This is a genomic window from Bradyrhizobium sp. Rc2d, assembly GCF_900099855.1.
Lineage (GTDB): Bacteria > Pseudomonadota > Alphaproteobacteria > Rhizobiales > Xanthobacteraceae > Bradyrhizobium.
On the sequence record NZ_FNCU01000015.1, the window covers coordinates 110,827 to 166,572 of the forward strand.

Here is a 55,746-nt window from a genome sequence, read left to right on the forward strand (position 1 = left end):
GAACGATGTCGTCGGCGGAGTCGAGCATGTGCACGCCGCAGTCTCTGAATTTTGCCAGGTTCTCCGGCTTGAACACGATGTCCCAGCTGTCGATCTTCGCGTCCGGTCCCAGGATCTGCTTCACCTTGGCGACGTTGTAGCCGATGCCCGTCGTGCCCCACATGTAGTTGGCGGCGTAGACATTGCCGGGATCGTAGGTCGCAAGATGCTTGGTCACCATCGGCCAGGCATTGGCGAGGTTCGGCAGCTTCGACTTGTCGAGCTTCTGGAAGATGTTGGCCTTGATCTGGCGCTGCAGGAAATAGGCGGTGGGCACCACGACGTCGTAGCCGGACTTGCCGGCCATCAGGCGCGTCTCTAGTGTCTCGTTGGCATCGAAGGTGTCGTAGACCACCTTGATGCCGGTCTCCTTGGTGAAGGCCTCAAGCACATCCGGCGCCATGTAGTTGGACCAGTTGTAGAAGTTGACGACCCGCTCCTCGGCCTCGGCGGGAGCGGAGAGCAACGTCAGCGCTGCGGCGATTGCAAGACCGAGGCAAAGCCTCGAGCGGCCGACGTTTGTCATCTCAAATCTACCTCTTGCGGCCGCGCACCGCGTCCGACAGCCGCTCCAGTGCGGTGTCGAGCGTCTCGTCCTTCTTGGCAAAGCAGAAGCGAACCACCGAGGTCACCGGGTCCTGCTCGTAGAAGGCCGACACCGGGATCGCCGCCACCTTGTAATCCCTGACGATCCGCCAGCAGAACTCGGTGTCGCTCTCATTGAGCCCGAGCGGCGACAGGTCCACGGTGAGGAAGTAGGTGCCTTGCGACTTCAGCACGGGGAAGCCGAGGCTTTCGAGGCCTTTTGTCAGGCGGTCCCTGCTCCGCGTCAGGTCCTTGCGCATCGACAGGAAGTAGTCGTCGGATTTGCCGAGGCCGTAGGCGACGGCGGCCTGGAGGTTCGGCGCGGTGGTGAAGGTCAGGAACTGGTGCACCTTGGCAGCGACGCGCAAGAGCGGCGGCGCGGCGCAGACGAAGCCGATCTTCCAGCCCGTCAGCGAGAAGATCTTGCCGGCCGAGCCGACCTTGATGGTGCGCTCGCGCATGCCCGGAATGGTGATCAGCGGGATGTGCTTGTGCTCGTCGAAAGTGACGTGCTCCCAGACCTCGTCGCAGATCGCGATGACGTCGAATTCCTGGCAATAGCGCGCCAGCAGCTCGAGGTCCTCGCGCGGATACACCACTGCGGACGGATTCAAGGGGTTGTTGAACAGCACCGCCTTGGTCTTTGAATTGAAGACACTTTTCAGCATGTCCTCATTCAGCCGCCAATGCGGCGGCTCGAGTCGCACCAGGCGCGGAATGCCGCCGGCCTGGCGGATGATCGGCAAATAGGAATCATAGACCGGCTGGAAGCAGACCACCTCGTCCCCGGGCTGGACCACCGCGAGAATCGCCGAGGTCAGCGCCTCGGTGCCGCCGGAGGTCACCATCACCTCGCTCATCGGGTCGAGCTTGAGCCCGTGCCAGTGACCGTAATGGGTTGCGATCGCCTGGCGCAGCTCCGGCAGGCCCATCATCGAGGGGTACTGGTTGTAGCCGTTCAGCGAGGCCTCGGCCGCGGCGCGGCGGATGTCCTCGGGGCCGGGATCGTCAGGAAAGCCCTGGCCGAGATTGATGGCGGCATTGTCGCGCGCGGCCTGCGACATCGCCTCGAAGATGGTGACGGGAAGGTCGGCGAAGACCTTGTTCAGCGAAGAGCTCTTGGACATCGGGCCGATCAGCCACCGACCTTGCTGGGAAGACCGGCCGCCTTCCAGCCCAGCATGCCGCCGGCCAGATGCTTGTCGTAAGGCAGGCCCGCCGCCTGCGCGGCCAGCGAGGCTGTCACCGAGCGCTTGCCCGAGCGGCAGGCGAACACGACCTCCTTGCCTTGCGGATCAGGGATCGCCTTGGGATCGAAGGTCGAGAGCGGAACCACGACGCCATAGGGATAGGCTTCGGCCTGAACCTCGTTCGGCTCACGGACATCGACAAGCAGATAGCGCCCTTCCGCGACACCTTTGGAGACCTCGTCCGGGGTCAGATCCTGTACCTGGTTTGCCACATCATCCTCCAACGTCGCAGGCATATGCCGGGGCGTCCCCGGCCGGCGGGCAACCTCGCCTCTCGGGACGCGAAAATCAAGCGCTACAAAGGCTTGAGCCACGCGGCGCAAGTTAAAGCTAAATCGCAGCGACTTGAAGTGCAGGTTTCAGATGCCTGAAACTCCTGCTTCAACTCCCGCCACGCATTCGGTGTCATTCCCCGCGAAGGCGGGGAATCCAGTACGCCGCGGCTCCTCGGTTCTAGCCGCACCGTCTCTGGAATACTGGATCGCCCGGTCCAGTGCGCAAGTGCGCACAAGGCCGGGCGACGACAGCGATGGGAGCTAGATCGTCACCTGCGTGCCGACCTCGACTACGCGGCCTGAGGGGATCTGGAAATAGTCGGTGGCATCGTTCGCCGAGCGGCTCAGCGAGATGAACAGCCGGTCCTGCCAGCGCGGCATGCCGGAATGCGCGGCGGGCTTCAGCGCCCTGCGCGACAGGAAGAACGAGGTCGACATGATGTCGAACTGCCAGCCGAGCTTGCGCGCGATCGCCAGCGCCTTGGGCACGTTGGGCGATTCCATGAAGCCGAACTTCAGCGTCACCTTGGTGAAGGTCGGTGAGATCTGCTCCAGCCTCACCCGCTCGGCCGGGTCGATGCGCGGGGTCTGCGCGGTCTCGATGGTGAGAATGACGTTCTTCTCGTGCAGCACCTTGTAGTGCTTCAGACTATGCATCAGCGCGGTCGGCGCGCTGAGCGGGTCCGAGGTCAGGAACACGGCGGTGCCGGGGACGCGCTGGGGCGGTCGTTTCTCCAGCATTGCCACGAGGTCGGCAAGCGGGAACTCGAGCTTGCGCGACTTATCGAACAGCAGCCGGCTGCCGCGCCGCCACGTATACATCAGGAGGATCATGAGCGCGCCGAGCGCCAGCGGCACCCAGCCGCCTTCGAAGACCTTGAGCAAGTTCGCGGCGAGGAAGGTCAGGTCGAGGAACAGGAACGGCACAATCAGGGCGGCAGCCGCGACCGGCGACCACCGCCAGACCTTCCAGATCACGACAAAGCCCATCATCGCGGTGACCACCATGGTGCCGGTGACGGAGATGCCGTAGGCCGACGCCAGCGCGCTGGAAGAGCGGAACAGCAGCACAAGCAGCACCACCGCTACCAGCAGCAACTGGTTGATGCGCGGGATGAAGATCTGGCCGGAATGGGCTTCCGACGTATGGCGAATTTCGAAGCGTGGCAGCAGCCCGAGCTGGATCGCCTGGCGCGTCAGCGAATAGGCGCCGGTGATCACCGCCTGGCTCGCGATCACGGTCGCCATGGTGGCCAGCACGACCATGCTGCCACGGAAAAAGCCTTGCGGAAACAGCTGGAAGAACGGGCTCACGATCGCGCCGGGATCGCCGAGCACGAGAGCGCCCTGCCCCAGATAATTCAGCGCCAGCGATGGCAGCACGATCGACAGCCAGGCGGTCTGGATCGGTCGCTTGCCGAAATGACCAAGGTCGGCATAGAGCGCCTCGGCGCCAGTCACAGCCAGAAACACCGCACCCAGCGTGATGAAGCCGATAATGCCATGGTGCAGCATGAATGACACGGCGTAGAGGGGGTTCAACGCGAGCAGCACCTGCGGCTGCTGGATAATCGGATGGATCGCCGCCGCCGCGAGGACTGCGAACCAGACGCACATGATCGGCCCGAAGAAGGCCGCAACGCGCGCCGTGCCGCGTGACTGCACGGCGAACAGACAAACCAGGATAAGGACGGTCAGCGGAACGATGTAAGGCTCGAACGTCAAGGTGACGTCCTTCATGCCTTCGATCGCCGACAGCACCGAGAGCGCCGGTGTGATCACGGCATCGCCGTAGAACAGGGCGCCGGAGATGATGCCGAGCAGGACGATGGTCGCCCCGCCCGTGCCGACCGCGCGCTGGGCCAGTGCCATCAGCGCGAGCGTGCCGCCCTCGCCATTGTTGTCGGCGCGGAGCAGGATCACGACGTATTTGAGCGTCACCACGATGATGAGCGCCCACAGGATCAGCGAGAGCACGCCGAGCACCGCCGCAGGCGTCGGCACCCCCTCCGCGCCTGAGGCGGCCATCACCGCCTCGCGGAATGCGTAGAGCGGGCTGGTGCCGATGTCGCCATAGACGACGCCGATGCTGCCAAGCGTCAGCGCACCGAAACCGGCTGTAGTGTGGGCGTCGCCATGCCCGTTGGCCGCCGCCGTCTCCGGGGCGGGAACTGCTACGTCACTGGTCATGGGAGAGCCCGATGGCCTCAAAATGCTTCACTGCACAACGGCGGAAGAGCGCGCGGGCTTATAGTCCTGCGCTGCTGGCATAGCCTAGCCCGATTCTGGGCCCTTACCATGCAAATTAGCATAGGTCCGCCAATTGCGGTCAAATGGTGACTTGGGTGCCGACTTCAACCACCCGCCCGGTGGGAATCTGGAAATAGTCGGTAGCGTCATTGGCGGACCGGCTCAGCGCAATGAAGAGATGGTCCTGCCAGAGCGGCATGCCCGATTGCGCCGAGGCCTTCAGCGACCTCCGCGACACGAAGAACGACGTCGACATGATGTCGAACTGCCAACCCTGCTTGCGCGCGATCGCGAGCGCCTTGGGCACGTTCGGCTGCTCCATGAAGCCGAAGCGCAGGCGGACCTTCGAGAATTTGTCGCTGATCTTCTCCATGCGGAACCGCTCCGACAGGTCGACCCGCGGCGTATGCGCGGTCTCGATGGTCAGGATCACGTTGTGCTCGTGCAGCACCTTGTTGTGCTTGAGATTGTGCAGCAGCGCGGTCGGCACGAAGGCAGGGTCGCTGGTCAGGAACACCGCGGTGCCCTTGACGATGTGCGGCGGCCGCTTCTCCAGGCTCCGGATCAGATCGTCCAGCGGCACCTCGATCCGGCGCGTCTTCTGGATCAGGATTCCCGAGCCGCGCCGCCAGGTCCAGATCGTCCCCGCCATGAGCACGCCGAACAGCAGCGGCACCCAGGCGCCTTCGAGCAGCTTGAGCAGGTTGGCGCTGAAGAAGCTCATATCGACCACGACGAAGGGCACGATGACGGCAGCGGCAGTGGCGGCGCGCCAGTTCCACAATTTCCAGATCACGACGAAGCCCATGATGCCGTCGGCGACCATGGTGGTGGAGACCGCGATGCCATAGGCCGAAGCCAGATTGCTGGGGGTGTGGAACAGCAGCACCAGCAGCATCACGCCGATCAGCAGCAACCGGTTCACGCGCGGCAGATAGATCTGGCCAGCGTGAGTCTCGGAGGTGTAGCGAACCTCGAAGCGTGGCAGCAGGCCAAGCTGCACCGCCTGATAGACCAGCGAATAGGCGCCGGTAATCACCGCCTGGCTCGCGATCACCGTGGCGGCGGTCGCAAGCCCGACCAGCGGCAGCACCAGACCTTCAGGCACCATGCGATAGAAGGAATGCTCGATCGCGCTGGGATCGGACAGCACCAGCGCCCCCTGTCCGAAATAGTTGATCAAGAGCGCGGGCAGCACGAAGAACATCCAGGCCGATTGGATCGGCTTGCGGCCGAAATGACCGAGATCGGCATAGAGCGCCTCGCCGCCGGTCACCGCCAGGAACACGGCGCCGAGGGTCACAAGGCCGATCGTGCCGTGCGACAGCAGGAATTGCAGCGCGTAGTAGGGATTGATCGCCGCAAGCACCGAGGGATCGTCGGCGATGTGGACGGCGCCCATCACCGCAAGGCAGGTGAACCAGACCACCATCACCGGCCCGAAGGCGGAGGCCACCAGCGCCGTACCCTTGCTCTGGACCGCGAACAGCAGCGCCAGGATGAGAACGGTGAGCGGCACGACATAGTGCTCGAACGCGGGGGTTGCGAGCTTGAGGCCTTCCACCGCCGATAGCACCGAAATCGCCGGCGTGATCATGGAATCGCCGATGAACATGGAGGCGCCGACCACGCCGAGCGCGAGCAGGAACCAGCTCCGCCACCCTAGCGCGCGCTGGCCGAGCGCCATCAGCGAGAGCGTGCCGCCCTCCCCGTTGTTGTCGGCGCGCAGCAGCAGCAGGACATATTTGGCAGTGACGACAATCAGGAGCGCCCACAGGATCAGCGAGAGTACGCCGAGCACCATGACCCGTGAGACCGGCTCGCCATGCGCCGCCCCCCTGACGGCCTCGTGGAATGCGTAGAGCGGCGAGGTGCCGATGTCGCCGAAGACGACGCCGATGCTCCCGAGCGTGAGGGACCAAAAGCCCGAGGTGACCGGCCCTTCCTGGGTCTCAGTCGATGTGATGCTCGCCGTCATGAGGGTGGAAAACGCTTCGTCCCTGAATTTGATCCGGCGCCTTTTGACGCTTCCGGCGCGCCTGTCAATCGGCACCCCACCTTAGCAGGTTAGCAGGCGCCGAGGCGGATGCTGTGACGGCGCAGCCACGCCGTCACCTGCGCGACGACATGCCTCAGGTAAGATGGTAACGCAAGAGACCTACGGCTTCAGATTCGGCGGCAGCGGCGGATCTTCGCGCATCAGGGTGATGGTCACCCGCCGGTTGGCTGCGAGCGAGGGATCGTCCGGAAACAGCGGCTGGGTGTCCGCCTTGCCGGAAACAGCGAAGATGTGCGACGGCGGCAAGCCCTCGCGTTCGAGGATCTGGCGCACGGCATTGGCGCGGTCGGCCGACAGATCGAAAGCGCCGTAGTCGCTGCGGACCGGCACGAAACCCGCCGCGGTGTGGCCGGCGATGGAGACGCGCAGCGGCGTCGCCTTGAGCGGGACAGCAAGCTTCTCGACCAGGCGGCGGGTGCGGTCATACGGCACCTTGGAGCCGTCGGCGAACATCGAGCGGCCGTCCTGGTCGACGATCTCAAGGTTGAGGCCCTGCTTGGTCTCCTCGAACATGATGTGCTTGGACATCTCGGTCAGTTCCGGCATGTCCTGCAACGCCTGGCGCAGCGAGGCCGCAGCGAGCGCGAAATTGCGGTCGACCTTGATCTTCGCCCCCGAGGTGCGGTCGCGATCCTCCTGGTCTGGGGTCGGCGTGTTGGAGGCGTCCTCGGGCTGGATGTGGTCGACGTTCTTCAGCCGCGGACGGGTCGGCAGACCGTCGGACTCGACGATGCCGGCATAGCGCGCCTCGCTCTGCACGCCGAAGGCGTCGCGCATCGATCCGGCGACGATCTTCAGCTTGTTGGCATCCTGGGTCGAGAAGGCGACGAGCATCACGAAGAAGCTCATCATCAGGCCCATCAAGTCGGCGAAGGTCACGAACCAGCCGTGACCGCCGCCATGCGCATCGCCGCGTTTCTTCTTGGCCATGGCCTAGATCCCGGTGCGCGCGATCAGGCCGGCACCGGCTCACCCTCGGCGTGACGATGCTTCTCCGGCAGATAGGCCAGCAGCATTTCACGCACCAGGGTCGGGCTCTTGGAGTCGCGGATCATCAGGATGCCGTCGATGATGAGGGTGCGATTGGTCTCTTCATCGAGCAGCTTGCCGTGCAGCTTGTCGGCGATTGGCAGACAGAACAGGTTCGCAACCAGCGCGCCGTAGAGGGTCGCGAGCAGCGCGGTCGCCATGAACGGGCCGAGCTTGGAGGGATCGGTCATGTTCGCGAACATCTGCACCATGCCGATCAGCGTGCCGATCATGCCGAAGGCCGGGGCGCAGTCGCCGATGGCGCGATAGATCTTGCTGCCCTCGTCCAGGTGCATCAGGAAGTTGTCGCGGTCGCGCTCGAGATTATCGCGGATGAAATCGAGGTCGTAGCCGTCAGCGACGTAGCGGATGCCCTTGGCGAGGAAGGGTTCGTCGGTCTCGACCTTTTCGAGACCCACCGGGCCCTGCTTGCGGGCGATCTCGGCGATGCGGGCGAGCTCGTCGACGAGGTCGTGGGCCGACAGGCGGCTCATGGTGAAGGCGAATTTGGCGCCGAGCGGAAGGCCATGCAGGAGCGCCGAGAGCGGGAAGCGGATCATGGTGGCGGAGATCGAGCCGCCGAAGATGATGATCATGGCATGTTCGGAGATGAACATGTGGAGATCGCCACCCATGAAGATCATCGCGGTGATGACGATGATGCCGGCCGTGAGCCCAACGCCCGTCATGATATCCATGGGAGACTCCAACGCGTACGCAACAACGGCCGTCCTGGCCGCTGGCGCGGCCCAACCCCGAACCGCGTCGGAAACCCTAGAGCGCCGCCCTTAAAGCCGCGTAAAGGTTAAGTCCGGACAGTATGGTACGCCGTGCCGCAGGCGCTGCGATGGCCGGCCGGCGGCAGGAATCTCAACATTTCGCTAACCATAACCGGCCGCGCTAGCATGATCCGGAAAAGTGTGCAGCGGTTTTCCGAAAAGATCATGCTCAAACAATAACCTAAAGCGCGATGACGATTCATCCTGATCTCATCGCGCTTTAGGGCGATAGCCCCGTCAGCTCCAGGCTGAGCGCGCGCAGGCGCTTGCGCGCGTCGGCATCGTAGGCCTGCGGATTTGCGCGTGCCTCGTTCATGCCGTTGAAGAACAATCCGCTTCTATCAGCGACGTCGTCGCCCTCGACGAGGTGCAGGATCGCCGCGCCACCTTGCTCCACCGTAGACATCGGCGTGATGCCGCCGGCGCGCACCATCGTGGTGTTCATGTAGGTTGCGGGATGCAGCGCGTTCACGGTGATGCCGGTGCCCTTCAATTCCTGCGCCAGATCGATCGTGAACATGATCTGCGCGAGCTTGCTCTGCGCATAGGCGCGCGAGCCACTGTAGCCCCTGGTGATCATGACGTCGTCGAAATCGATCGGGTGCTGGCCGAGCGAGGCGACGTTGACGATGCGCGACGGCGCCGCCGTCTTCAACAATGGCAGCAACAGATGGACGAGCAGGAAACCTGCGAGATAGTTCACGGCAAATCGCAGCTCGTGACCGTCGACACTGACCTGCCGGTGCGGCCCGTCATTCTGCGAGCCAATGCCGGCATTGCTGACCAGGACGTCGAGGCGCCGGTGGTCACGCTTCACGGCCTCCGCGAGCGCACGTGTGCCCGACATCGATGACAGGTCGGCCTGGTAGAAAGTCGGCGCGATACCGCCGGCCTTGACGATCTCGTCGCTCAACGTCTTCGCACGCGCCGCGTCGCGGCCATGAATCAGGACGCTCGCACCTTGTTCAGCCAGCCGGCGCGCAACGTAACGGCCGACGCCGTCGGTCGAGCCGGTGATCAGAACCGTTTTGCCCTTCATCCTCATTGCGCGTCCTCCGACTGCGGCCCTGCGTCACATCCGTGACGCGCCATCATGCGGTATTCTCCGGCTGTGCGGCATGCTCCATCGCAGGAGCCGATTTGCCATGTTGACGTTGTTCAGTCTTCTCACCGCGCTGCCCGCGGTGTTAGCGCTCCACCTGCTCGAGCCGGAACTGGTTCTGCCGGCATTCAGCGTCCTGCTTTTTGTCGAGGCCGGCTTCGCCGTGATCGCGGCGCGCTTGATTCATCTCCCGGACAATGCGGACAACATCACCCTGTGGGATCTTGCCGGCGGCTTCACTCTGATCGGATGCGCCGCCGCGGTGTTCGGCGAGCCGGATCAGGCCGCCCTGCTTCTGACGGAACAAGGCGACCCACGGCCGGCATCGCCGCCGTAGGCGGCTTCGTCACGGGTTTAGTGAATCTCCGCCGAGCGCTTCAGCGCGGCCTTGAGCTTCTCCAGCGAGAAGTCGGGACTGCGCGCGATCTCCAGGATCGGCGTCTCGCGGCGGCCACAGAGCTCGGCGGCTTCGGGCAGCTTTGCCGCGACGTCGAGCGGAATCACGATGGCGCCGTGCTGGTCGGCATGGATCAGATCGTCCGACTTCACGGTCATGCCGGCGACGCGCACCTCGCCGCCAAAGCTCTCGGCATGCACCCAGGCATGCGAAGGACCGATCGAGCCGGCGAGCGCCTGGAAGCCAGGGGCCCATTGCGGGATGTCGCGGATCGAGCCGTCGGTGATGACGCCGAGACAGCCGAGCGCCTTGTGCACGTTGCTCTGCACCTCGCCCCAGAACGCGCCGTAGCCGACATCAGGACCGTCGATGTCCTGGATCACCGAGATGCGCGGACCGTGGCCGGTGCCGACATATTCGTAATAGTCGATGCGGCGCTTGGACTGCTCCTCGGCGGGAAGCGAGGATTTCAGCACCGAGCGGATCGCGACCGTGCGGGCATAGCCGACGATCGGCGGCAAATCGGGGAACGGGCAGACCAGCTGCTTGGTGGTGTAGCCGATCAGCCGCCGCTCCGGCGCCACGATCTCCATGGCATTGCAGATCGTCGGCGTGTCATAGCGGCCCAGCGCTTCGAGGACGGAAGCGGGCAGCGGCCCGGTCGCGGAATTGGTCACGGCGTTCTCTCCCACATTGGCGGCCGCTGTTGGCGCGGTGCCGCCGGCACAGGGCGATATAGCCGAGATCAGGCTTCAACCCAACTCGGCGCGCCTCATGGCAGATATCCGCGTGTGGCCGCTTAGTGCAGCCGTCCGGGCCGGTCGTCGTCGTGCGGCGGCTCCGACAAATTCGCCAGCGTCGGTGCCGAAGGCGGTGATGCGACCTCGCCTCCCGCCGGCGCGGTGGTTTCCATCGCACGCGCCTGATCGCGGTAGGATTTGTAGCCGAGCGGCAGGCAGAGCAGATAAAGCACCGTGCCGATCGACAGCACGTGCCAGGGATAGGCGATCAAGATCGCAATAAAGACGATGACGGCGACGAACGCCGGCAGCACCAGTTCCGGCGGCACGCGCATGCGCTTGGTCTTGCCCGAAAACACCGGCAGGCGCGACACCATCAGGAAGGCGATCAGAAGTGTATAGGCTGCAGTTACCGCCGCGGGCCAGCGCCCGAGATCGAGGAACGCGACATAGATCGGCAGCAGCACGGTGATCGCGCCGGCCGGCGCCGGCACGCCGGTGAAGAAATTGGCGGCGAAGGCCGGCTTGTTGGGATCGTCCATGGTGGCGTTGAAGCGCGCCAGGCGCAGGCCGCCGGAGATCGCGAACACCATCGCGGCGATCCAGCCGGCATTGCCGAGCTCGTGCAGCTGCCAGAAATACAGCATCAGGCCGGGCGCCACGCCGAAATTGACGAAATCGGCGAGGCTGTCGAGCTCGGCGCCGAATTTGGACTGGCCCTTGATCATGCGCGCGATGCGGCCGTCGATACCGTCGAGCGCGGCCGCGAACACGATGGCGTAGACGGCGAGCGACATCCGCCCCTCGATCGACAGCCGGATCGAGGTCAGGCCGGCGCAGATCGCCAGCAGCGTGATGACGTTGGGCACCAGCATCCGCACCGGAATCGGACGGAACCTCCGCCGGCGCGTGTCAGGATCTCTCAAATCGTAGGGCGTCATGGCTCGTCCTCACCTCAAGGCGAGATATAGCAAGCCGCGCTCCCCTCCGCCATTGCGGCGGAAGGGCCACATGCACCGACTATTGGTTAATTGGCGCGATAGCTGCGGCTCGGGTCATCCCCGGCAAGATCGGCCAAAATCGTCTCGCCGGCGATCGCGGTTTGCCCTTCGGATACCAGCGCCTTGGTGCCAACAGGCAAATAGACGTCGAGGCGCGAGCCGAAGCGGATCAGCCCGAAGCGCTCACCGGCACCGATCGCCTGCCCCTCCTTGACGAAGCAGACGATGCGCTTGGCCACGAGGCCGGCGATCTGGATCACGCCGATCCGCGCCGTCGGTGTCGTGATCACCAGAGAGTTGCGCTCATTGTCCTCGCTCGCCTTGTCCAGCTCGGCATTGATGAACAGGCCGGGCCGGTAGGCGATGCGGTCCACCCTGCCCGCTACGGGAGCGCGATTCACGTGGCAGTTGAACACGCTCATGAACACTGAGATGCGCGGCAATGGCCGGTCGCCGAGCCCGAGCTCGGCCGGCGGCAGCGCCATGGTGATCATCGAGATGCGGCCATCCGCCGGCGACACCACGAGCCCCTCGCGCACGGGCGTGACGCGGACAGGATCGCGGAAGAACAGCGCGCACCACACGGTCAGGATCGTGCCGATCCACCCCAGTGGGGACCACAGCCAGAACAGGATCAGGCTTGCCAGCGCAAAGCCGCCGATGAAGGGATAGCCCTCCTTATGGATCGGCGGAATCTGACGCTGGATCGAATCGAGAATGGACATCGCTCTCTGCCGCTGAAGGGTTGACGGCGCACGGGGCCGTCCCGCGCGGTGGAGTTGTTTAGGCCAGAGTTGGGACCGGAGACAAGGTCACTCCGCCGCCGCAGGCGCCGTCAGGGCGTCGTCGACGGGCGGCGGCTGCCGGTTGGGCGCCTCGCTGGCGTCGGCCATCTTGGCCAGTTTCTCCCGTGCCGCCTCGGCCTCGCGCTGCCTGTTCCACATGCTGGCATAGAGGCCGGCCTGCGCGAGCAGTTTTGCGTGCGTGCCGCGCTCGGCGATGCGGCCCTGATCCAGCACGATGATCTCGTCGGCGCCGACGATGGTCGAGAGCCGGTGCGCGATCACCAGCGAGGTGCGGTTCTTGGCGACGCGGTCGAGCGCGCCCTGGATCTCATGCTCGGTGTGGGTGTCGAGCGCCGAGGTGGCCTCATCGAGCACCAGGATCGGCGGGGCCTTGAGCACGGTGCGTGCGATCGCGACGCGCTGCTTCTCGCCGCCGGACAGCTTCAGGCCGCGCTCGCCGACCTGGGTCTCGTAGCCCATCGGCGCCAGGCGGATGAAATGATCGATCTGCGCCAGCCGCGCCGCCTCCTCGACTTCGGCATCGCTGGCGTCCCAGCGGCCGTAGCGGATGTTGTAGCGGATGGTATCGTTGAACAGCACAGTGTCCTGCGGCACCATGCCGATCGAAGCGCGCAGCGAACCCTGCGTGACCTCGCGAATGTCCTGGCCGTCGATCAGGATCTTACCGCCGGAGACATCGTAGAGACGGAACAGCAGACGCGAGATCGTCGACTTGCCTGCGCCCGACGGTCCCACGATCGCAACCGTCTTGCCGGCCGGCACCTCGAAGCTGATGCCCTTCAGGATCGGCCGCGTCGGCTCATAGGCAAAGCGCACGTCCTCGAAGCGCACCGTGCCGGCGGAGACGACCAGCGGCTGCGCATCGTGCGCGTCCTTGATCTCGGCCTCGCGGCCCAGCACACCAAACATCTTCTCGATGTCGATGATTGCCTGCTTGATCTCGCGATAGACCATGCCCATGAAGTTCAGGGGCTGGTAGAGCTGGATCATCATGGCGTTGACCAGCACGAAATCGCCGACCGTGTTGGTACCGTTGCGCACGCCGATCGCGCACATCAGCATGGTCGCGGTCAGACCGAGCGTGAAGATGACGGCCTGGCCGGTGTTGAGCACTGCGAGCGAAGTATAGGTGCGGACGCTCGCCTCCTCGTACCGCTCCACCGACTTGTCGTAGCGTCGTGCCTCGCGCGCCTCGGCGCCGAAATACTTCACCGTCTCGTAATTGAGCAGCGAGTCGATCGCCTTGGTGTTTGCCTCGGTATCGGAATCGTTCATCTTGCGGCGGATGCCGATCCGCCACTCGGTCGCGATGTAGGTGTAGTACATGTAGAACGTGACCGTGATCAGGGTCGCGACCACGTAGCGCCAATCGAACTGCCAGAGCAGCACGGCCATCAGCAGCGAGACCTCGACGATGGTCGGGATCAGCTGGAGGATCACCATGCGGACGATGACCTCGATGCCCTCGCGGCCGCGCTCGAGCACGCGCGTCAGACCGCCGGTCTTGCGCTCGAGGTGGAAGCGCAGCGACAGCTCGTGCATGTGAATGAAGGTGATGGTCGCAAGCTTGCGCACCGCATGCATGGCGACGCGCGCGAAGATGCCGTCGCGCCATTGCGTCAGCACCGCCATCAGGATGCGCATCGCGCCGTAGCTCGCGGTGAGTAGCAGCGGCGGGGCGATCACCCAAAGATGCCAATTGTCCGCCAGCACCGGCGCGGTGTTGGCGCCGGTCAGCGCATCCGTCGCCCATTTGAAGCTGAACGGCACGGCGAGCGTGATCAGCTTGGCGGCGAGCAGCAGCACCAGCGACCAGACCACCCGCATCTTCAGATCGAAGCGGTCGCCCGGCCAGATATAGGGCCACAGATGCGCCAACGTGCCCATCAGCGTGGCCCGCTCCAGTGGTCCCCCCGCAGGAGGATCAGGAACGTCGGCGCCGTCGAACGATTGAGGTTGGTCCATCAAGAAGCCTGAAAGCCCGCCGGATGCGGGCGTCGCTACCATTAACGATTTTCGTTCGTCATATAGAGCCTTCCCGATGTCCGCGCACCCCGCCAGATGGCGAATCTTTGATTGTTTGTCGCCATTTACCGGTAGATTTCCGGGTGATCCGAATCACCGATTGGGCTTGACGCCTCTTCGTTGCAATGCATCATGGCACCAATGAGCACAATCAAAACCGTCTGTGTCTATTGCGGCTCCGGCCCAGGAACCAATCCCCGCTTCACCGAAGGCGCCAAGGCATTCGGCAAGGCACTCGCCGAAAACAACATCCGCCTGGTCTATGGCGGCGGCTCGCTCGGCCTGATGGGCGCGGTCGCAACCTCCGTGCTCGATCACGGCGGCACCGTCACCGGCATCATCCCCGACTTCCTGCGGCTTCGCGAAAACGCGCTGACCCGCGTGCAAGAGATGATCGTCACCCCCGACATGCATGAGCGCAAGCGGCTGATGTTCGAACGCTCCGACGCCTTCGTGGCGCTGCCGGGCGGCGTCGGCACGCTGGAGGAGCTGGTCGAGCAAATGACCTGGAAGCAGCTCGGCCGTCACGCCAAGCCAGTGCTGCTCGCCAACATCGACAATTTCTGGGAGCCGCTGTTCTCGCTCTTGTCGCACATGCGCCAGACCGAGTTCATCCGCGCCGGCCTTTCGATCGACATCCTCAAGGCCGATCGGGTCGAAGAGATTCTGCCGAAGCTGAAGACGGCAGCCGCCCAGGTCGCTGAGGCAGAAAAGCAGCTCGCACCGGAAGTGGCACGCAGGCTTTAACGGCTACTCGCTCGGAAACGTCACCGCCTCGATCCGGTTACCGTCGGGGTCGGTGACGAAGGCCGCGTAATAGCGCACGCGATCGTGCGGGCGGATGCCCGGCGCGCCGTCGGAGGCACCACCGGCCGACAGCGCGGCGGCGTGAAACGCGTCGACCTCACCGGTCGTCTTCGCCCGCAGGCAGATGTGCACGCCGCTCTCCGGCGCGACGCGCGGCATGCCCTCGCGCAAGTTGATCCAGAACTCCGGATAGGCCTTGCCGAAGCCGATAGTCCGCGGCCGCGTCACGAGGCGCGTGAGACCGAGCGCGGCAAGCGCGGCCTCATAGAATTTCGCGGCGCGATCGAGATCGCTGACGCCGACGGAGATGTGGTCGATCATGCTGTCTCCCCACCCATCATTGCAGGCCTCTCCTCACTCTTCGCTGTCATCGCCCGGCACTTGACCGGGCGATCCAGTACGCCGTGACGCCAGTGCTTGAGTCGATAGGCCGCGGCGTACTGGATACCCGCTTTCGCGGGGTATGACAGCCGTCGGGGGGTCTACGTCGGCGCGCCCGACTTCACGAGCTTGTAGATCACCGAATCCATCAGCGCCTGGAACGAGGCGTCGATGATGTTCGGGGACACGCCGACCGTGGTCCAGCTGTCGCCGTTCTCGTCCTCGCTCTCGATCAAGACGCGCGTGACCGCGCCGGTGCCGCCGTTGAGGATACGCACGCGATAATCGATCAGTTTCAAGCCCTCGATGTACTTCTGGTACTTGCCGAGGTCCTTTCGCAAGGCGACGTCGAGGGCGTTGACGGGACCGTTGCCTTCGGCGGCCGAGATCAGATGCTCGCCGGCGACGTCGACCTTGACCACGGCCAAAGCGACGGTGACGCGCTCGCCGTGCGAATTGTAGCGCTGCTCGACATTGACGTCGAACTGCTCGACCTCGAAATAATGCGGCACCTTGCCGAGCGTCCGGCGCGCCAGAAGCTCGAACGAGGCGTTTGCGGATTCATAGGCGTAGCCCGCCGCCTCGCGTGCCTTCAACTCCTCGACGAGGCGCGTCAGCTTCGGATCGCTCTTTTCATAGGCGATACCGGCGCGATCGAGCTCCGCGATGACATTGGAGCGCCCGGCCTGGTCAGAGACCAGCACCTTGCGGTGATTGCCGACCAACTCCGGCAGAACGTGCTCGTAGGTCTGCGGATCCTTCAGCACGGCGGAGGCATGAATGCCGGTCTTGGTGACGAAGGCGCTCTCGCCGATATAGGCCGCATGCCGGTTCGGCACACGATTGAGCATGTCGTCGAGCGTGCGCGAGACTTTGACGAGCGTTGCCAGCTTCTCGGCCGTGACGCCGATCTCGAAGGCGTCGGCAAAATTCTTCTTCAGCTTCAGAGTCGGAATCAGCGAGCAGAGATTGGCGTTGCCGCAGCGCTCGCCGAGGCCGTTCAGCGTGCCCTGGATCTGCCGCGCGCCAGCGCGCACCGCGGCGAGCGAATTGGCCACCGCCTGCTCGGTGTCGTTATGGGCGTGGATGCCGACGTGATCGCCGGGAATGTGCTTCGTCACCTCGGTGACGATGGCCTCGACCTCATCAGGCATGGTGCCGCCATTGGTGTCGCACAGCACCACCCAGCGCGCGCCGGCCTCATAGGCAGCCTTGGCGCAGGCGAGCGCGAACGCCGCGTCTTCCCTGTAGCCGTCGAAAAAGTGCTCGCAGTCGAGCATGACCTCGCGGCCGGCGGCCTTCGCGGCCGCAACGCTGTCGCGGATCGAGGCGAGGTTTTCCTCCTTCGTCGTCTCCAGCGCGACGCGCACCTGATAGGCCGATGACTTCGCCACGAAGCAGATCGCGTCGGCCTTTGCTTCCAGAAGCCCGGCGACGCCGGGATCGTTGGAGACCGAGCGCCCGGCCCGACGCGTCATGCCGAAGGCGGTGAAGCGCGCATGGGCGAGCTTTGGCTTGGTCGCAAAGAATTCGCTGTCGAGCGGATTGGCGCCGGGATAGCCGCCCTCGACATAGTCGATGCCGAGATCATCGAGCATCGCCGCGATAACCTGCTTGTCGGCCAACGTGAAATCGACACCGTTGGTCTGCGCGCCGTCGCGCAGCGTGGTGTCGAACAGATAGAGACGCTCCTTGCTCATTGCGGCGCTCCGAGCGTCTTCTTCATGGTGGTGTTGGCAAGCCACTCGTCGCCCATGGTGACGCTGTTGCGCTGCTGGGCGGTGTAGCCGCGCTTGGCGAAGAAGCCCTGCGCGGTGTCGCTGGCGTCGACCGAGAGGCTCGTCGCACCGCGGCCGCCGGCAAGCTTCTCCAGCGCATCAACCAGCATGGTCGCGACGCCCTGCCCGCTCACTCCCGGATGCACATAGAGCATGCGGATGTGATCGTTGCCGCGCAGCGAGGCGAAACCGATGGGCGAGCCTTCCAGCGTCGCGACCAGGGTCAGGTCGGCGGCGAGCCGCTTGCCGAACTCTTCGCTTTCCGCCGTCTCCATCCAGGCCTGCTGCTGCGCCTCGCTATAGTCGTCACCGGTCAGCTCCTCGATGCTGGCGGCGAAGATCGCGGCGAGCACCGGCACATCATCAGGCAGGAACGGCCGCAAGCCGGGTTTTGGCAAAGTCTGTCCCATCGGTCTTCACCACATCCCATAGAGTTTCAGCACCAGCGCCACGGCGCCCGCGAGCAGCGCGATCTTCAGTACGATGTAATAGAGCCAGTGCCGCGGAAAAGGCGTGTCGGGCCGCTTCATCGCGCAATCTCCCAAGTCGTACCCTCCTTGGAGTCCTTGATCGCAACGCCCATCGCGACGAGCAGATCGCGGATGCGATCGGACTCTCCGAAGTCCTTGCGGCTACGGGCGGCCGTTCGCTCCGCGATCAGGCGCTCGACTTCCTTCGCATCGATGCCGCTCGCCTGCTGCTTGCGGCCCTCCCATTGCGCTGCGCTCTCGGAGAGAAAACCGAGCAGCCGCAACGATCCAGCCAAGGCGTTCACGTCGCTGCCGCGCAGGCCGTGCAGCGCCGCGATCGCCAGGGACGTGTTGAGGTCGTCGAGCAGCGGCTCGACCACGGATGCCGCCGGCCTGCCGGGCTCGACGTCGGCTGCGACGCGATACCAATCGTCGAGCGTCTTGGCGCTCTCCTCCAGCGACTTCATGGTCCAGTCGATCGGCGAGCGGTAATGCGTCTTCAGCATGTTCAGACGCAACACCTCGCCCGGCCAATCCTGCAGCAGCTCATGGATGGTGATGAAGTTGCCGAGGCTCTTCGACATCTTCTCACTCTCGACCTGGAGGAAGCCGTTGTGCATCCAGTAGTTCGCCATGCGCTGCTGGTGGAAAGCGCAGCAGGTCTGCGCGACCTCGTTCTCGTGATGCGGAAACACGAGATCGATGCCGCCGCCATGGATGTCGAAATGCTCGCCGAGGTGCTTCCAGGCCATCGCCGAGCACTCGATGTGCCAGCCCGGGCGTCCTTGCGCGGCGATGCCGGCCGGCGACGGCCATGACGGCTCGCCGGGCTTGGACGGCTTCCACAGCACGAAGTCGGTATTGCCCTTCTTGTAGGGCGCGATATCGACGCGGGCGCCGGCGACCACTTCGTCCAGCGAGCGATTGGACAGCGCGCCGTAGCGCGGCAGGCCTGCATTGGCCGCGTTCATCGCCTGCGGCGAGAACAACACATGATCTTCGGCGACATAGGCAAAGCCGCCGGCGACGAGCTTCTCGATGATCTCGCGCATCTCGCCGATATGCTCGGTCGCGCGCGGCTCCACGCTCGGACGTAGCGCGCCCAGCGCATCGACGTCGGCATGAAACTGCCGGCCCGTCTGCTCCGTGACCTTGCGGATCGCCTCGTTCAGCGGCAGGCCGGGAAAATCCCGCGCGGCACGGTCGTTGATCTTGTCGTCGACGTCGGTGATGTTGCGGACATATTTGACATGCGCCTCGCCATAGAGATGGCGCAGCAGCCGAAACAGCACGTCGAACACGATCACCGGCCGTGCATTGCCGATATGGGCGAAGTCATAGACGGTCGGTCCGCAGACATACATACGGACGTTCTTCGCATCGAGCGGTACAAAGGTCCGCTTTTCCCGGCTCAACGTGTCGTAAAGGCGCAATTCCATATGGATACCCGTCGGCTGTTGGCCGGGCGTCCAGGGCTCTCAATGTTTTTTGAGAAAAGACGGCTCCAGCCAGCGAATCGCTAGCTCGTAATCTCGCGGCAAATGGCGCAAATGGCGAGGAGACCGTTCATGCGGCCACATATGGGCTATGAGGCGGCCCCGCGTCAAGAGAGCCGCGAAAACGCCGCTTTATCTCCGCAAAGCGCCCCGCTCGTCCTGACGGTTCATGATCCTTAACCATTTGAGCCCATTCTGGAACTGGCGGTTCCTTTTTGCCCCCCGGTGTTTTCATGCGATCCTTGCTCGCGCTCATTTTCGGCGCCTCCATCATTGCGGCATCCAGCGCTTGCGCCGAGACCCGCGTCTTCATCATCGCCAACCAGGCGGACGGCTACGGGGTCGACCAGTGCCTGGCCAAGGGCGACAAATGCGGCGCCTCCGTCGCGCGCACCTATTGCCAGTCACGGGATTTTGCCCAGGCCTCGGCCTATCGCCGGGTCGATCCCGACGAAATTACCGGCTCCGTCCCCAAATCCGGCGCAAACTGCTCCCATGGCCGTTGCGACGAATATGTCGCAATCACCTGCCAGCGCTGAATTCGCTCGGAGCTGGCGGACCTTAGGCCCAATCTTTGGCCCTTGAAACGACGTGACGATGCCGCAGGAAGCGGCTATTGGAGGGCGCGCTTCGGCCCTCCAAAGTCACTTGGAAAGTCACATTGGGCCGTGACCTCGCTAGAATGGCGGATATGCCTGAATTGTTGTCCCTGCCTCGTGCCCGCTTCCTCCTTGCCTGCACCCTGCTCCTGAGCACGGTCGTGCTCGCCACCGCCGCTTTCGCGCAGGCGGGCCCGCCGGGGCCGCCGCCTCAGCCCGGCCAGAACGGGCTCGGCCCCAATCCGATGTGCGTGCGGCTGGAAGGCCAGCTCGCCGCGCTCGACCGCGGCGGCGGCGGTGACCCCGCGCGCGAAGAGCAGATCCGCCGCTACCAGGATTCGCAGAGCCGTCAGCAGGCCGAGCTCGACCGCGTCACCATGCAGGCCAAGCGCATGGGCTGCGATTCCTCCGGCTTCTTCTCGCTGTTCAACGGCCAGTCGGCGCAATGCGGCCCGGTCAACACCCAGATCCAGCAGATGCGCGCCAATCTGGACCAGATCACCGGCAATCTCGAGCGGCTGCGCGGCGGCCCCGGCGGCTTCAGCCCCGAGCGCGATAACCAGCGCCGCTCAGTGCTGGCGGCGCTGGCGCAGAACAATTGCGGCCCCCAATATGCCAACGCTGCGCAATCACAGGGCGGCGGCAACTTCCTCAGCAATCTGTTCGGCGGCAACAGCGCGGGCAATCCGCAAGCCGTGCCGCCCGCCGATCTCGGCCCGCAATCCGGCACCTTCCGCACCGTGTGCGTGCGCACCTGCGACGGCGCCTATTTCCCGATCTCGTTTGCGACCGTGCCGGCGCGCTTCCCCGACGACGAGAAGACCTGCAAGGCGCTGTGCCCGGCCGCGGAAGCCGTGCTCTACACCCATCGTAATCCCGGCGAAGACATGAACTCGGCGGTCTCGATCGGCGGCCAGCCCTACACGGCGCTGCCGACCGCGTTCAAATTCCGCAGCGAGTTCAACCCGTCCTGCTCCTGCAAGGCCGCGGGCCAGACCTGGGCGGATGCGTTGAAATCGGCCGACGACAAGGCGGCGGCCGAGCAGCAGGGCGACATCATCGTCACCGAAGAGAGCGCCAGGAAGATGCAGCAGCAGCGGCTCAACAAGGGCACGCCTGCGAATGCCAAGAAGGGCGCAGCTCCGGCGCCGACGATGTCCACCGCGCCGGCCGCGCCGCCGCCGGCGGATACTGGCGCCCCTGCTAACTCCGAGAACAAGCCGATCCGCTCGGTCGGCCCGACCTTCCTGCCGCAGCAGCAGAAGTAGGCAGCCCTGCTTTTACTGTCATGCCCCGCGAAGGCGGGGCATACAGTACTCCGTGACGCCAGTCGTGCACACAAGCAGCGCCGCAGGGTACTGGATCATCCGCTTTCGCGGATGATGACAGCAATCCAGGGGCACAATCGCCCGTCTCACTCGCAACCGTTATCCCTCAAACGCCGCGCGACTACTCGCCCTCGCGGCTCCACGGGAAGAGATTGGCCGGAAAGTCTGCTGCGTAGCGCTTTCCCTTCGGGGGCGGCGGCGGTGCGTCCGGTGGGTTCGGATTCGGCTCGACCACCCGCCGATAGAGGTGCCAGGTGGCATGACCGAGCACTGGCAGAACGACAGCGAGGCCGACGAATAGCGGCAGCGAGCCGATCACGAGCAGCGCCGCCACGATGAGGCCCCATCCGGCCATCGCAACCGGATTCGCCGCGACCGCTCGAAGCGACGTGCGGATCGCGTCGATCGCAGTCGCATGCCTGTCGAGCATCAACGGAAATGACACGACGCTGACGCACAATGCCACAACCGCAAACAGGAAGCCGACACCGCAACCGACGAGGATGAGCGACCACCCTTCCGGTGTCGTCAGCACGCGCGTTGCGAAGTCGGGAATGCTTGCGGCCGCCGCGTGACCGAAGATTGCGACATAGATTGCGTTCGCGGCACCGATCCAGGCCCCGAACAGGACCAGCAGGAGCACGCCGAGTTCTACCATGGCGCCGAACGAAGGTGCGCGCAGCACCTTGAACGCATCCCATGCATCGACCTCCTCGCCGCGCTCGCGACGACGGCTGAGTTCGTAGAGACCGATCGCGGCAAAAGGCCCGACCAAGGCAAAGCCGGCGGCCAGCGGAAACAGTAGCGGCAGCACCGAATAGCCGAGCACCATCCTGAACAGGACGAGACCGAGAACGGGATAAATCACGCACACGACGATCGCGTGACTCGGCATCGCCTGGAAATCCTCCCAACCCAGGCGCAGGGCGTCGGACAGGTCGGACAAGCTGATCTTGCGAATGGGATAGGAGGCCGCTTCGCCGAATACGTGCCGCCTGATGTCGTGGGAGTACAGAGTGGCCATGAACGGACCTCCCGTCCTGAAAATCGCGGTTTCGATAACACGCGCTTTCCAGCCACGCGTGTCCGCCGGATGAGCAGGAAACGCGATGGGTCGAGTACGGTAACCCAGGTTCAGCGAACGAGCCTGGCCGGACGGAACCCGTCGCGACCTGCCTCGCAAGCTTAGCGCGCGCGGGGCAAGGCTGAACTCACGGTTCGGTGAATTGCGCGACCCGATTTGTGCGTTGCATCACCCCTGACGCTGAGCGCACCGGATGCCTGATGCTTTGTCGACCGGCCGGACGATCGGCAACGCCCACGCCCCGTCGGCACGCCGATATGCTCTATTGACGCCGGATTAGGCTGGGACCATTTTAGACACAGACGCCCTTAGCTCCGATGAGATTGATGGTCGCGAGCGTTCCCTTGATTTCGCGACCAGTGGAATGGGCGAAGCAACAGGCCGGCGATGGCATGAATGCCAACCAAGAAAGGCCAGCCATCGCGACAGACATGAGCTCCGCCCTGGATTCGTATCCGTAGCCTTCAGTGGCAAGGATGGATCAGGATGGCTGTCGCACTGATATTGCTTCTGGTCGCGATCGGCTCGGTGCTGTTTCACCTCTACAGCCCGTGGTGGTGGACGCCGATCGCCACGAACTGGGCCTATATCGACCACACCATCAACATCACGTTCTGGATCACGGGCTTTGTTTTCGTCGCGGTCATCGCCTTCATGGCTTACTGCGTCTTCCGCTTTCACCACAAAGAGGGAAGACGGGCCGACTACAATCCGGAAAACAAAAGGCTCGAATGGTGGCTGAGCGTCGGGACCGGCGTCGGCGTCGCGGCCATGCTGGCGCCTGGCCTCGTGGTCTGGCACCAGTTCGTGACGGTGCCTGCGGATGCCACCGAGGTCGAGGTGATGGGGCAGCAATGGCAATGGAGCTTCCGCCTTCCGGGCAAGGATGGGCAATTGGGCACATCCGATGTCCGCAACATCGCTTCCGACAATCCGATGGGACTCAATCGTGACGACCAACACGGGCAGGACGACGTCGTGATCGAGAGCGGCGAGCTGCACCTTCAAGTGGGAAAGCCGGTCAAGGTTCTCCTCCGCTCGGTCGATGTCCTGCACGATTTCTACGTGCCCGAATTCCGGGCCAAGATGGACATGGTTCCAGGCATGGTGACCTATTTCTGGATAAAGCCGATCCGAACCGGAACGTTCGACGTTCTCTGTGCGGAGCTTTGTGGCGCTGCTCACTATCAGATGCGGACCAAGGTCATCATCGACGAAGAGCGTGAATATCATGCTTGGCTGGAGCAACAAAAAACGTTTGCAGAATTGTCGCCGGCAAAAGCCGTCGTGAAGGCGACGTACCAATCCAGCGGCAAGTAGCAAGCTGCCGCCGCCAAGATAGATCGGGTGCATGAGGCCAACGCCTCGCCCCGATGGAAACGACCGAGGAGGTTTCTATGGTCGATATTCCATATGAAGGGATCCCCGGCATTCCGCCTGCCGAAGTACCTGATGTCGAGCTCTATCATCCGCGGAGCTGGTGGACGCGATATGTCTTCTCGCAGGACGCCAAGGTGATCGCCATTCAGTATTCGCTGACGGCCACGGCCATCGGGCTGGTGGCCCTGGTGCTGTCGTGGCTGATGCGGCTGCAACTGGGATTCCCCGGCACCTTCTCCTTCATCGATGCCAACCAGTACCTCCAGTTCATCACCATGCACGGCATGATCATGGTGATCTATCTGCTCACCGCGTTGTTCCTGGGTGGCTTCGGCAACTACCTGATCCCGCTGATGGTCGGCGCCCGGGACATGGTCTTCCCTTATGTGAACATGCTGAGCTACTGGGTCTACCTGCTCGCAGTCCTGGTGCTGGCCTCGGCCTTCTTCGTGCCCGGCGGCCCCACCGGCGCCGGCTGGACGCTATACCCGCCGCAGGCGATCCTCTCCGGAACGCCCGGGCAGGATTGGGGCATCATTCTCATGATGTCGTCCCTGATCCTGTTCATCATCGGCTTCACCATGGGCGGACTGAATTACGTGGTCACGGTGCTCCAGGCGCGCACCCGCGGCATGACGTTGATGCGCTTGCCGCTGACGGTGTGGGGCATTTTCACGGCGACCGTGATGGCGCTCTTGGCATTCCCTGCACTGTTCGTTGCCTCGGTCATGCTGCTGCTCGACCGTCTCTTGGGAACCAGCTTCTTCATGCCTTCGCTCGTCGAGATGGGCACGCTGTCGAAATACGGCGGCGGCAGCCCGCTGCTCTTCCAGCACCTGTTCTGGTTCTTCGGCCATCCCGAAGTCTACATCGTCGCCCTGCCCGCCTTCGGCATCGTCTCCGATCTGATCAGCACGCATGCGCGCAAGAACATCTTCGGTTACCGCATGATGGTCTGGGCGATCGTGGCCATCGGCGCGCTCAGCTTCATCGTATGGGCGCACCACATGTATGTGAGCGGCATGTTCCCGCAATTCGGGTACTTCTTCGCCACCACGACTCTCATCATCGCAATCCCCACCGCGATCAAGGTCTACAACTGGGTGCTGACCCTGTGGCGCGGCGACATCCATCTCACGGTGCCGATGCTGTTCGCCCTCGGCTTCATCATCACCTTTGTGAACGGCGGGCTCACCGGCCTCTTCCTCGGCAACGTCGTCGTGGACGTGCCCCTCTCGGACACCATGTTCGTGGTCGCGCATTTCCACATGGTGATGGGCGTGGCGCCGATCATGGTCGTGCTCGGCGCGATCTATCATTGGTACCCCAAGGTCACGGGGCGCATGCTGAACGAGGCCCTGGGCAAGTTTCACTTCTGGGTCACCTTCCTCGGCGCCTACCTGATCTTCTTCCCCATGCACTATCTTGGACTGCTCGGGGTTCCGCGCCGCTATTTCGAACTCGGAGATGCGGCATTCATCCCGTCCTCGGCCCATTCACTGAACGCGTTCATCTCCGTGGTGGCCTTGACCGTCGGCTTCAGCCAGATGGTGTTCCTGTTCAACCTTGCCTGGAGCTTGTTCAAAGGTGAGGCCTCGGGCGGCAATCCGTGGCGGGCGACGACGCTGGAATGGCAGACGCCGGAGACGCCTCCAGGGCACGGCAATTGGGGCAAGGAGCTCCCGGTCGTGTACCGCTGGGCCTATGACTACAGTGTCCCCGGCGCCGCGGAGGACTTCATTCCGCAGAACCGGCCGCCGCACGCGACGCAGCGCGTTCAGGGAGCTGCTTCGTGAGCGCCATCATCCTGTTCCTGGCTGTGCTTGCGGTGATCGCCGGATGGTGGCTGTCGCAGCAGCGGCTGACGGCCAAGCCATGGCTGGAGGAAGGCCCGATCGGTGACTTCCCCGGCGGCGATGCCATGACCTGGCCGGCAGCGAAGGTCGGACTTGGCGTGTTTCTCGCCGTCGCGAGCACATTATTCGTCCTCTTCATCAGCGCCTACTCGATGCGCATGAGCGTGGTGGACTGGCGGCCGCTGCCGATACCGCGACTGCTGTGGGTCAACACCGGCGTCCTGGTCCTGAGCAGTGTCGCGCTGCAATGGTCGTACGTGGCCGCGCGCCGAGACGATGCTGAAGGCGTCATGATCGGCCTGCTCGCTGGCGGAGCATCTGCCGTGATCTTCCTTGCCGGACAGCTCCTGGCCTGGCAACGGCTCGGGGCTGCCGGATATTTCGTGGCGTCCAATCCGGCGAATTCCTTCTTCTACCTGTTGACCGCAGTGCACGGGCTACATCTGACGGGCGGTCTGGTGGCCTTGGGCCGAACCTCAGCCAAGATGTGGCGCGGTGCCGAGATCGCCGACATGCGCTTGAGCGTAGAGCTGTGCGCCATCTACTGGCACTTCCTGCTGCTGGTCTGGCTCGTCCTGCTCGGCCTTCTCACGGGCTGGACCGACGATTTCGTCAACATCTGCCGCCAATTGCTGAGCTAGGGAGGCGAGACCAGATGGCTCAGACCATGCTGACAAATCCGGGCCAATCGCCTGCGCGGCTTGAAGGCTGGCGCGGCATCGCCGCCGACTGGGCGTCCGATCAGCGCGCCTTCAAGAACGTGTCCTGGGGCAAGGCCATGATGTGGATCTTCCTCCTCAGCGACACCTTCATATTCAGTTGCTTCCTGCTCTCCTACATGACGGCGCGGATGTCGACGACCGTGCCCTGGCCCAATCCCAGCGAGGTCTTCGCTCTCAACATCGCTGGCAGGCACATTCCGCTGATCCTGATCGCCATCATGACGTTTATCCTGATCAGCAGCAGCGGCACGATGGCGATGGCCGTCAATTTCGGCTACCGCCGCGATCGCGTCAGAACCGCGGCCTTGATGCTGGCCACGGCAGCTTTCGGCGCAACCTTCGTCGGAATGCAGGCCTTCGAATGGACCAAGCTGATCATGGAGGGCGTCCGGCCCTGGGGCAATCCATGGGGTGCCCCGCAGTTTGGTGCGAGCTTCTTCATGATCACCGGGTTTCACGGCACCCATGTGACGATCGGTGTGATCTTCCTGATCGCCATTGCGCGGAAGGTCTTTCGCGGCGACTTCGACGTCGAGAGGCGCGGCTTCTTCACGAGCCGCAAGGGGTATTACGAGATCGTCGAGATCATGGGCCTGTACTGGCACTTCGTCGATCTTGTGTGGGTGTTCATCTTTGCATTCTTCTATCTTTGGTGAGGTCGGCGCATGACAAACGCGGCGGTACACATGGAAGGACAGCTTCACGCTCCGGTGCATAGCGCAATCGCAACGGGAGCCGTTCACGCCAAGGGTCAACAGCACCCGATCAAGCTCTACCTCGTGGTCTGGGGCTGGTTGTTCGTCCTCAGCACGTGCTCCTACCTCGTCGATTATTTTGGCCTACATGGCTATCTCAGATGGTCGCTGATCCTGCTGTTCATGGTGTTGAAGGCCGGCTTGATCGTCGCCGTCTTCATGCACATGGCCTGGGAGCGACTGGCCCTGGCCTATGCCATCCTGCTGCCGCCGGTCGCGGTATTGGTATTCGTGTCGATCATGGTGCTCGAATCCGAATACACTCACTTCCTTCGGGTGCTCTTCTTCGCAAGCCCGTCGTAGCGGCAATCTGAGTTCTCACTGTCATGCCCCGCGAAGGCGGGGCATCCAGTACTCCGCGGGAGAAGTCGGTTTCTACAATGTCCACCGCGGAGTATTGTAGCGAGACTGCCCGTCTCTCTCCGATGCTAACCCTCGAACGCGTCAATCGAAGCGCGGCTGCCGCGCGAGACCAGCGTCTCGTCGGGCACCGGCAACGGCTCGCCCTTGTCACGAAAGCGGTTGGTGATGGGATAGCGGCGGTCGCGGCCGAAATTCTTAGGTGTCACCTTCACGCCGGGTGCGGCTTGGCGGCGCTTGTATTCGGCTACGTTGAGGAGATGGTCGATGCGGGTGACGGTCTCGCGGTCGAAGCCGGCCGCGATGATTTGATCAAGCGGCTCCTCGCGTTCGACCAGACGTTCCAGGATGGCATCGAGCACGTCGTAAGGCGGCAGCGAGTCCTCATCCCGCTGGTTCTCGCGCAACTCCGCGGTCGGCGGCCGCGTGATGATATCGGGCGGAATGATCTCGCCAACCGGCCCGAGCGCGCCTTCCGGCTTCCAGGAATTGCGCAGTGCCGCCAGCCGAAACACCTGCGTCTTATAGATGTCCTTGATCGGATTGAAGCCGCCATTCATGTCGCCATAGAGCGTGGCGTAGCCGACCGACATTTCGGACTTGTTGCCTGTCGTCACCACCATCAAGCCGGTCTTGTTGGAGATCGCCATCAAGAGCGTGCCGCGGGTGCGAGCCTGGAGATTCTCCTCGGTGATGTCAGGCGGCAGGTTCTTGAAGATGCCGGACAGGATGGTGTCGAACCCGTTGACGGCTTCCGCGATCGGCAAAACCTCGTAGCGGATGCCGAGGTGGCCTGCGAGCTCGCCGGCATCCGCAACCGAGTGTGCTGCGGTGTAGCGATAAGGCAGCATCACGCCATGCACCTGATCGGCGCCGAGCGCATCGACCGCGATCGCGGCGCACAGCGCGGAATCGATGCCGCCGGAGATACCAAGCAGCACGCCCGGAAAGCCATTCTTGGCGACGTAATCGCGGAGGCCCAGCACGCAGGCGGCGTAATCGGCCTTGTCACCTTCGGGCTGCGCGGCGATCGGACCCGCGCAGCGCCAGTCGTCACCATTTCTGGTGAAGCGCAGCGTGACGATGCTCTCTTCGAACGCCGGCAGTTGCGCCGCGAGTGAGAGGTCCCCGTTGAGCACGAAGGAGGCGCCGTCGAACACCAGCTCGTCCTGGCCGCAGACCTGATTGAGATAGACCAGCGGCAGCCCGCTTTCGGTGACCCGCGCCACCGCGACCGACAAGCGCACGTCGTTCTTGTCGCGGGCGTAAGGCGAGCCGTTCGGCACCAGGATGATCTCGGCGCCAGTCTCCGCCAGCGTCTCGACCACGTTCTCGTAGTCCTCGGACTCCTCCAGCCAGATGTCCTCGCAGATTGGCACGCCGATGCGCACGCCGCGCACCGTCACAGGGCCGGCGGCAGGGCCCTGCGAAAACAGCCGCTTCTCGTCGAACACGCCGTAATTCGGCAGATTGCACTTGAAGCGCAGCGCGGAGATACGGCCGCCCTCGAGAAGCGCACAGGCATTGTAAAGCCTGCCCTCCTCGACCCAGGGCGTGCCGACCAGCATCGCCGGACCACCATCCGCCGTCTCGCGCGCGAGCGCCTCGATCGCCGCGCGGCAGGCGGCCTGGAACGCGGGCTTCTGCACCAGGTCCTCCGGCGGATAGCCGGCGATGAACAATTCCGGAAACAGCACGAGATCGGCGCCGTCGGTGGCGGCTCGGGCGCGCGCCGAGCGCGCCTTGGCCGCGTTGCCTTCGATATCGCCCACGGTCGGATTGAGCTGGGCGAGCGTGACCGCGAATGCGTTGAGACGTTCGGTCATGGCGCGCTCGCTGTCACCTCTCCCGAAGGGAGAGGTCGGATTGCACCTGGCGATGCGAAGCATCGTCCAGGGCAATCCGGGTGAGGGGTTGCGGTCTCTCGTGGGACCTGATCCCCCTCACCCGATTTACGCTCGACGATGCTGCGCATCGCGAGACGCAAATCGACCTCTCCCCGTTGGGGAGAGGTGAAGGAGGAGCCTCGGATTCCCACGCTCAATGGATATTCTCCGGGCTAGACGAAACCCAACCGCTCGATGAGCGCAAAGATCCAGAACGCGCCGGCCATCAGCAGCGCAACGCCAACTGCGGCCGAGCCCATGTCCTTGACCCGCCCGATCTGCTTGTCGTGGTCCATGGTGAGGCGGTCGGCGAGTTTTTCGATCGCGGTGTTGAGCAGCTCGACCACCAGCACGAACGCGACCGCACAAACCAGCTCGACCGCGCGCATCGCGGTCGCCCCGATGAACCAGGCCAGCGGCAGCGACAGCAGGAGCGCAAAAATCTCCTCGCGGACGGCCTGCTCCGATCGAAACGCAAAGGCCAGACCGTTCCGGGAATTGATCGTGGCCTTCCAGATCCGCAGCAAGATCTTAGAGCCCCGCTGCGGCCGGCATCGGCTTGGTCTTGCCGGCGCGTTCCTGCTTCAGCAGCTCGGCGATCAGGAAAGCCATGTCGATGGATTGCTCGGCGTTGAGACGGGGATCGCAGACCGTGTGGTAGCGGTCGTTGAGATCCTCGTCGGTGATGGCGCGGGCGCCACCGAGGCATTCGGTGACGTCCTGGCCGGTCATCTCCAGATGCACGCCGCCGGCATGGGTGCCTTCGGCGCCGTGGATCGCGAAGAACGATTTCACCTCGGACAGGATGCGGTCGAAGGGGCGCGTCTTGTAGCCTGACGTCGAGGTGATGGTGTTGCCGTGCATGGGATCGCACGACCAGACCACAACCTTGCCTTCGCGCTGCACGGCGCGGATCATGTTGGGCAGATGCTCGCCGACCTTGTCGGCGCCGAAGCGGCCGATCAGCGTCAGCCGGCCGGGCTCGTTGTCGGGGTTGAGCACGTCGATCAGCTTGAGCAATTCGTCGGGCTTGAGCGACGGGCCGCATTTGAGCCCGATCGGGTTCTTGATGCCGCGGAAATATTCGATATGGCCGTGATCGAGCTGGCGGGTGCGGTCGCCGATCCAGATCATGTGGCCCGAGGTCGCGTACCAGTCGCCGGTGGTGGAATCGACGCGGGTCAGGGCCTGCTCGTAGCCGAGCAGCAGCGCCTCGTGGCTGGTGTAGAAATCGGTGGCGCGCAGCTCGGGGTGGGCCTCGAGGTCGAGGCCACAGGCGCGCATGAAATTCAGCGCGTCCGAGATGCGGTCGGCCAATTCCTTGTAGCGGCGGGACTGCGGGCTATCCTTCAGGAAGCCGAGCATCCATTGGTGCACGCTGCCGAGATTGGCGTAGCCGCCGGTGGCGAAGGCGCGGAGCAGGTTCAGCGTCGCGGCCGACTGGCGATAGGCCATCAGCTGGCGCTGCGGATCCGGCACGCGCGCTTCCTTGGTGAAGGCGATGTCGTTGACGATGTCGCCGCGATAGCTCGGCAGCTCGACGCCGCTCACCTTCTCGGTCGGCGACGACCGCGGCTTTGCGAACTGACCGGCGATGCGGCCGACTTTCACCACGGGGACGGCGCCGGCGTAAGTGAGCACCACCGCCATCTGAAGCAGCACGCGGAAGAAGTCGCGGATGTTGTTGGCGCCATGCTCGGCAAAGCTCTCGGCGCAGTCGCCGCCCTGGAGCAGGAAGGCCTCGCCGGCCGCAACCCGCGCCAGGGCCTTCTTCAGATTGCGTGCCTCGCCGGCGAAGACCAGCGGCGGAAAGGTCGCAAGCTGCGCCTCGACGTCGGCCAAAGCCTTGGCGTCGGGATAATCGGGCACCTGTAGCACCGGCTTGCTGCGCCAGGACTCGGGCGTCCACCGCTCGGACATCGCAATCTCTCCGTGAAGCAAAAAAGTGCAACCTGATCTGTGGGTTGCGAGGGCCGCCTTATACACAGGCTAGCCCCGCCCCGCCAGTTGTAAATCCATTCCGCATTGCAAACCCTTGCGGGCAAAGCCAAATTCGCATTTGCTGGGAACGGCAAGGAAACTGGTAAGTAAACCGGCAGGACACCTTCTGCCCATGGACGCCGCACTGGACGACGTTTTCATCGACGAGATCAGCTTCCCGGCGACCGACGGGTATGCCTTGACCGGCACCCTGTTTCTGCCGCGCGGCGCCAAGCGCCATGCCGTGCTGATCAACTCCGCCACCGCCGTCCCGCGAAAAATCTACCGCGGCTTCGCCTCCTATCTCGCCCATCGCGGCTGCGCCGTCCTGACCTACGACTATCGCGGCATCGGCGATTCCCGGCTGCCGGTGGTCGGCTACAACCGGCCGAAATCGCTGGTCGGCTTCAAGGCCTCGATGTCCGACTGGGCCGCTCTCGACGTCACCGCCGCGGTGCGCTGGATGCGCGAGCGCTACCACACCCTGCCCCTTGCCTATGTCGGCCATTCCTTCGGCGGCCAGGCGCTCGGACTGATCGCCAACAACACGGACATCTCGCGCGCCGCCTTCGTGGCTTCGCAGGCGGCGACCTGGCGGCTGATGACCTCGCCGGAGAAATATCGCGTCTTCGCCTTCATGAATTTTGTCGGCGTGCCGCTGGTCCACGCGATGGGCTACGCGCCCGGCTGGGTCGGCATTGGCGAGGACTTGCCCAAGGGCGTTTTCCTGCAATGGGCCCAGTGGGTCTCGAGCCCCCGCTATCTCTTCGATTCACGGCTGCCGGCGCTGGAGAACTTTGCGAGGTTCAAGGGCGAATTGCGCGCGCTGTGCTTCTCGGACGATCCCTGGGCGACGCGCCCCGCGGTCGAGTTGCTCACGAGCGGGTTCACCGCGATCAAGCCGGAGGTGTTGACGGTCAAACCGTCCGACGTCGGCGCCAAGGCCATCGGCCATTTCGGCTTCTTCCGCCCCGATCACCGCAATACGCTGTGGCGCGGCGTCGCCGAATGGATCCAGGGCGAGTGAGGGTGCGCTGAAGCCGGGCTGAATCAATGCGAGCCGAGGGTTCACCTCTCCCGTAGGGAGAGGTCGGATCGCATCGTGATCCGGGTGAGGGGTTATAGTCTCACCGAATGCTGCGGCCCCTCACCCGGATTGCACTGGACGATGCTTCGCATCGCCAGGTGCAATCCGACCTCTCCCCGCCGGGGAGAGGTGGACCCCGAACAAACGACGGGCGTACTTCCAACCTTCACTAACGGATGATCGTCGTCAGCGACGAGTAACGCCTGTTCGGCCTGGCTTCGCCCGGCGCAAATTGCGCAAATGCGTCGCTGACACGCACCGCCGGCGGCGTATCGCTCGCAAAGCGAAATTCCTTCGGCCGCGGCGCGTAGAAGCTGGCGCGGAAATAGGCGTCGTCGAAGCGTGCCTCGCCGACCCCGAACAATGCGTCGCAGACGAACAGGAGCGCGTACACCCCTGCGACCGCAGCGACGATCTCCCTGAGAATAGACATGCGGATGCCCTGCCCTTTTGCCGGCAGGATGCACGCGGGTTCCAAAGTCGAGGTTTAAGGCCGCACGTTTCTTGTGCGCAGGGTTTGCCGCTGCTGTGCGGATTGCAGACAATTTTATCGATCCGGAAAAGAGAGCCCGCCTGATCGCGCGATCAGGCGGGCTCCAGGCTTCGCCGCTCGGGAGGTATCAGACGGCCAGGTCCATCAGCCGTGGCGCGCCTCCTTGCGATGGCCGCTCTCGCTGAGGCGGTCGACCCAGGCGATGCCGATCGCCGAGATGATGAAGGTCAGGTGGATCAGCACCTGCCACATCACGCCGCTCTCGGTGAAATTGCTGCGCGTCGTGCCGAGATTGCCCGCCTCTATGAAGGTCCTGAGCAGCGAGATCGAGGAGATGCCGATGATCGCCATCGCCAGCTTGATCTTGAGCACGCTGGCATTGACGTGGCTCAGCCATTCCGGCTCGTCGGGATGACCGGTCAGGTTCAGCCGGGAGACGAAGGTCTCGTATCCGCCGACGATCACCATCACCAGCAGGTTCGAGATCATGACGACGTCGATCAGCCCGAGCACGACCAGCATGATCTGCTGCTCACTGGCGTCGAACGAGTGCGCGACCAGGTGCCAGAGCTCTTTCAGGAACAGCAGCACATAAACGCCCTGCGCGATGATCAGGCCGACATAGAGCGGCACTTGCAGCCAGCGCGAGCCAAAGATGAGCTGCGCAAACGGACCGATCTGCGGCGCTGGCGCGGAATGCGCCGAAAGTGCTTTGGTTTCAGACGTCATTGATCACTCCGGAGTGAGACAGGGAATGCGCCTCAGAGACTCGCGATGACAGGCGCGAGCTCGAGCGAGCCGCGATAGATCATCTCGAAGGCGACGTAAACGATGATGGCGAGACCGACATAGGCGATCCAGCGCTGCTTCTGCAGCACGCGGCCGAGCAGGTCGGCGGCAACGCCCATCATCGCCACCGACAATAGCAGGCCGAACGCAAGGATGTAGGGATGCTCGCGCGCGGCGCCCGCGACCGCGAGCACGTTGTCGAGCGACATCGAGACGTCGGCGGCGACGATTTGCAAGGCAGCCTGCCCGAAAGTCTTATGCGGCGCAGCTGCGTCGCTCGCGCCGCCGCCATGGCTGAACGCAAGCTGACGCGAATGCGCGGCCCGCTCGCGCAGCTCGCGCCACATCTTCCAGCAGACCCAGAGCAGCAGCACGCCGCCGGCGAGCAGGAGGCCGATCACTTGCAGCAGCTGGGTCGCAACGCCGGCGAAGACGATGCGGAGCGCAGTAGCGGCGACGATGCCGACCACGATGGCGCGCCGGCGCTGCTCGGCCGGCAGCCCTGCCGCGGCAAGGCCGATGACGACGGCGTTGTCGCCGGCCAGCACGAGGTCGATCAGGACGACCTGGAGCAGCGCGGCCAGCGCCTCGGTGGTGATGAGTTCAGTCATGATCGATCATGTTTCGATGCGGACGGATCGAGCCATTGCGGCTTCTTCCGCTCGACCCAGTCCAGGACTTTCGAACGTGAGGAGCGCAACGCGGGCACGTCCTCCGCAAGCAGCGCGAGGCCGAGTGGCAGCATCCAGACACCCAGTATCGGCAGGAAGGAGAACACGCCGCCGACGACGAGCAGCGCGCCCGAGGGGATCCTGACCCAGCGGCTCGACGGCTTGAGCAGATAGGTGACGGTGTCGCCCACGCGCGGCGGCAGGCAATTGACGAGTTTGTCGAGGCGCGGGTCGCCGCCGGCCATCTGGCTGGCAGCGTCCTCGGCTCCCGTCGTACGCTGGTCCGAGGCAGTGGTCATGCTCATTCCTCGGCGGCGGCGCGGGCCGCGGCCGGTACGACCCGCTTTGCGCGCGGCAGCGCCAGCGTCAGCAAGCGCAACAGCTTGATCGCCTGCACCTCATGGGGATGGACGTCTTCGTCAGCGGCCGCGACGCGCTCCGACAACTCCATCAGATGAGACGACAGCGGCATGTCCGATACCGGCCGCAGCGTCTCGATCACGACGTTGGCAAAATCCGGCTCCTCGAGTCGTTCGGCGAGTGCGTCGAACATCGCAAGCAGCCTTTCGTCGTCGATATGAGGCGCCAATCCGCGATCCCGGATGAAGCGGATCACCTCGTCGCGCTCGACCGGCGAAACGCGCCGGTCGGCCACGGCGACCAGCGCGCCGGCAATGACCAGCGCCGCCGCAGCCTGCTCGTTCAGGCTGGACGGATCCGCGATCTCGATCTCGTTCGGATTTGAATGCTTGGCGTCAGACATCGTTGCTCCTCGATCTTGCGAAATGGCCGCACGGAGCTGCGATGGAGCGACTGGTCGGAGAGAACCGAAGAAGGCCCGACGATCGGCCGATCCATCGCATTCGCGCGGGACAGGTCATCCGACATCACGAGGTTTGCCGACATCGTCGGCGTCCTCGCCAGAGGGGCCCGGATTCTTGTTTACCGACACATAAAGACCGGTCTGTCGGAATCAAGGCGATGCGACTGCGACCAGCCGCCGCATCGGTTCCATGGTGCGGGACCGTGTCCCGGACGCGTTGCAACGCCTTAGGCGTCGCTGCGCTGAGCCGGCCCCAGAAGGCCACGCGTTCGCTGCCGCATGGGCCCCGGCTCAGCAGCGCACCGCGAAGGGGCGCTCGCTGCGTCCGGGGCACGAGACCAATAGCTGGGTCCGCTGCCCCAACCCCGTCATTGCAAGCGCAGCGAAGCAATCCAGAATCCCTCCGCGGAATGACTCTGGATTGCCTCGCGGAGCCTGTCATCGGGCCGCGCGTCGCGCGGACCGTTGGCTCGCAATGACGGTGGGTGGGATATACAACGCACTTCGCACTGATCCTTCCTGGCTGGACGATCTAGATGAAAACCACTCCCGCCCGCCGCGCCGACCGCATGGGCGCGCGCCAGATCTACGAAGCGCTGCGCGATCAGATCATGTCGCTCGTGTACGGCACCGACGGGCTGCTGCCGTCCTCGCGTGCGCTTGCCGACGAGATGGGCGTGGCGCGCTCGACCGTGACCGTCGCCTACGAACAGCTTGCGGCCGAGGGCTTCATCGAGACGCGCCATGGCGCGCGGCCGCGCGTTGCCCGCGCCGTGGTCCAACGCGGGCGCACGCGCGTCGCATCCCGGCCGTCGGCGCGACGCGCGCACCTGTCAGCATTCGGCGAGCGGCTGCGGCAGGACCCGCCGCGCTGGACCGAACCGCCGCGCGGGCTCGTCGCGAACTTCCGCTATGGCGAGTTGTCGCCGTCGGACTTTCCGGTGCTGGCATGGAAGAAGGCTATGGCCGCGGCAGTGGCGCGCAAGCCCGAACGGCTGGCCTATGACAATCCCTCCGGCTCGCTGCGGCTGCGGACCGCGCTTCAGGGCTATCTATGGCGGTCGCGCAGCGTCCGCTGCGAGGTCGACCAGATCGTCGTCGTGAACGGCTCGCAGCAGGGCCTCGACATCTGCGCCCGCCTGCTGCTCGATGCCGGTGACCGCTTCCTCATGGAGGATCCCGGCTATCAGATGGCACGGCACACATTTGCGGCGACCGGCGCGGAAGCTGTGCCGATTCCAGTCGATGCAGACGGACTGGAGACGGCCAGGATCGGCGATATCGAAGCCCGCCTCGCCTATGTGACGCCGTCGCATCAATATCCGCTCGGCGCAGTCATGCCGATCGGGCGCCGGCACCAATTGCTCGCCTGGGCGCGGAAGGCAGATGCTTATGTGATCGAGGACGATTACGACAGCGAGTACCGCTACGATACCAAGCCGATCCCGCCACTGCACGCGCTGGAGGGCAGCGACAACGTGATCTATCTCGGGACCATTTCCAAGACGCTGTCCCCGACCTTGCGGATCGGCTATCTCGTCGTGCCCGCAGGGCTGCGCTCCCTGTTCGCCGCCGCCAAGCAAATCATGGACCGGCATACGCCGCTCTTTGAACAAGATGCCCTCGCCGCGATGCTCGAAAGCGGCACGTATGACAGACACGTCAGGCGCGTGCGCCGGCGCAACGCCGAACGCCAGCAGGCGCTGCTCGACGCACTTCGCCGGCGATTCGGAGATCGCGTCCGGATCGAAGGTACGGCCGCCGGGCTGCATGTGGTGGCGTGGTTCGATCATCTCCCACACAAGCGCGAGGATGCGTTGATCAGGACGGCTCACGCAAAGGGCGTCGGCATCTATCCCGTCTCCGCCTTGTTCGACGAGCGTTCGGCGAGCCGCGGTCGATCGCGCCGGGCCGTCGGCCTCGTCATGGGCTATTCGGCGCTGGAGGTCGCGCAGATCGAACGGGGCTGCAGGCTTCTTGCCCAGGCGGTCGACCAACTGGACTGATGAAATTGTTTAAAACTGGCAGTTTATTACAGGCCAGATTGAACCTATCTCCGGACCAAGAACGGAGACACGCCATGTACATCCCCCCGGCCTTCAAGGACGACGACATCGAGAGCATCCGGGCGACCATCCACGGCGCACGCCTTGCCAGCCTGGTGACGGCCACCGCCGGGGGCCCGGTCGCGACCCCGCTGCCGCTCTTCCTTGACGAGAGCGAAGGCGAGCGGGGCGTCCTGTACGGGCATATGGCGCGAGCGAACCCGCAATGGCAGTTGCCGCCGATCGGGCATGCGCTGGCCATCTTCGACGGTCCCGACGCCTATGTGACGCCGTCGTGGTACGCGACCAAGCAGGAGACCGGAAAGGTCGTGCCGACCTGGAATTACCTCGCCGTGCACGCCTATGGTCCGGTCGAATTCTTCCAGGAGCCGGAACGCCTGCTCGACGCGGTGACGCGGCTGACGGCCAGGCACGAGGGCACGCGCGCAAAGCCGTGGGCCGTCAGTGACGCCCCCGCCGATTTCATCGCCGCACAATTGCGCGGGATCGTCGGCGTGCGCATTCCGGTCGTGCGGTTCGAAGGCAAGCGCAAGATGAGTCAGAATCGCCCCGAGGCCGATCGCGTCGGCGTCGCGCAAGGTCTTGCGACGAGCGACAACCCGCTTGATCGCGAGGTCGCGCCGCTGATCCCGCTTCCGGTCTGAGGGGCCCAACGGGCGCGGTGCTCTGTCGCGGTCCGCTTCGCGCAAAACAAGCCTTCATAGCGCCCGCGCAAGCTTCGTTCACGACAATGCCGGTCGTGAACTTGACGATCTCGGAGGAAAGCATGAATCGCGTCACATCCTGCGCCGGCTGCGGACATGGGCTCGTTCCGATGCTTTCGGCCAAAGGCCACGCGGAGCTCAGCTGCCTCTGGTGCGAACTCATCGACGCGCGCGCGGCGGACATGGCGAAATGGGCGAACAGCCCGTCCGGCAAGCCCGAACGGGCGGTCCGTCAGTCGTTCGAATGAGCACTCGTCCGAGTCAGACCCTCGCCACGCGTTGTAGGGGCACGCCGTCGGAGTTCAGGGAAAGGGCAGTCGCGGACTTCGGCGGCCGGCGCCGTCGCACGTAGAGGCAATTGACGAGGATCGGCTCGTCATCGCCGAGCGTTGTACGCTCCTTGACGAGCAAGCTCATGACCGAACGCATCTTGAGGATTTCCTGCGCGACGAAGCTGCAGTCCTCGTCCCGGTCAACTTGCTCACGCATGATGGCTTCGGCCTCGAGCATGCTGACACGAAGCGCTCGAATGGTTCTGCGGATTTCGTTGATGCGGTTGTCCATCGCTGCCTCCCATCATGGTTGCAGCATAAGAACAAAACATGAACAAAACGTCAAGGCCTCAAAACGTCAAGGCCTCAAAACCGCTAAGGCCACGGACGAACGCTACTCCGCCGCCTGACGCACGTAGCGTGCGGTCGGCGTGCGCATGGTGACGAGCTCTTCGGCCGCGGTTGGATGCAGCGCGATCGTGGCGTCAAAATCGGCCTTGGTCGCCTTCATCTTCACGGCGATCGCGACCGCCTGGGTGATCTCGGCGGCGGCATCGCCGACGATGTGGCAGCCCAGCACGCGGTCAGTGGCCCCGTCGACGACGAGCTTCATCAGCACGCGCGTGTCGCGGCCCGACATCGTCGCCTTGATGGGGCGGAACGTCGTCTTGTAGATGTCGACGTGGCTGTACTGCGCCCGCGCCTCGGTTTCGGTGAGGCCGACGGTGCCGACCTCCGGCTGCGAGAACACGGCGGTCGGAATGTTGGCGTGATCGACCCTGACCTCGCGCTTGCCGAACACGGTGTCGGCGAAGGCATTGCCCTCGCGGATCGCGACCGGCGTCAGGTTGAAGCGGTGGGTGACGTCGCCGATCGCATAGATGCTGTCGACCGAGCTCTTCGAGAAATGATCGACCGCGATGCCGCCATTCCTCGGATTGATGACGACGCCGGCATTCTCCAGCCCGAGATTGGCGACGTTGGGATGGCGGCCGATCGCGAACATCACCTGCTCGGAGGCGAGGCTCGATCCGTTCGACAGATGTGTGGTGAATTCCTCGCCGTGGCGGTCGACCTTGGTCACGGTGCAGCCGGTGAGGATGGTGATGCCCTGCTTCTCCATCTCGGCACGAACATGGGTCCGAACATCCTCGTCAAAACCGCGAAGGATGTTGTCGCCGCGATAGATCACGGTGACGTCGGAGCCGAAGCCGGCGAAGATGCCGGCGAATTCCAGCGCAATATAGCCGCCGCCCTGGATCACGATCCGCTTCGGCAGCCTCGCAAGATGGAACGCCTCGTTGGAGGAGATCACGTGCTCGATGCCGGGAATTGCTGCGCCGTGGTTCGGCGCGCCGCCGGTGGCGATCAGGATGTATTTCGCCGTGATCTTCCTGTCGTTCTCGAGCAGGCGGATGGTGTGCGCGTCCTCGATCACCGCGCGGCTTTTGACGACCTGCGCGCCCGACTTCTCGACGTTTGCGGTGTAGGCCGCCTCCAGCCGCGCGATCTCCTTGTCCTTGTTGGCGATCAGCGTCGGCCAGTCGAAGCTGGCGGGCGGGACGGTCCAGCCGAAGCCGGCGGCGTCCTCGAGCTCGTGACGGACATGCGAGCCGATCACGAACAGCTTCTTCGGCACGCAGCCGCGGATCACGCAGGTGCCGCCCATGCGGTACTCTTCCGCGATCGTCACGCGGGCGCCGTGACCGGCCGCGATGCGGGCGGCACGCACGCCGCCCGAGCCGCCACCGATGACGAAGAGGTCGACGTCGAATTCAGCCATTGTCCACTCCGACCCCTTTCAGCGATCTCTGATCAGATAGTATCGATCAGATCTCCTTGCCACGCTTGCGCATCTCGGCGCGGAAGGCTCCCATCACGGTTTCGGAGAAGTTCTGGGCCCAGGAGTTCATGAAGGCCATGCTCAGCCCGATGGCGCGAGGCTCGGCCTCGATCAGCTTCTTACCCAGCGGCGACTTGTAGAAGGTGACGAGGTCCTTCAGCTCCTGCTCGGTGAACTCGCTGGCATAGATCTGCGCCATGCCTTCACCGATCTCGTTCTGGCGGCCGGCGAGCTGCTGGGCCACGATCGGCGCGACCTCGTTGAGGTCCTTCTGGTAGTTGAGGTTCTGCTGCGTCAGCGCGATCTTGGTCTTCTCGACGAGGCCGGGCACGGCGCCTTGATACATCGCGGTCGCGTTCTTGATCTGCAGGATCTCCCTGGCCGCGGCAATCGCCGCCGGCGAGGCCTTCGGCTGGGCCGGCGCCGCAGCCTTAGGCGCGCCCTGCTGGGCCACAGCCGGGGCGACCGAGAGGGCCAGCCCCACAGCAAGGGTCGCGGCCGGCAACAATTTCAAAACGCTCTTCATTCCTAGTCTCCTTAGGGCTTTCGCCGTTCAATCACGCGGATTCCCTCGCCGCCCGCCAGAACGGCCGAGCTGGCCAGGCCGATGAACAGGCCATGCTCGACCACACCGGGGATGGCGCTCAACGCCTTGGCGAGACTGGGTGGATCCACAATACGTCCGAGCTGGGCATCGACGATCCAGTGGCCGCCGTCGGTGACGAAAACGTGGCCGTCCTTGGCCTTGCGGACCGCCATTTGCCCGGAAACGCCGCAGTCAGCAAATGCCTTTTCGATCGCGCGGCGCGTCGCCCCAAGCCCGAACGGGATGACCTCGACCGGCAGCGGAAACTTGCCGAGCGTCGGCACCCATTTGCTGTCGTCGGCAATCACGATCATGCGATCCGAGGCGGCCGCCACGATCTTCTCGCGCAGCAGTGCACCGCCACCGCCTTTGATGAGGTTGAGCTCGGGATCGATCTCGTCGGCGCCGTCGACGGTGATGTCGAGATGGTCGATCTCATCCAGCGTGGTCAGCGGCACGCCGCAACGCTCCGCATCAGCGCGCGTAGCTTCGGAGGTCGGCACGCCGATCACCTTGAGCCCGGCGGCAACGCGCTCGCCGAGCAGCTCGACGAAATGTTTTGCAGTCGAGCCGGTGCCGAGCCCGAGCTGCATGCCGTCGCGCACTTCCTCGAGGGCGCGCGCTGCAGCCTGCCGCTTCAACTGGTCCATGTTCACGTTTGCGCCCGCCTTTGGATCGAGAATGTGCCGCCGGGTGTAGCCGGTTGCGGCGGCCTATGTAGCCTCGTTTTTCCCCGGAGAACAGGGTCTGGGAACAGGTCTATAAGCGGATATTATGGTCCCGCCCCTTGCTTCGATACGACCGCGCCGGTAGCGCTTCGCCCATGACCTCCCCTCACACCATCGTCTTCGATCTCGACGGCACGCTTGTGGATACGGCGCCCGACCTGATCACCGCGTTAAATCACGTGCTCGACCGCGAAGGGCTGCCGCCCGTGCCGATGGCCTCGGCCCGCAACATGATCGGCGCCGGCGCCCGCAAGCTGATCGAACGGGGCCTGGAGGCCGAGGGTCGCACCGTCACCCCCGCAGACATGGACCGGATGACCGCCGATTTCATCGCCTATTATGCCGACCATATCGCGGTCGAATCCCGCCCATTCGAGGGACTCGAGGCCGCGCTCGACCATTTTGCCGCGCAGGGCCATCGCCTTGCGGTCTGCACCAACAAGCTGGAATGGTTGTCGCAGCGGCTTTTGGACCAGCTCGACCTCAGTCGCCGCTTCGCGGCGATCTGCGGCGCCGATACGTTCGGCGTCCAGAAGCCCGATCCGACCATTTTCCGCGAGACCGTGGCCCGCGCCGGCGGAGAGGTCAAAGCCTCCATCATGGTCGGTGACGCCGGAACCGATGTTGGCGTCGCCCGGCGGGCCGGCGTGCCCGTCATCGGGGTCAGCTTCGGCTATACGGACGTGCCGATCGCCGAACTGAAGCCGGACCGGCTGATACATCACATGCGCGACCTGCCCGCCGCAGCGCACAGCCTGATGAATACCCGGACTCCCGCAAGCCACTGATTAAGCTATATTATTCCGCAGAACCCCGCATTAACCATCTATTACCTATGCGCAGCCCGCCGGTTGCCTGCCCCAAACGACACTCCTAAGGTCCGGCTGGGGTAGGTGGCGGTTCATCGCAGAAATGGGTGGTCATGCGTCGTGTCATCGCGATTGCGTTAGCAGGAGCGAGCCTTGGTGGCTGCTCCTCGATGTCCTGGGACATGTTCAAATCGGCCCCGCCGACCGTCCAGGTCAGGCTCGAATCAAGTCCTCCGGGGGCTGACGCCACAACCTCGCTCGGTCCGGGCTGCAAGACCCCCTGCTCCGTCTCGGTTCCCGCCCCCGATGCTCCGTTTACGGTCGCTTTCGCGCTGGCCAAGTACCAGCCGGCGAACGTGCCGGTGAACGTGATCAAGAATCCCGGCGATTTCACCACGCCCGCCTCGGTGACCACCGACCCGAATCCGGTGTTCGCAGAGCTCCAGCCGGCCACTCCGCCCAAACCGATCCGCAAGCCGCACCGGCCAAAGAAGCCGAAACCGGCCGCTGCCGCAGCCCCGGCGGATGCCGCACAGACCGCGGCCTCGCCGTTCCCCGATCCGAACGCGGGCAAGCGCTGACCTTACGTATCCAACCCGATTGTCCTCGGCCAGCGCGATGCTTAGATTGCTTCCCAAGCACCGCTAAGCATCGGTGCGCGAGTCGCCCAAAGTGACAAGGCCTCCCGTATGAACGGATCTTCCGCGAGTCCCCTCGCCGCGCTGTCGAGCCCCATGACCGATCCGTTCGGGCGGACCATCAGCTATTTGCGCGTCTCCGTCACCGACCGCTGCGACCTGCGCTGCTTCTATTGCATGTCGGAGGACATGACGTTCCTGCCCAAGGCGGACCTGCTGACGCTGGAGGAACTCGATCGGCTCTGCTCGGCCTTCATCGCCAAGGGCGTGAAGAAGCTGCGGCTCACCGGCGGCGAGCCCTTGGTCCGCCGCAACGTGATGACGCTGGTGCGCTCGCTATCGCGGCATCTTTCCAGCGGCGCCCTGAACGAGCTGACGCTGACCACCAACGGCACCCAGCTTGCGAAACATGCGAGCGAGCTTGCCGATTGCGGCGTCCGCCGCATCAACGTCTCGCTCGACACGCTCGATCCGCGGAAGTTTCGCGAGATCACCCGCTGGGGCGAGATCGACAAGGTCCTGGAAGGCATCGAAGCCGCACGCGCCGCAGGGCTCAGCGTGAAGATCAACGCGGTGGCGCTGAAGAACCTCAACGAAGACGAACTGCCCGAGCTGATGCGCTGGGCCCATGGCAAGGGCATGGGCCTGACACTGATCGAGGTGATGCCGATGGGCGAGATCGGATCGGGACGGATCGACCAATATCTGCCGTTGTCGCTGGTGCGCGCCCGCCTCGCCCAGCAATTCACGCTGACGGATCTGGCCGAGACCACGGGCGGACCGGCGCGCTATGTCAGCGTCGCCGAGACCGGCGGCAAGCTCGGCTTCATCACGCCGATGACCCATAATTTCTGCGAGTCCTGCAACCGTGTGCGCATCACCTGCACGGGAACGCTGCACACCTGCCTCGGCCACGAGGATGCCTCGGATTTACGCAAACCTCTGCGTGCATCGAATGAGGATGTGCTGCTTGCGGATGCGATCGACCGCGCCATCGGGCTGAAGCCCAAGGGCCACGACTTCATCATCGACCGCCGCCACGACCGTCCCAGCGTCTCCAGGCACATGAGCGTCACCGGCGGGTAGTCCTTAACCTGCTCGCGGGTGTTATTCCCCTTAACTATCAACAAACTTCCAATTGACTGGCGGCACGCCCGCTGGTTTGGTGCGGCTGCCTTATGCCTGCGCGGCGAGACAAGCCACGCGCCAACTCGGCGCAGTCAAGACGGCCGGGGCACAATCGGGGAGGACCTATCGTTGCAAGCGCTCCTAAAGCTGAGCCGAGGAATTGACGCGTTCACGCGCTGGACGGGCAAACGCCTGGCGTGGTTGATCGTGGTCGCCGTCATCATTTCGGCGGTCAATGCGATCGTCCGCAAGACGTTCGACACGTCGTCCAATTCGTGGCTCGAGCTGCAATGGGTGCTGTTCAGCATCGTCTTCCTGCTGTGCTCGCCCTGGACGCTGCTCGATAACGAGCACATCCGCATCGACATCGTGAACAACGCGCTGCCGAAGACGGCTCGCAACGTCATCGACGTGATCGGTCACCTGTTCTTCCTCATTCCGCTGTGCATCGTCATGATCATCACGGGCGTGCCGTTCTTCGAGCGCTCGTTCCAGATCAACGAGCAATCCGGCAACGCCGGCGGTCTGCCGCAATGGCCCGCCAAATCCCTGATCATGATCGGGTTCGCTTTGCTGTTCGTTCAAGGCATCTCCGAGCTGATCAAGCGAATTGCGGTCATGCGCGGAATGATGCCGGACCCGCATGAATCCCAGGTGTCGGCGCTGGAGGCGGAAGTCGAGCATCTCGTCGAAGCGATCGAGAAGAAGTAGCCGTTGGCGACGGTTTAGGGGGAATTATGACCGCGTTTATCATCGCCAATATGGCGCCCATCATGTTCGCGTCGCTGGTCGTCATGCTGCTGCTCGGCTATCCCGCAGCATTCTCGCTCGGCGCTGTCGGCCTGTTCTACGCCGTGGTCGGCATCGAGCTCGGCGAGTTCCGCCCGGACTTTCTTCAGGCCCTTCCGGAGCGGGTCTACGGCGTGATGAACAACGACACGCTGCTCGCCATTCCGTTCTTCACCTTCATGGGATTGGTGCTGGAGCGGTCGGGCATGGCCGAGGACCTGCTCGACACCATCGGCCAACTGTTCGGTACCATCCGCGGCGGTCTCGCCTACGCGGTGGTGTTCGTCGGCGCCCTGCTGGCCGCGACGACGGGCGTGGTCGCCGCTTCCGTGATTTCGATGGGACTGATTTCGCTGCCCATCATGCTGCGCTACGGCTATGACCGCCGGGTCGCGACCGGCGTCATCGCCGCGTCCGGCACGCTCGCGCAGATCATTCCGCCCTCGCTCGTTCTGATCGTGATGGCCGACCAGCTCGGCAAATCCGTTGGCGACATGTACGAGGGCGCCTTCATCCCGGGCCTCGTGCTCGCCGGCCTCTACGCCGCTTACGCCTTCCTCGTCAGCATGATCTTCCCGAAAGCGACACCGGGCCTGCCGAAGGAGGCCATCGGCTTCCGTGAGGATGATGGCAGCCGCGGTCTTGTCTCGCTCGGCATGCTGTTCCTCGCCAGCTGCGTGTTCGGCTGGTTCATGATGCGCAATTCGGACACGCATGGCGCCGACTACGTCGTGCTCAGCATGTTCTACGGCATCATCTTCGCGTTCGTCGTCGCCGTGCTGAACTGGGTCATCCAGAAGCTCACCGGTTTCCGTTTTCTCTCGAAGATGGCGCAGCAGACCACCTTCGTCATGGTGCCGCCGCTGTTCCTGATCTTCCTGGTGCTGGGCACGATCTTCATCGGTATCGCGACCCCGACCGAAGGCGGCGCGATGGGCGCCACCGGCGCCCTCATCCTCGGTGCCGCGAAACGGCGGCTGAGCTGGGAACTGATCCGGCAGGCCACGGAATCGACCGCCAAGCTGTCGGCATTCGTCGTGTTCATCCTGGTCGGCGCCCGCGTGTTCTCGCTCACCTTCTACGGCGTCAACGGTCACGTCTGGGTCGAGCACCTGCTGACCTCCCTGCCCGGCGGCCAGGTCGGCTTCCTGATCTTCGTCAACGCGTTCGTGTTCGTGCTGGCCTTCTTCCTCGACTTCTTCGAGCTGGCCTTCATCGTGATCCCGCTGCTCGGACCTGCCGCCGAGCACCTCGGCATCGACCTGATCTGGTTCGGCGTCATTCTCGGCGTCAACATGCAGACCTCGTTCATGCATCCGCCGTTCGGCTTCGCGTTGTTCTATCTGCGATCGGTCGCGCCGAAGGAGCGATACACCGATCGCGTCACCGGCAAGAGGATGGATCCAGTCACCACGGGCCAGATCTACCAGGGGGCGATCCCGTTCGTCGTCATCCAGATCATCATGGTCGGCCTGGTGATCGCGTTCCCCGCGATGGTGATGCACTACAAGGGCGTCCAGACCAACATCGACCCCAACACGATCAAGATCGAGGTGCCCCAGATCGAGCTGCCGCCGCTGGATCTCGGACCGCCGCAGAAGTAAGCGGGGACGATACTCGCCGTCATGCTCCGCTCAAGCGGCGCATGACGCGCGACGGCGCACGTGACAAGCGCCGGAAACGCAGGCATACCGGGCCATCCTCCACCCCATGGATGGCCGCTCATGCCCCGCTTGCACCCTACTCGATCGCTCGTTGGCCCGTTGATCGCCTCGCTCTGGCTGGCATGTGCCGCCACGACGGCGCAGGCCGAGCCGATCGCCGATATCCATACGCTGGCACAAAACGAGCAGCAGCCGCTGCTCGACACCCTGCGCGATCTCGTCAACATCGAATCCGGCAGCAAGGACATCGAAGGCCTGAACCAGATCGCCGAGCGCGTTGCCGGCCAACTCAGGCAGCTCGGCGGCACGGTGGAGATCCTGCAACCCACCGACATCTATCGCCTCGACGACACGCCTGAGAAGGTCGGGCCCGCCGTGCACGCCGTGTTCAAGGGCACGGGCAGCAAGAAGATCATGCTGATCGCCCACATGGACACGGTGTACCTGAAGGGCATGCTGAAGGACCAGCCGTTCCGCATCGACGGCGACAAGGCTTACGGCCTCGGCATCGCCGACGACAAGCAGGGCGTCGCGCTCATTCTCCATACCGTGGCATTGCTGCAGAAGCTGAGCTTCAAGGATTACGGCACGCTCACGGTGCTCACGAACGGCGACGAGGAGATCTCCTCGCCCGGCTGGCGCAGCACCATCACCCGGTTCGCCGCGGATCAGGACGTGGTGTTCTCGTTCGAAGGCGGCGGGACCGACGGCACGCTGCGCCTCGCCACCAGCGGCATCGGTTCGGCCTATCTCACCGTGCATGGCAAGTCGTCACATGCCGGCGCAAGGCCTGAGGGCGGCGTGAATGCGCTGTACGAGCTCTCGCACCAGGTGCTCCAGATGAAGGACCTGTCCAAGCCCGAGCAAGGCCTGAAGCTGAACTGGACGGTCTCCAAATCCGGCACCAATCGCAATGTGATCCCTGCCGACGCCACGGCCCAGGCCGATGCGCGTGCGCTCAAGGTGGCCGACTTTGACGAGTTGGAGAAGGCGCTTCAGGACAAGATCAAGAATCGCCTGCTGCCCGAGTCCAAGGTCGCCCTGAAGTTCGAGGTGCGTCGCCCGCCGTTGGAGGCCAACGAGGCCTCGCGCCACGTGGCGGCCTACGGCAAGACGATCTATCAGGAGCTCGGAATGTCCCTCAAGGTCGACGAGAAGGCGACCGGCGGCGGCACCGACGCCGCGTTTGCCGCGCTCAAGACCAGAGGAGCCGTGGTGGAGGGCATGGGCCTGTCAGGCTTCGGTGCACACTCCAACGATGCCGAATATGTGCAGCTCAACAGCATCGTGCCGCGTCTGTATCTGGCCACACGCATGATCATGGATCTGTCCACCGGCAAGCTGAAATAGCGGTTGTTTTCTTCCTCCTCTCCTTGTGGGAGAGGGGTTGCTTCCGCGCACTTCATGGCTAAGGGAACTCGCGGAGCGAGACCCTCACCCGTCTCGCCGCTATCGCCATAGCCGATGCAAAGCATCGGCGTTATGAGGACGGCGGCCGAAGGCCGCCTACGCCACCCTCTCCCACACGGGGAGAGGGAAAAGAGACTGTCTCGTCCGCCAGCCGAAACCGCAGCGTGAACTCTGCGCCGCCGCCGGGGAGATTCTCCACCGCAACCGTCGCCGCATGATCGTCCGCGACCCCGCGCACGATCGAGAGCCCCAGGCCGGCGCCGTCGCTGCGCTGGCGGTCACGGCGCCAGAAGCGCTGGAAGATCAGCTCGCGCTCGGCCTCGGCGATGCCCGGACCGCAATCGCGCACGCGCACTGAGCCGTCCTCGCCCACCTCGACCTCGACGGCGGTATCCCTGGCCGTGAACTTGATGGCGTTTTCGGCGAGGTTGAAGATTGCGCGCTGAAGCATCTCCGAATTGCCGTGGATCATGACCGGCGCGTCGCTGCCCCGCAGGGCGATGTCCTTGTGCTGGGCGATCGCGAGCGGGGCGATCGCGCCGACCACCTCGGCGCAGACGGCGCGCAAGTCAGCGGTCTCGCCGGGATCGAGCACCAGCGTGTCGAGCTCGGCGATCTCCAGCAGCTGGGCGACGATCCGGCTCATGGCTTCGATGTCGGCATGCAGCGCCTGGCGTGCCGCGCCATCGCCAAGCGTCTCGATCCGCGTGCGCAGGATCGTGAGCGGCGTGCGCAGTTGATGCGCGGCGTCGGCCGTGAACTGCCGCTGCAGCCGAAAGCCGTCCTCGAGGCGGTCGAGCGCCTGGTTGACGGCGGTGACGAGCGGCATGATCTCGCGCGGGATCTGCTTGGTCGGCAGGCGGATGTCGGTGCGCGCCGGGCCGATATTGCTGGCCTCCTCCGAGGCCCTCCACAGCGGCGCGATCGCGCGGCGGAAGATGATGATGTCGGTTGCGAGCAGGACCAGAAGGATCGGGATGGTGATCCACCCGACCCGCCGGAAGAAATTCGAAATGATGTCGTCGATGATGACGTCGCGATGCGCGAGATCCTCGGCGACCCGGATGCGTATCATCTTGCCGTCGATGATCCGGGTGACGCCAGCGCCGGAGATCGTCTCGGACGGCCGAAGAGCTGCGGCACCGGCCCGCCGGTGCGAGGAAAACAGCAGCCGGCCCTCGCCATCGCGAATATCGTATTGATAGCGGCCGTAAGCGTCCGAATAGAGCCCGCGCAGGCTGTCGGGCAGGTTGAACGTCAGCGAGCCATCCGGCTGGGCGACGATGCGCTCCGCCAGCACCTCGGCCTGGGCGCGCATGCCGTCGCGGTGCAACTGGTCGATCTCGGAATTGAGCAGCCAGAACAGCACCAGCGGCAGGACGATCGCAACCATCGCGACCGCGACGATGTGCAGGAAGACGATCCGCCAGATCAGCGATTTGAACGTGAGCGATCTGACATGGCCGCCGGCAGCCATGCTATTTTTCCTCGGCCATGAGATAGCCGACGCCGCGGATGGTGTGGATCACCACCTTGGCGCCGTGCTCAGTGAGCTGCTTGCGCAGCCGCGAGACGTAGACCTCGACCGCATTGGAGGCGACCTCGCCTTCGAGCCCGAAGATGTGGTCCTCGACGTTCTTCTTCGGCACCACCCGCCCCTGCCGGCGCAGCAGGATCTCCAGCACCGAGGTCTCGCGCGCGGAGATGATCCGCGGCTGGTCGTCGACGAAGATCTGGCGGCTCTCGGTGTCGTAGACGAGATTGGCAAGGCGCAGCGAGCGGCCGAGCAGCTGGCCCGGCCGGCGCAGGATCGCCTCCAGCCGCGCCACCAGTTCCTCCATCGCGAACGGCTTTGCGAGATAGTCGTCGGCGCCGCTGCGCAGGCCGTTGACGCGGTCCTGCAGGCCGCCGCGCGCGGTCAGCACCAGGACCGGCAGCGGCTCCATCTTAAGGCGCAGCTCGCGCAGCACCGACAGACCGTCGCCGTCGGGCAGGCCGAGGTCGAGGATCATCGCGGCATAGCTGACGCTGCCCACGGCCTCGCGCGCCTCGGCGGCGCTTCCGACGATGTCGCTCTCATAGCCGGCTGCCGCCAGCCCGCCGGCCACGAGCCGCGACAGCTCGACATTGTCCTCGACGATCAGAAGGCGCATCAAACTCCCGCCGGATGTTCCGGTGTGTAACCGCGCGGCTCGCGCCGCATCTGGGCCCTTTTCCAGCATTCGGGAGGCCTCGGCCAGCAAAAAAGCACCCAGCGGAACCGGTCACCGGTCAGGTTGGTGTAAGCCAATCAGGTGTGCACTCGTAAGGCGGGGACGGCGGACGTAGCAAGCTGGCCCTTTTAGCCCCGCCCCTCGAAATAGGCGCAAAGCAGGGTCGTCTCCTTTTGGGCTATGGATTTCCGAAAGAGCCGGCACTTGAAACGGCGGTCCTTCCCCTCTCCGCTCTCGATCAGGAACATGCATTCACTGCAAACGTCACTCCGGTGACGGCGCTTGGCAACATCGAGCCCAATCAGGACGCGGCGAAGTGTATCGCGCAGCCGAGATTGATCGGGAAGCTCAAGGGCCACAAGCTGATCGCGCAGGGCGTTAATCGGATCGCGCTCCAGGAACCTCTCGCCTTCACTTGTAAGGCAGAGCGAAATCGAGCGCTTATCCTCTGCAGATGGCTTGCGGACCATCAGTCCCTTGCTCTGCAGTACGGCGGCAATCTGCGATGCGGCGCTGCGGGGCGTGCCCAAAAAGCTGGCGAGAGCAGTCGGCGTCCGCGAAAACCTGTTTGCGCGAGCGAGAAAGCGCAACGCCATCCATTCGCGATCGCTAAGACCCGAACGATTACCTTCAAAAAGCCAACTGTCGGCAGATTGTATCAGGAGTTGTACGATCTCAATTGCCATGCTCATCGATAAGTCCCACGGGAAACGGCCGCCCTGGCATCTCGATCAAAGATCGAGAGCCGCCGTGTCAGGTGAAAGCTGAATTCCCGTCGGAACTGGTTGAGTCCGGTATACCGTACCGTGAAGTCGGAACGACGGTGAACGAACCGCCGCGACTTCAGTCCGATTGCCGGATTCCGATAGCCTGATCGTTCCGCGAAAGGAACACCGAAGAACTACGCATCACGCTAGCGTTGAGATGGCACCAAATCTCGCGCGTTCGATTGACATCGACAGCCTCTGCCCCGCACCGCTGATGAGCAGGCATCGAGAGGTCAGAGCGCTCTTGTCAGGTTCGTGTAAGCCATGGCCGCGGACAGGTCGTAGGATGGATAGAGCGCAGCGAAACCCCATCCTGCGGACCGATCCGCTTCAAACAGAGACTCCGGCAGAACTCAAACGAGAGCAACACATGCACCTGTTCAGATTCACACTCGCATCCGCCTTCTGCCTGATGACGACGTTCGCCCAGGCGGCCGGCTTTCGCTTCATCACGGTGCCGGCCGAGGCCGGCTTGCCAGCATTCCAGACGGCCGTGTGGTCGCCGTGCCAGGAGCAGGCGAGCGAGGTCAAACTTCGCACGATCACTTTGCCTGCGACGCGGGACTGTGCGGTCTCAGGTGACAAGCTGCCATTGATCGTGATCTCGCATGGCTATGGGGGATCTTTCATCGGCCATCATGACACGGCCGCGGTGTTCGCCGATGCCGGGTTCGTCGTCGTCGCACTCGACCATCCGGTCGACGCCGGCGGCGGCGACATGAGCCGCGCGGACACGCTCGCCGCATTGACGGAGCGACCGGCCGACATCACGAGATTGATCGACCATATGCTCACCGCATGGTCCGATCATGCGAAACTCGACCGCGACCATGTCGGGTTCTTTGGTTTTTCGAGAGGCGGCTACACTGGCCTGGTGGTCGCGGGCGCCAATCCCGATCTGCGAAAGGCCATCGCCTTGTGCCCGGAAAATTCTCCGAAACCCAGCTGCGCCGAACTGCGACGAAGCGAGATCCCGGCACAAGCATTGGCGCATGACCCGCGCGTCAAGGCCCTTGTCGTTGCCGACCCCGCCTTCGGTCCATTGTTCGACCGGGAGGCTCTGAAGGACGTAAAAATTCCGATCCAGCTTTGGGCGTCCGCGCTGAGTGGAGACGACAAGACCGGCGGCGAAGTCACGCTGGACTCTGTTTCACTGATCGAGCGCGACCTGCCGGTCAAACCCGACTATCATCTCGTGCCGAATGCCGGTCATTTTGCATTCCTTCCGCCCTGCACGCCGGATCTGGCGAAGAAGCGTCCCGACATCTGCACCGACAGACCTGGGTTCGACCGCGCCGCCTTTCACGAGCAGCTCAACGCCGCCGCCCTGGCCTTCTTCCGAACGCATCTGGCAGGGACCGATCGGCCGTGAAGGGGCGCGATTGTCTTGCGCCGAAGCGGACAGGTGAGCTCAGAATTACGAAGGTCTCTTCTTTGCCATCACCCGAACCAAGCTCAGGAACTTCTTCAGGACCGGCGACGGATCATCTCGCCGCCAGGCCAACCCGAGAAAAGCCTTTGGAGAGGCATCTGCAAGACGGCGATAAGTGACCCCCTTGATACGGGCGCTCTGCATCGTCGACGGCACAAGTGCGATGCCCAGCCCGGCCGCGACCAAGCCAAGAGTGGACGTAATTCGGGGCGCCGGCTGGCCCAGGCGAGGCGTAAACCCCGCCGCTCGACACGCCGCCATGGTCTCGTCGTGCAGACCGGTCCCCGCCGGACCGATCATGATGAATTGGTCGCTTGCCAGACCTTTCAGCGAGACAGTTTTCGATCTGGTCCTTGCCAAGGGGTGATGACTTGGCAGCGCCGCGATCAACGGCTCCTCTTGAAGAAGTGTCACCACGACTCCGTTTGCATGCACTTGAGGAGCACGTACGAATGCCACGTCCATCTGATCGTTGTTGAACTGAGCAACGATCTCGTTGCTGAGCCCTTCGTGCAAAACCAGCGAAACCATCGGAAATCTTTCACGGAACGTGCGGATGGCGTCGGGAACGAGTGGGTTGAACGGCGCAGTTGGTGCGATGCCGATGCATAGAGTACCTTGCTCACCCCGTGCTGCACGGCGCGTTGTTTCGATCGCGCGATCGAACTGCACGAGGACGGCTTTGGCCTCGCGAAGGAGTGCCTGACCCGCGATGGTCAATTCGACGCCACGAGAGGAACGACGGAAAAGCTGAACGTTCATTTCTCGTTCCATCAAGCTGATTTGGCGACTCAGGGGCGGCTGCTGCATGTCGAGGCGCTCTGCTGCACGCGTGATGTGCTTTTCTTCAGCGACGGCAATGAAATATCGAAGGCGCCGGAGATCCATGGACATACCCAAAAAGTATCACGATCGCTCCGAGCATATCATAGCGAACGTCCGCTCAAAGTGCGATATCTGCCGTCACCTGGCTCGGAGGAGAACGGTATGCCATTGCAAAGGCGTGATCTCCTGAAAATCGCATTTGCCACGATCGCGACGGCGGCGGCTGTGCCACGGATCGCGTTGGCCGCTGAAAGTTATCCGACGCGAAGTGTGCGCCTCATAGTGGGATTTCCCGTCGGAGGACCAGTCGACATCGCGGGCCGAGTGATTGCTCCTTGGCTTTCCGAGCGCTTGGGCCAGCCCTTCATCGTCGAAAACCAACCGGGCGAGAGCGGAAATGTCGCCACCAGATCCGTCGTCAAGGCAGAACCTGACGGCCACACGCTTCTCGTCTGCGGGCCGGTGAACACGATCAACACGACCCTCTTCAAAGAGCTCGACTTCGATTTTGGTCGCGATATCACGCCAGTTGCGGGTCTTTACCAAGTCCCGCTTGTCATCGAGGTGCATCCTTCCGTTCCGATCAGGACGGTTTCGGAGCTGGTTGCCTACGCCAAGGCCAATCCCGGAAAGCTCAAGGTCGGATTTGCCGGCCGAGGCACGCCACAGCACATCGGCATCGAGCTGTTCAAGACCATGACAGGCATAGACGTCACGCTCGTACCCTATCTCGGCTCAAGACCCGCGCTCTCGGACCTTCTGGCCGGCAGCATCCACGCAATGTTCGACCCAATGCCTTCGTCGATTGCGCACATCAAGCGGGGCGAACTTGTCCCGATCGCAGTGACAACTCTGAGCAGATCGGAAAGCCTCCCCGACGTGCCGATTGCTGCCGACACCGTCGCAGGCTACGAGGCAGGATCGTGGTTCGGCATAGGCGCGCCGCGAGCAACACCGAAAGATATCGTCGATAAGCTAAATGCCGAGGTCAACGCTGCACTTGCGACCCCGAGCATCAAGCAGAAGCTTGCAGAGCTCGGAGGGAACATGATGCCCGGCTCACAGGCACAATTCGAGCAGTTCATCGTGCAAGAAACTGAGAAATACGCCGGCGTCATCCGCTTGGCAGGACTTGCAGCGAAGTGAGAGGTTTCCGCTCATAGCCCCAAGCCGATCGGTTTGGCCCTTCTCGCAAGGACCTCTTGCGCCTTCGTGGTGGCCTCTGGCGGCTTGTGGGCCTACAGCGGACCTCTGAAAGCGTAGAGAGCGACGCCAGCGGCTGCCCTAACCTGACTTCGTATGGTGCTCCTGAAAAGCAACTCTGAGTTCAGCCAGCTCGTCGTTTGTTGCTCCTCGCTCTGCCTCAACTCGACTGGCAGGTACGTCCATGTACGCGATCGGCTGATCGAACTGACAAGCCGTGAGTCGTACCGCCGCCCCTCGATCCGGTTGTAAAAATGATCGCCTTGCGGCAGAGGCGTCTTCAGCAACTCGCCGCCAAAGAGGTCATGAATGAGCAGCGCGGTGACGTTGCATTGCCCCGCCGCCGGATTATCCGTGGTCCATTGGCTGGCCGTCGACAATGACCATGCCTTGCGCAGTGCGCCTTGAACCTCATCGGGATCGAACTCCATGGTCACTCCCAGGGATCGGCCAAGGATCGCCCAAGGATCGGCACCGCGACAGGATTTTCGGATTTTTCGATGATGGCTTTTTGCCACTGTGTTGCCCGACGAGTCAAGCGGCTTCGCAATTCGCAGCATCGGACGAGCGAAACGAATCCGTCGCTCGGTGGTCCCTCCCCCCACTTTCGCTCTCAAAACGCAGCGCGGGCCGCGGCCGCGCGAGGATCGTCGCATCCCGCTGATTTACGTCGACGTATCAGTCTGTTGGCAACATCGACAGGACGTACCGCCGCGACCTCTCGTCTACTGTGCATGGGGTTGTTTTTGCATATTTTGTCTGGCACTCTCCAAACGCGGAGATGACAACGCCCCGGAGCCTTCGCTCCGGGGCGTTGCAGGCAACAGCTGGCGTGATCAGCTCTGCGAGCGCCGCGCCATGAAGATGTCGTAGCCGACCTCGGCGACCTGGAACCAGGCGTAGCCGTCGCTCGTGAACTTGGCGAGGGAATCGTGCACCTTCTTGAAGTTGGCGTTGGTCGCGCCGACTTCGGCGTGCAGCTCCTTGGCGGCCTTGTGGCAGGCATCCATGATCGACGGCGAGAAGGCGTGCAGCTTGGTGCCGCCCGCAAGCAGCTTCTTCAGCGCCAGCGGATTGGCGTTGTCGTAGCGCGCCATCATGTAGTTGTTGGCGTAATGGCCGGCCTGCTCCAGCACGCTTTGGTAATATTTCGGCAGCGCGTTCCACTTGTCGAGGTTGACGAAGGCGAGCAGCATCGGTCCGCCTTCCCACCAACCGGGATAGTAGTAGTGCGGCGCGATCTTGTAGAAGCCGAGCTTCTCGTCGTCATAGGGGCCGACCCATTCGGCGGCGTCGATGGTGCCCTTCTCCAGCGCGGGATAGATATCGCCGCCGGCGAGCTGCTGCGGCACCACGCCGAGCTTCTGGAGCACGCGGCCCGCAAAGCCGCCAATGCGGAATTTCATGCCCTTCATGTCGTCGGGCGTGTTGACCTCCTTCCTGAACCAGCCGCCCATCTGGCAGCCGGTGTTGCCCGCGAGCAGCGAGACGACATTGTAGCCCTTGTAGAACTCGTTGAGCACGTCGCGCCCGCCGCCCAGCATGTACCAGGCTTGGTTGATGCGCATGTTGGGACCGAACGGCACG

The 55,746-nt window shown here is 63.9% G+C and carries 55 protein-coding genes and 1 pseudogene (2 of these 56 cut by a window edge); 21 read left to right on the forward strand and 35 right to left on the reverse strand.

Annotated features, from left to right (window positions below; genetic code table 11):
- From BLV07_RS19940 to BLV07_RS19975, 8 genes are all read right to left on the reverse strand, one after another.
- Positions 1–565, reverse strand: the 5' portion of a protein-coding gene (locus BLV07_RS19940; RefSeq protein WP_091888678.1) for a polyamine ABC transporter substrate-binding protein. 548 nt of this gene lie to the left of the window's left edge; the window shows 565 of its 1,113 coding nt (coding positions 1–565); it begins with the start codon at positions 563–565; its stop codon lies off the left edge, out of view.
- Positions 566–572: 7 nt separating this feature from the next.
- Positions 573–1,751, reverse strand: coding sequence for an aminotransferase (locus BLV07_RS19945; RefSeq protein ID WP_091888680.1), 1,179 nt, complete (start codon positions 1,749–1,751; stop codon positions 573–575).
- Positions 1,752–1,759: 8 nt separating this feature from the next.
- Entirely contained in the window at positions 1,760–2,086 is a 327-nt protein-coding gene (locus BLV07_RS19950) for a rhodanese-like domain-containing protein (protein WP_027571677.1), read from the reverse strand.
- A 324-nt stretch (positions 2,087–2,410) separates the two neighbouring features.
- Positions 2,411–4,339: a potassium transporter Kup gene (locus tag BLV07_RS19955; protein WP_091888684.1), complete on the reverse strand. Its 1,929-nt coding sequence runs from the start codon at positions 4,337–4,339 to the stop codon at positions 2,411–2,413.
- A gap of 139 nt (positions 4,340–4,478) precedes the next feature.
- Positions 4,479–6,377, reverse strand: a complete 1,899-nt coding sequence (locus BLV07_RS19960) for a potassium transporter Kup (RefSeq protein ID WP_176945646.1) — start codon at positions 6,375–6,377, stop codon at positions 4,479–4,481.
- A 180-nt stretch (positions 6,378–6,557) separates the two neighbouring features.
- Positions 6,558–7,388: an OmpA/MotB family protein gene (locus tag BLV07_RS19965; RefSeq protein WP_091888688.1), complete on the reverse strand. Its 831-nt coding sequence runs from the start codon at positions 7,386–7,388 to the stop codon at positions 6,558–6,560.
- Positions 7,389–7,411: 23 nt separating this feature from the next.
- On the reverse strand, positions 7,412–8,185 hold the full coding sequence (locus BLV07_RS19970; protein ID WP_018645542.1) for a motility protein A: 774 nt from the start codon (positions 8,183–8,185) through the stop codon (positions 7,412–7,414).
- 301 nt (positions 8,186–8,486) lie between these two features.
- Positions 8,487–9,311 carry an SDR family NAD(P)-dependent oxidoreductase gene (locus tag BLV07_RS19975; protein ID WP_091888690.1) on the reverse strand — a complete coding sequence of 275 codons (825 nt, stop codon included), beginning with the start codon at positions 9,309–9,311 and terminating at the stop codon, positions 8,487–8,489.
- 100 nt (positions 9,312–9,411) lie between these two features.
- On the opposite strand from BLV07_RS19975, the gene BLV07_RS19980 reads away from it, so the two are divergent.
- A complete protein-coding gene (locus tag BLV07_RS19980) occupies positions 9,412–9,705 on the forward strand; it encodes a hypothetical protein (protein ID WP_091888691.1) in 294 nt (97 codons plus the stop codon).
- A 17-nt stretch (positions 9,706–9,722) separates the two neighbouring features.
- Here the strand turns inward: BLV07_RS19980 and BLV07_RS19985 are convergent, their stop codons facing one another.
- From BLV07_RS19985 to BLV07_RS20000, 4 genes and pseudogenes are all read right to left on the reverse strand, one after another.
- Positions 9,723–10,442 carry an RraA family protein gene (locus BLV07_RS19985; protein ID WP_091888825.1) on the reverse strand — a complete coding sequence of 240 codons (720 nt, stop codon included), beginning with the start codon at positions 10,440–10,442 and terminating at the stop codon, positions 9,723–9,725.
- A gap of 122 nt (positions 10,443–10,564) precedes the next feature.
- A complete protein-coding gene (locus BLV07_RS19990; protein WP_091888693.1) occupies positions 10,565–11,446 on the reverse strand; it encodes a CDP-alcohol phosphatidyltransferase family protein in 882 nt (293 codons plus the stop codon).
- Between the two features lie 86 nt (positions 11,447–11,532).
- A pseudogene (locus BLV07_RS19995) lies at positions 11,533–12,246 on the reverse strand (phosphatidylserine decarboxylase); the annotation flags it as partial.
- A 72-nt stretch (positions 12,247–12,318) separates the two neighbouring features.
- A complete protein-coding gene (locus BLV07_RS20000) occupies positions 12,319–14,277 on the reverse strand; it encodes an ABCB family ABC transporter ATP-binding protein/permease (RefSeq protein ID WP_091888696.1) in 1,959 nt (652 codons plus the stop codon).
- A gap of 201 nt (positions 14,278–14,478) precedes the next feature.
- On the opposite strand from BLV07_RS20000, the gene BLV07_RS20005 reads away from it, so the two are divergent.
- Complete coding sequence (locus BLV07_RS20005; RefSeq protein WP_164934453.1) at positions 14,479–15,084, forward strand: LOG family protein; 606 nt, start codon at positions 14,479–14,481, stop codon at positions 15,082–15,084.
- Positions 15,085–15,087: 3 nt separating this feature from the next.
- Here the strand turns inward: BLV07_RS20005 and BLV07_RS20010 are convergent, their stop codons facing one another.
- The 4 genes from BLV07_RS20010 to cysS form a co-directional block, all read right to left on the reverse strand.
- Positions 15,088–15,465: a VOC family protein gene (locus BLV07_RS20010; RefSeq protein WP_091888700.1), complete on the reverse strand. Its 378-nt coding sequence runs from the start codon at positions 15,463–15,465 to the stop codon at positions 15,088–15,090.
- Between the two features lie 161 nt (positions 15,466–15,626).
- Positions 15,627–17,225 (reverse strand): citramalate synthase, encoded by a 1,599-nt coding sequence (gene cimA / locus BLV07_RS20015; RefSeq protein ID WP_091888702.1) that lies wholly within the window; start codon positions 17,223–17,225, stop codon positions 15,627–15,629.
- Positions 17,222–17,713, reverse strand: a complete 492-nt coding sequence (locus BLV07_RS20020; RefSeq protein ID WP_091888704.1) for a GNAT family N-acetyltransferase — start codon at positions 17,711–17,713, stop codon at positions 17,222–17,224. The genes cimA and BLV07_RS20020 overlap by 4 nt, the downstream gene beginning before the upstream one ends.
- A 116-nt stretch (positions 17,714–17,829) precedes the next feature.
- Positions 17,830–19,212 (reverse strand): cysteine--tRNA ligase, encoded by a 1,383-nt coding sequence (gene cysS, locus BLV07_RS20025; RefSeq protein WP_091888706.1) that lies wholly within the window; start codon positions 19,210–19,212, stop codon positions 17,830–17,832.
- A gap of 290 nt (positions 19,213–19,502) precedes the next feature.
- On the opposite strand from cysS, the gene BLV07_RS20030 reads away from it, so the two are divergent.
- Entirely contained in the window at positions 19,503–19,808 is a 306-nt protein-coding gene (locus BLV07_RS20030) for a hypothetical protein (RefSeq protein WP_164934452.1), read from the forward strand.
- Positions 19,809–19,951: 143 nt separating this feature from the next.
- Entirely contained in the window at positions 19,952–21,136 is a 1,185-nt protein-coding gene (locus BLV07_RS20035) for a DUF2865 domain-containing protein (protein WP_091888710.1), read from the forward strand.
- 181 nt (positions 21,137–21,317) lie between these two features.
- On the opposite strand, the gene BLV07_RS20040 is transcribed toward BLV07_RS20035, so the two are convergent.
- Positions 21,318–22,220, reverse strand: coding sequence for a DUF2189 domain-containing protein (locus BLV07_RS20040; RefSeq protein ID WP_091888712.1), 903 nt, complete (start codon positions 22,218–22,220; stop codon positions 21,318–21,320).
- Between the two features lie 546 nt (positions 22,221–22,766).
- Here BLV07_RS20040 and BLV07_RS20045 point away from each other — a divergent pair.
- The 5 genes from BLV07_RS20045 (at position 22,767) to BLV07_RS20065 (ending at position 27,296) form a co-directional block, all read left to right on the forward strand.
- Positions 22,767–23,600: a cytochrome c oxidase subunit II gene (locus tag BLV07_RS20045; protein ID WP_091888714.1), complete on the forward strand. Its 834-nt coding sequence runs from the start codon at positions 22,767–22,769 to the stop codon at positions 23,598–23,600.
- 77 nt (positions 23,601–23,677) lie between these two features.
- Entirely contained in the window at positions 23,678–25,456 is a 1,779-nt protein-coding gene (locus tag BLV07_RS20050) for a cbb3-type cytochrome c oxidase subunit I (protein ID WP_091888827.1), read from the forward strand.
- Positions 25,453–26,157, forward strand: coding sequence for a cytochrome c oxidase subunit 3 (locus BLV07_RS20055; protein WP_091888716.1), 705 nt, complete (start codon positions 25,453–25,455; stop codon positions 26,155–26,157). Before BLV07_RS20050 ends, BLV07_RS20055 begins: the two co-directional genes overlap by 4 nt.
- Before the next feature lie 14 nt (positions 26,158–26,171).
- Positions 26,172–26,894: a heme-copper oxidase subunit III family protein gene (locus tag BLV07_RS20060; protein ID WP_091888718.1), complete on the forward strand. Its 723-nt coding sequence runs from the start codon at positions 26,172–26,174 to the stop codon at positions 26,892–26,894.
- A 9-nt stretch (positions 26,895–26,903) separates the two neighbouring features.
- Positions 26,904–27,296, forward strand: coding sequence for a cytochrome C oxidase subunit IV family protein (locus tag BLV07_RS20065; RefSeq protein ID WP_176945647.1), 393 nt, complete (start codon positions 26,904–26,906; stop codon positions 27,294–27,296).
- A gap of 125 nt (positions 27,297–27,421) precedes the next feature.
- Here BLV07_RS20065 and BLV07_RS20070 read toward each other — a convergent pair whose 3' ends face one another.
- From BLV07_RS20070 to BLV07_RS20080, 3 genes are all read right to left on the reverse strand, one after another.
- Positions 27,422–29,179, reverse strand: coding sequence for an NAD+ synthase (locus BLV07_RS20070; RefSeq protein ID WP_091888722.1), 1,758 nt, complete (start codon positions 29,177–29,179; stop codon positions 27,422–27,424).
- Positions 29,180–29,412: 233 nt separating this feature from the next.
- Positions 29,413–29,766: a diacylglycerol kinase gene (locus tag BLV07_RS20075; protein WP_091888724.1), complete on the reverse strand. Its 354-nt coding sequence runs from the start codon at positions 29,764–29,766 to the stop codon at positions 29,413–29,415.
- Between the two features lie 4 nt (positions 29,767–29,770).
- Entirely contained in the window at positions 29,771–31,159 is a 1,389-nt protein-coding gene (locus BLV07_RS20080; protein ID WP_091888726.1) for a class II 3-deoxy-7-phosphoheptulonate synthase, read from the reverse strand.
- A gap of 193 nt (positions 31,160–31,352) precedes the next feature.
- Between BLV07_RS20080 and BLV07_RS20085 the strand changes: the two genes are divergently transcribed.
- Positions 31,353–32,246 carry an alpha/beta hydrolase family protein gene (locus BLV07_RS20085; protein WP_091888728.1) on the forward strand — a complete coding sequence of 298 codons (894 nt, stop codon included), beginning with the start codon at positions 31,353–31,355 and terminating at the stop codon, positions 32,244–32,246.
- 229 nt (positions 32,247–32,475) lie between these two features.
- Here the strand turns inward: BLV07_RS20085 and BLV07_RS20090 are convergent, their stop codons facing one another.
- The 5 genes from BLV07_RS20090 to BLV07_RS20110 form a co-directional block, all read right to left on the reverse strand.
- Positions 32,476–32,739 carry a hypothetical protein gene (locus BLV07_RS20090; RefSeq protein WP_091888730.1) on the reverse strand — a complete coding sequence of 88 codons (264 nt, stop codon included), beginning with the start codon at positions 32,737–32,739 and terminating at the stop codon, positions 32,476–32,478.
- A gap of 204 nt (positions 32,740–32,943) precedes the next feature.
- Positions 32,944–33,528 carry a TIGR00645 family protein gene (locus BLV07_RS20095; RefSeq protein ID WP_091888732.1) on the reverse strand — a complete coding sequence of 195 codons (585 nt, stop codon included), beginning with the start codon at positions 33,526–33,528 and terminating at the stop codon, positions 32,944–32,946.
- 32 nt (positions 33,529–33,560) lie between these two features.
- A complete protein-coding gene (locus tag BLV07_RS20100) occupies positions 33,561–34,199 on the reverse strand; it encodes a TerC family protein (RefSeq protein ID WP_091888734.1) in 639 nt (212 codons plus the stop codon).
- A complete protein-coding gene (locus BLV07_RS20105) occupies positions 34,196–34,558 on the reverse strand; it encodes a hypothetical protein (RefSeq protein ID WP_176945648.1) in 363 nt (120 codons plus the stop codon). The genes BLV07_RS20100 and BLV07_RS20105 overlap by 4 nt, the downstream gene beginning before the upstream one ends.
- Positions 34,559–34,560: 2 nt before the next feature.
- Complete coding sequence (locus tag BLV07_RS20110; protein WP_091888738.1) at positions 34,561–35,022, reverse strand: TerB family tellurite resistance protein; 462 nt, start codon at positions 35,020–35,022, stop codon at positions 34,561–34,563.
- Between the two features lie 596 nt (positions 35,023–35,618).
- Between BLV07_RS20110 and pdxR the strand changes: the two genes are divergently transcribed.
- From pdxR to BLV07_RS20125, 3 genes are all read left to right on the forward strand, one after another.
- Entirely contained in the window at positions 35,619–37,088 is a 1,470-nt protein-coding gene (pdxR, locus tag BLV07_RS20115) for a MocR-like pyridoxine biosynthesis transcription factor PdxR (RefSeq protein ID WP_091888740.1), read from the forward strand.
- 74 nt (positions 37,089–37,162) lie between these two features.
- A complete protein-coding gene (locus BLV07_RS20120; protein WP_091888742.1) occupies positions 37,163–37,792 on the forward strand; it encodes an FMN-binding negative transcriptional regulator in 630 nt (209 codons plus the stop codon).
- Positions 37,793–37,914: 122 nt separating this feature from the next.
- Positions 37,915–38,100: a hypothetical protein gene (locus tag BLV07_RS20125; RefSeq protein ID WP_091888829.1), complete on the forward strand. Its 186-nt coding sequence runs from the start codon at positions 37,915–37,917 to the stop codon at positions 38,098–38,100.
- Between the two features lie 13 nt (positions 38,101–38,113).
- Here the strand turns inward: BLV07_RS20125 and BLV07_RS20130 are convergent, their stop codons facing one another.
- The 4 genes from BLV07_RS20130 to rpiA all read right to left on the reverse strand — a co-directional run bounded on the left by BLV07_RS20130 (position 38,114) and on the right by rpiA (position 41,209).
- The gene (locus tag BLV07_RS20130) at positions 38,114–38,416 is read right to left on the reverse strand and encodes a hypothetical protein (protein WP_244551154.1); all 303 of its coding nucleotides are present in this window, start codon (positions 38,414–38,416) and stop codon (positions 38,114–38,116) included.
- Between the two features lie 102 nt (positions 38,417–38,518).
- The gene (gene gor / locus BLV07_RS20135) at positions 38,519–39,907 is read right to left on the reverse strand and encodes a glutathione-disulfide reductase (RefSeq protein ID WP_091888744.1); all 1,389 of its coding nucleotides are present in this window, start codon (positions 39,905–39,907) and stop codon (positions 38,519–38,521) included.
- Between the two features lie 46 nt (positions 39,908–39,953).
- On the reverse strand, positions 39,954–40,493 hold the full coding sequence (locus BLV07_RS20140; protein WP_091888746.1) for a DUF2059 domain-containing protein: 540 nt from the start codon (positions 40,491–40,493) through the stop codon (positions 39,954–39,956).
- Between the two features lie 11 nt (positions 40,494–40,504).
- Positions 40,505–41,209: a ribose-5-phosphate isomerase RpiA gene (gene rpiA, locus BLV07_RS20145; RefSeq protein WP_091888748.1), complete on the reverse strand. Its 705-nt coding sequence runs from the start codon at positions 41,207–41,209 to the stop codon at positions 40,505–40,507.
- Between the two features lie 167 nt (positions 41,210–41,376).
- Between rpiA and BLV07_RS20150 the strand changes: the two genes are divergently transcribed.
- The 6 genes from BLV07_RS20150 to BLV07_RS20175 all read left to right on the forward strand — a co-directional run bounded on the left by BLV07_RS20150 (position 41,377) and on the right by BLV07_RS20175 (position 47,659).
- On the forward strand, positions 41,377–42,069 hold the full coding sequence (locus BLV07_RS20150) for an HAD family hydrolase (protein WP_091888750.1): 693 nt from the start codon (positions 41,377–41,379) through the stop codon (positions 42,067–42,069).
- A gap of 134 nt (positions 42,070–42,203) precedes the next feature.
- Entirely contained in the window at positions 42,204–42,671 is a 468-nt protein-coding gene (locus tag BLV07_RS20155) for a hypothetical protein (protein ID WP_091888751.1), read from the forward strand.
- Between the two features lie 108 nt (positions 42,672–42,779).
- Entirely contained in the window at positions 42,780–43,814 is a 1,035-nt protein-coding gene (gene moaA / locus BLV07_RS20160; protein WP_091888753.1) for a GTP 3',8-cyclase MoaA, read from the forward strand.
- Between the two features lie 171 nt (positions 43,815–43,985).
- Complete coding sequence (locus BLV07_RS20165; protein WP_091888755.1) at positions 43,986–44,567, forward strand: TRAP transporter small permease subunit; 582 nt, start codon at positions 43,986–43,988, stop codon at positions 44,565–44,567.
- Between the two features lie 26 nt (positions 44,568–44,593).
- A complete protein-coding gene (locus BLV07_RS20170) occupies positions 44,594–46,249 on the forward strand; it encodes a TRAP transporter large permease (RefSeq protein ID WP_091888757.1) in 1,656 nt (551 codons plus the stop codon).
- 120 nt (positions 46,250–46,369) lie between these two features.
- Complete coding sequence (locus BLV07_RS20175) at positions 46,370–47,659, forward strand: M20/M25/M40 family metallo-hydrolase (RefSeq protein WP_176945649.1); 1,290 nt, start codon at positions 46,370–46,372, stop codon at positions 47,657–47,659.
- A gap of 130 nt (positions 47,660–47,789) precedes the next feature.
- Here BLV07_RS20175 and BLV07_RS20180 read toward each other — a convergent pair whose 3' ends face one another.
- The 3 genes from BLV07_RS20180 to BLV07_RS20190 all read right to left on the reverse strand — a co-directional run bounded on the left by BLV07_RS20180 (position 47,790) and on the right by BLV07_RS20190 (position 50,624).
- A complete protein-coding gene (locus BLV07_RS20180) occupies positions 47,790–49,196 on the reverse strand; it encodes an ATP-binding protein (RefSeq protein WP_091888761.1) in 1,407 nt (468 codons plus the stop codon).
- Between the two features lies 1 nt (position 49,197).
- Entirely contained in the window at positions 49,198–49,872 is a 675-nt protein-coding gene (locus tag BLV07_RS20185) for a response regulator transcription factor (protein WP_091888763.1), read from the reverse strand.
- 188 nt (positions 49,873–50,060) lie between these two features.
- Positions 50,061–50,624, reverse strand: a complete 564-nt coding sequence (locus BLV07_RS20190; RefSeq protein ID WP_091888765.1) for a MarR family winged helix-turn-helix transcriptional regulator — start codon at positions 50,622–50,624, stop codon at positions 50,061–50,063.
- A 445-nt stretch (positions 50,625–51,069) separates the two neighbouring features.
- Between BLV07_RS20190 and BLV07_RS20195 the strand changes: the two genes are divergently transcribed.
- Positions 51,070–52,071 carry an alpha/beta hydrolase family protein gene (locus BLV07_RS20195; RefSeq protein ID WP_091888767.1) on the forward strand — a complete coding sequence of 334 codons (1,002 nt, stop codon included), beginning with the start codon at positions 51,070–51,072 and terminating at the stop codon, positions 52,069–52,071.
- Positions 52,072–52,116: 45 nt separating this feature from the next.
- Here BLV07_RS20195 and BLV07_RS20200 read toward each other — a convergent pair whose 3' ends face one another.
- Positions 52,117–53,019, reverse strand: a complete 903-nt coding sequence (locus BLV07_RS20200) for a LysR family transcriptional regulator (protein WP_176945650.1) — start codon at positions 53,017–53,019, stop codon at positions 52,117–52,119.
- A 99-nt stretch (positions 53,020–53,118) separates the two neighbouring features.
- On the opposite strand from BLV07_RS20200, the gene BLV07_RS20205 reads away from it, so the two are divergent.
- Positions 53,119–54,102, forward strand: coding sequence for a Bug family tripartite tricarboxylate transporter substrate binding protein (locus BLV07_RS20205; protein ID WP_091888771.1), 984 nt, complete (start codon positions 53,119–53,121; stop codon positions 54,100–54,102).
- A 92-nt stretch (positions 54,103–54,194) separates the two neighbouring features.
- On the opposite strand, the gene BLV07_RS20210 is transcribed toward BLV07_RS20205, so the two are convergent.
- The gene (locus tag BLV07_RS20210) at positions 54,195–54,590 is read right to left on the reverse strand and encodes a YunG family protein (protein ID WP_349525186.1); all 396 of its coding nucleotides are present in this window, start codon (positions 54,588–54,590) and stop codon (positions 54,195–54,197) included.
- Between the two features lie 405 nt (positions 54,591–54,995).
- Positions 54,996–55,746, reverse strand: the 3' portion of a protein-coding gene (locus tag BLV07_RS20215; RefSeq protein WP_091888772.1) for a TRAP transporter substrate-binding protein. Its footprint extends 338 nt past the window's final position; the window shows 751 of its 1,089 coding nt (coding positions 339–1,089); its start codon lies beyond the right edge, outside the window; it ends in the stop codon at positions 54,996–54,998.

Excerpts from the sequence above, each read along its gene's own strand:
- BLV07_RS20065 (WP_176945647.1), top strand. The coding sequence starts at position 26,904 with ATGACAAACGCGGCGGTACACATGGAAGGACAGCTTCACGCTCCGGTG.
- moaA (WP_091888753.1), top strand. The coding sequence starts at position 42,780 with ATGAACGGATCTTCCGCGAGTCCCCTCGCCGCGCTGTCGAGCCCCATG.
- BLV07_RS20205 (WP_091888771.1), top strand. The coding sequence starts at position 53,119 with ATGCCATTGCAAAGGCGTGATCTCCTGAAAATCGCATTTGCCACGATC.
- BLV07_RS19960 (WP_176945646.1), bottom strand. The coding sequence starts at position 6,377 with ATGACGGCGAGCATCACATCGACTGAGACCCAGGAAGGGCCGGTCACC.
- BLV07_RS19965 (WP_091888688.1), bottom strand. The coding sequence starts at position 7,388 with ATGGCCAAGAAGAAACGCGGCGATGCGCATGGCGGCGGTCACGGCTGG.
- BLV07_RS20200 (WP_176945650.1), bottom strand. The coding sequence starts at position 53,019 with ATGGATCTCCGGCGCCTTCGATATTTCATTGCCGTCGCTGAAGAAAAG.
- gor (WP_091888744.1), bottom strand. The coding sequence starts at position 39,907 with ATGGCTGAATTCGACGTCGACCTCTTCGTCATCGGTGGCGGCTCGGGC.
- cysS (WP_091888706.1), bottom strand. The coding sequence starts at position 19,212 with ATGGAATTGCGCCTTTACGACACGTTGAGCCGGGAAAAGCGGACCTTT.
- BLV07_RS20080 (WP_091888726.1), bottom strand. The coding sequence starts at position 31,159 with ATGTCCGAGCGGTGGACGCCCGAGTCCTGGCGCAGCAAGCCGGTGCTA.
- BLV07_RS20005 (WP_164934453.1), top strand. The coding sequence starts at position 14,479 with ATGAGCACAATCAAAACCGTCTGTGTCTATTGCGGCTCCGGCCCAGGA.
- BLV07_RS20190 (WP_091888765.1), bottom strand. The coding sequence starts at position 50,624 with ATGAGCATGGCAATTGAGATCGTACAACTCCTGATACAATCTGCCGAC.
- BLV07_RS20045 (WP_091888714.1), top strand. The coding sequence starts at position 22,767 with ATGGCTGTCGCACTGATATTGCTTCTGGTCGCGATCGGCTCGGTGCTG.
- BLV07_RS20050 (WP_091888827.1), top strand. The coding sequence starts at position 23,678 with ATGGTCGATATTCCATATGAAGGGATCCCCGGCATTCCGCCTGCCGAA.
- BLV07_RS20110 (WP_091888738.1), bottom strand. The coding sequence starts at position 35,022 with ATGTCTGACGCCAAGCATTCAAATCCGAACGAGATCGAGATCGCGGAT.
- BLV07_RS20180 (WP_091888761.1), bottom strand. The coding sequence starts at position 49,196 with ATGGCTGCCGGCGGCCATGTCAGATCGCTCACGTTCAAATCGCTGATC.
- BLV07_RS19980 (WP_091888691.1), top strand. The coding sequence starts at position 9,412 with ATGTTGACGTTGTTCAGTCTTCTCACCGCGCTGCCCGCGGTGTTAGCG.
- BLV07_RS20195 (WP_091888767.1), top strand. The coding sequence starts at position 51,070 with ATGCACCTGTTCAGATTCACACTCGCATCCGCCTTCTGCCTGATGACG.
- BLV07_RS20120 (WP_091888742.1), top strand. The coding sequence starts at position 37,163 with ATGTACATCCCCCCGGCCTTCAAGGACGACGACATCGAGAGCATCCGG.
- cimA (WP_091888702.1), bottom strand. The coding sequence starts at position 17,225 with ATGAGCAAGGAGCGTCTCTATCTGTTCGACACCACGCTGCGCGACGGC.
- BLV07_RS20060 (WP_091888718.1), top strand. The coding sequence starts at position 26,172 with ATGGCTCAGACCATGCTGACAAATCCGGGCCAATCGCCTGCGCGGCTT.
- BLV07_RS20130 (WP_244551154.1), bottom strand. The coding sequence starts at position 38,416 with ATGGACAACCGCATCAACGAAATCCGCAGAACCATTCGAGCGCTTCGT.
- BLV07_RS20000 (WP_091888696.1), bottom strand. The coding sequence starts at position 14,277 with ATGGACCAACCTCAATCGTTCGACGGCGCCGACGTTCCTGATCCTCCT.
- BLV07_RS20185 (WP_091888763.1), bottom strand. The coding sequence starts at position 49,872 with ATGCGCCTTCTGATCGTCGAGGACAATGTCGAGCTGTCGCGGCTCGTG.
- BLV07_RS19975 (WP_091888690.1), bottom strand. The coding sequence starts at position 9,311 with ATGAGGATGAAGGGCAAAACGGTTCTGATCACCGGCTCGACCGACGGC.
- BLV07_RS20100 (WP_091888734.1), bottom strand. The coding sequence starts at position 34,199 with ATGACTGAACTCATCACCACCGAGGCGCTGGCCGCGCTGCTCCAGGTC.
- BLV07_RS20090 (WP_091888730.1), bottom strand. The coding sequence starts at position 32,739 with ATGTCTATTCTCAGGGAGATCGTCGCTGCGGTCGCAGGGGTGTACGCG.
- BLV07_RS20175 (WP_176945649.1), top strand. The coding sequence starts at position 46,370 with ATGCCCCGCTTGCACCCTACTCGATCGCTCGTTGGCCCGTTGATCGCC.
- BLV07_RS20150 (WP_091888750.1), top strand. The coding sequence starts at position 41,377 with ATGACCTCCCCTCACACCATCGTCTTCGATCTCGACGGCACGCTTGTG.
- BLV07_RS20105 (WP_176945648.1), bottom strand. The coding sequence starts at position 34,558 with ATGACCACTGCCTCGGACCAGCGTACGACGGGAGCCGAGGACGCTGCC.
- BLV07_RS19955 (WP_091888684.1), bottom strand. The coding sequence starts at position 4,339 with ATGACCAGTGACGTAGCAGTTCCCGCCCCGGAGACGGCGGCGGCCAAC.
- BLV07_RS20085 (WP_091888728.1), top strand. The coding sequence starts at position 31,353 with ATGGACGCCGCACTGGACGACGTTTTCATCGACGAGATCAGCTTCCCG.
- BLV07_RS20020 (WP_091888704.1), bottom strand. The coding sequence starts at position 17,713 with ATGGGACAGACTTTGCCAAAACCCGGCTTGCGGCCGTTCCTGCCTGAT.
- BLV07_RS20040 (WP_091888712.1), bottom strand. The coding sequence starts at position 22,220 with ATGGCCACTCTGTACTCCCACGACATCAGGCGGCACGTATTCGGCGAA.
- BLV07_RS20010 (WP_091888700.1), bottom strand. The coding sequence starts at position 15,465 with ATGATCGACCACATCTCCGTCGGCGTCAGCGATCTCGATCGCGCCGCG.
- BLV07_RS19945 (WP_091888680.1), bottom strand. The coding sequence starts at position 1,751 with ATGTCCAAGAGCTCTTCGCTGAACAAGGTCTTCGCCGACCTTCCCGTC.
- BLV07_RS20155 (WP_091888751.1), top strand. The coding sequence starts at position 42,204 with ATGCGTCGTGTCATCGCGATTGCGTTAGCAGGAGCGAGCCTTGGTGGC.
- BLV07_RS20210 (WP_349525186.1), bottom strand. The coding sequence starts at position 54,590 with ATGGAGTTCGATCCCGATGAGGTTCAAGGCGCACTGCGCAAGGCATGG.
- BLV07_RS19970 (WP_018645542.1), bottom strand. The coding sequence starts at position 8,185 with ATGGATATCATGACGGGCGTTGGGCTCACGGCCGGCATCATCGTCATC.
- BLV07_RS20170 (WP_091888757.1), top strand. The coding sequence starts at position 44,594 with ATGACCGCGTTTATCATCGCCAATATGGCGCCCATCATGTTCGCGTCG.
- BLV07_RS20140 (WP_091888746.1), bottom strand. The coding sequence starts at position 40,493 with ATGAAGAGCGTTTTGAAATTGTTGCCGGCCGCGACCCTTGCTGTGGGG.
- BLV07_RS20095 (WP_091888732.1), bottom strand. The coding sequence starts at position 33,528 with ATGACGTCTGAAACCAAAGCACTTTCGGCGCATTCCGCGCCAGCGCCG.
- BLV07_RS19990 (WP_091888693.1), bottom strand. The coding sequence starts at position 11,446 with ATGACGCCCTACGATTTGAGAGATCCTGACACGCGCCGGCGGAGGTTC.
- BLV07_RS20030 (WP_164934452.1), top strand. The coding sequence starts at position 19,503 with ATGCGATCCTTGCTCGCGCTCATTTTCGGCGCCTCCATCATTGCGGCA.
- BLV07_RS20125 (WP_091888829.1), top strand. The coding sequence starts at position 37,915 with ATGAATCGCGTCACATCCTGCGCCGGCTGCGGACATGGGCTCGTTCCG.
- BLV07_RS20070 (WP_091888722.1), bottom strand. The coding sequence starts at position 29,179 with ATGACCGAACGTCTCAACGCATTCGCGGTCACGCTCGCCCAGCTCAAT.
- BLV07_RS20035 (WP_091888710.1), top strand. The coding sequence starts at position 19,952 with ATGGCGGATATGCCTGAATTGTTGTCCCTGCCTCGTGCCCGCTTCCTC.
- pdxR (WP_091888740.1), top strand. The coding sequence starts at position 35,619 with ATGAAAACCACTCCCGCCCGCCGCGCCGACCGCATGGGCGCGCGCCAG.